At 74.0% G+C, this 57393-nt stretch carries 53 protein-coding genes (1 of these 53 only partly in view); 14 read left to right on the forward strand and 39 right to left on the reverse strand.

Annotated features, from left to right (window positions below; all coding sequences use genetic code 11):
- Positions 1-390: 390 nt before the first annotated feature.
- Together ACI79I_RS06850 and glgP are read right to left on the reverse strand one after the other, a co-directional pair.
- On the reverse strand, positions 391-1383 hold the full coding sequence (locus ACI79I_RS06850) for an FHA domain-containing protein (protein WP_456991547.1): 993 nt from the start codon (positions 1381-1383) through the stop codon (positions 391-393).
- 143 nt (positions 1384-1526) lie between these two features.
- Entirely contained in the window at positions 1527-4076 is a 2550-nt protein-coding gene (gene glgP, locus ACI79I_RS06855) for an alpha-glucan family phosphorylase (protein ID WP_456991548.1), read from the reverse strand.
- 143 nt (positions 4077-4219) lie between these two features.
- Between glgP and ACI79I_RS06860 the strand changes: the two genes are divergently transcribed.
- The 5 genes from ACI79I_RS06860 to ACI79I_RS06880 all read left to right on the forward strand — a co-directional run bounded on the left by ACI79I_RS06860 (position 4220) and on the right by ACI79I_RS06880 (position 14078).
- Positions 4220-6253 carry an alpha-1,4-glucan--maltose-1-phosphate maltosyltransferase gene (locus ACI79I_RS06860; RefSeq protein WP_456991549.1) on the forward strand — a complete coding sequence of 678 codons (2034 nt, stop codon included), beginning with the start codon at positions 4220-4222 and terminating at the stop codon, positions 6251-6253.
- A gap of 45 nt (positions 6254-6298) precedes the next feature.
- Positions 6299-8155 carry a maltose alpha-D-glucosyltransferase gene (gene treS / locus ACI79I_RS06865; RefSeq protein WP_456991550.1) on the forward strand — a complete coding sequence of 619 codons (1857 nt, stop codon included), beginning with the start codon at positions 6299-6301 and terminating at the stop codon, positions 8153-8155.
- Positions 8152-9522, forward strand: a complete 1371-nt coding sequence (locus ACI79I_RS06870; protein WP_456991551.1) for a maltokinase N-terminal cap-like domain-containing protein — start codon at positions 8152-8154, stop codon at positions 9520-9522. The genes treS and ACI79I_RS06870 overlap by 4 nt, the downstream gene beginning before the upstream one ends.
- 54 nt (positions 9523-9576) lie before the next feature.
- Positions 9577-12498 (forward strand): 1,4-alpha-glucan branching protein GlgB, encoded by a 2922-nt coding sequence (gene glgB, locus ACI79I_RS06875; protein WP_456991553.1) that lies wholly within the window; start codon positions 9577-9579, stop codon positions 12496-12498.
- Positions 12499-12665: 167 nt separating this feature from the next.
- On the forward strand, positions 12666-14078 hold the full coding sequence (locus ACI79I_RS06880) for a neutral zinc metallopeptidase (RefSeq protein WP_456991554.1): 1413 nt from the start codon (positions 12666-12668) through the stop codon (positions 14076-14078).
- A 28-nt stretch (positions 14079-14106) separates the two neighbouring features.
- Here the strand turns inward: ACI79I_RS06880 and ACI79I_RS06885 are convergent, their stop codons facing one another.
- The 5 genes from ACI79I_RS06885 to ACI79I_RS06905 form a co-directional block, all read right to left on the reverse strand.
- Positions 14107-15072 (reverse strand): tetratricopeptide repeat protein, encoded by a 966-nt coding sequence (locus ACI79I_RS06885; RefSeq protein ID WP_456991555.1) that lies wholly within the window; start codon positions 15070-15072, stop codon positions 14107-14109.
- Between the two features lie 43 nt (positions 15073-15115).
- Positions 15116-15640: a MarR family winged helix-turn-helix transcriptional regulator gene (locus ACI79I_RS06890; protein ID WP_456991556.1), complete on the reverse strand. Its 525-nt coding sequence runs from the start codon at positions 15638-15640 to the stop codon at positions 15116-15118.
- 47 nt (positions 15641-15687) lie between these two features.
- Entirely contained in the window at positions 15688-17166 is a 1479-nt protein-coding gene (locus ACI79I_RS06895; protein ID WP_456991557.1) for a phytoene desaturase family protein, read from the reverse strand.
- A gap of 23 nt (positions 17167-17189) precedes the next feature.
- Entirely contained in the window at positions 17190-18158 is a 969-nt protein-coding gene (gene meaB / locus ACI79I_RS06900) for a methylmalonyl Co-A mutase-associated GTPase MeaB (RefSeq protein WP_456991558.1), read from the reverse strand.
- A gap of 74 nt (positions 18159-18232) precedes the next feature.
- Positions 18233-19423 (reverse strand): acetyl-CoA C-acetyltransferase, encoded by a 1191-nt coding sequence (locus ACI79I_RS06905; RefSeq protein WP_456991559.1) that lies wholly within the window; start codon positions 19421-19423, stop codon positions 18233-18235.
- Positions 19424-19606: 183 nt separating this feature from the next.
- Between ACI79I_RS06905 and mce the strand changes: the two genes are divergently transcribed.
- The 5 genes from mce (at position 19607) to ACI79I_RS06930 (ending at position 24436) form a co-directional block, all read left to right on the forward strand.
- Entirely contained in the window at positions 19607-20059 is a 453-nt protein-coding gene (gene mce / locus ACI79I_RS06910; protein ID WP_456991560.1) for a methylmalonyl-CoA epimerase, read from the forward strand.
- A gap of 94 nt (positions 20060-20153) precedes the next feature.
- On the forward strand, positions 20154-21485 hold the full coding sequence (gene ccrA, locus ACI79I_RS06915; RefSeq protein ID WP_456991561.1) for a crotonyl-CoA carboxylase/reductase: 1332 nt from the start codon (positions 20154-20156) through the stop codon (positions 21483-21485).
- Positions 21486-21603: 118 nt separating this feature from the next.
- The gene (locus ACI79I_RS06920) at positions 21604-22965 is read left to right on the forward strand and encodes a hypothetical protein (protein WP_456991562.1); all 1362 of its coding nucleotides are present in this window, start codon (positions 21604-21606) and stop codon (positions 22963-22965) included.
- A gap of 89 nt (positions 22966-23054) precedes the next feature.
- The gene (locus tag ACI79I_RS06925; protein ID WP_456991563.1) at positions 23055-23849 is read left to right on the forward strand and encodes a DUF4397 domain-containing protein; all 795 of its coding nucleotides are present in this window, start codon (positions 23055-23057) and stop codon (positions 23847-23849) included.
- Positions 23846-24436 (forward strand): class F sortase, encoded by a 591-nt coding sequence (locus tag ACI79I_RS06930; protein ID WP_456991564.1) that lies wholly within the window; start codon positions 23846-23848, stop codon positions 24434-24436. Before ACI79I_RS06925 ends, ACI79I_RS06930 begins: the two co-directional genes overlap by 4 nt.
- 83 nt (positions 24437-24519) lie before the next feature.
- On the opposite strand, the gene ACI79I_RS06935 is transcribed toward ACI79I_RS06930, so the two are convergent.
- The 4 genes from ACI79I_RS06935 to nucS form a co-directional block, all read right to left on the reverse strand.
- The gene (locus tag ACI79I_RS06935; protein ID WP_456991565.1) at positions 24520-24825 is read right to left on the reverse strand and encodes a hypothetical protein; all 306 of its coding nucleotides are present in this window, start codon (positions 24823-24825) and stop codon (positions 24520-24522) included.
- A 7-nt stretch (positions 24826-24832) separates the two neighbouring features.
- Positions 24833-26614, reverse strand: a complete 1782-nt coding sequence (locus tag ACI79I_RS06940; protein WP_456991566.1) for a 3-hydroxyacyl-CoA dehydrogenase family protein — start codon at positions 26612-26614, stop codon at positions 24833-24835.
- A 115-nt stretch (positions 26615-26729) separates the two neighbouring features.
- Positions 26730-26960 (reverse strand): helix-turn-helix domain-containing protein, encoded by a 231-nt coding sequence (locus ACI79I_RS06945; protein ID WP_456991567.1) that lies wholly within the window; start codon positions 26958-26960, stop codon positions 26730-26732.
- A 38-nt stretch (positions 26961-26998) separates the two neighbouring features.
- Entirely contained in the window at positions 26999-27670 is a 672-nt protein-coding gene (gene nucS / locus ACI79I_RS06950; RefSeq protein ID WP_456991568.1) for an endonuclease NucS, read from the reverse strand.
- A gap of 78 nt (positions 27671-27748) precedes the next feature.
- On the opposite strand from nucS, the gene ACI79I_RS06955 reads away from it, so the two are divergent.
- Positions 27749-28603 (forward strand): hypothetical protein, encoded by an 855-nt coding sequence (locus ACI79I_RS06955; RefSeq protein WP_456991569.1) that lies wholly within the window; start codon positions 27749-27751, stop codon positions 28601-28603.
- Between the two features lie 57 nt (positions 28604-28660).
- On the opposite strand, the gene ACI79I_RS06960 is transcribed toward ACI79I_RS06955, so the two are convergent.
- From ACI79I_RS06960 to ACI79I_RS06975, 4 genes are all read right to left on the reverse strand, one after another.
- Entirely contained in the window at positions 28661-30004 is a 1344-nt protein-coding gene (locus ACI79I_RS06960) for a dicarboxylate/amino acid:cation symporter (RefSeq protein ID WP_456991571.1), read from the reverse strand.
- 234 nt (positions 30005-30238) lie between these two features.
- Entirely contained in the window at positions 30239-30364 is a 126-nt protein-coding gene (locus ACI79I_RS06965; RefSeq protein WP_456991572.1) for a hypothetical protein, read from the reverse strand.
- Between the two features lie 78 nt (positions 30365-30442).
- Positions 30443-31216: an enoyl-CoA hydratase-related protein gene (locus tag ACI79I_RS06970; protein WP_456991573.1), complete on the reverse strand. Its 774-nt coding sequence runs from the start codon at positions 31214-31216 to the stop codon at positions 30443-30445.
- 9 nt (positions 31217-31225) lie between these two features.
- A complete protein-coding gene (locus ACI79I_RS06975; RefSeq protein ID WP_456991574.1) occupies positions 31226-32440 on the reverse strand; it encodes a diguanylate cyclase domain-containing protein in 1215 nt (404 codons plus the stop codon).
- A 98-nt stretch (positions 32441-32538) separates the two neighbouring features.
- Between ACI79I_RS06975 and ACI79I_RS06980 the strand changes: the two genes are divergently transcribed.
- A complete protein-coding gene (locus ACI79I_RS06980) occupies positions 32539-33564 on the forward strand; it encodes a Gfo/Idh/MocA family protein (protein WP_456991575.1) in 1026 nt (341 codons plus the stop codon).
- Between the two features lie 41 nt (positions 33565-33605).
- Here ACI79I_RS06980 and ACI79I_RS06985 read toward each other — a convergent pair whose 3' ends face one another.
- On the reverse strand, positions 33606-35624 hold the full coding sequence (locus ACI79I_RS06985; RefSeq protein WP_456991576.1) for a protein meaA: 2019 nt from the start codon (positions 35622-35624) through the stop codon (positions 33606-33608).
- Positions 35625-35720: 96 nt separating this feature from the next.
- On the opposite strand from ACI79I_RS06985, the gene ACI79I_RS06990 reads away from it, so the two are divergent.
- Positions 35721-36041, forward strand: a complete 321-nt coding sequence (locus ACI79I_RS06990) for a hypothetical protein (RefSeq protein WP_456991578.1) — start codon at positions 35721-35723, stop codon at positions 36039-36041.
- A 22-nt stretch (positions 36042-36063) separates the two neighbouring features.
- Here the strand turns inward: ACI79I_RS06990 and murA are convergent, their stop codons facing one another.
- Positions 36064-37341, reverse strand: coding sequence for a UDP-N-acetylglucosamine 1-carboxyvinyltransferase (gene murA, locus ACI79I_RS06995; RefSeq protein WP_456991579.1), 1278 nt, complete (start codon positions 37339-37341; stop codon positions 36064-36066).
- Positions 37342-37477: 136 nt separating this feature from the next.
- Between murA and ACI79I_RS07000 the strand changes: the two genes are divergently transcribed.
- On the forward strand, positions 37478-38095 hold the full coding sequence (locus ACI79I_RS07000) for a cob(I)yrinic acid a,c-diamide adenosyltransferase (protein ID WP_456991581.1): 618 nt from the start codon (positions 37478-37480) through the stop codon (positions 38093-38095).
- A gap of 6 nt (positions 38096-38101) precedes the next feature.
- Here the strand turns inward: ACI79I_RS07000 and ACI79I_RS07005 are convergent, their stop codons facing one another.
- The 22 genes from ACI79I_RS07005 to lysA form a co-directional block, all read right to left on the reverse strand.
- Positions 38102-38503 (reverse strand): DUF2550 domain-containing protein, encoded by a 402-nt coding sequence (locus tag ACI79I_RS07005; protein WP_456945652.1) that lies wholly within the window; start codon positions 38501-38503, stop codon positions 38102-38104.
- A gap of 36 nt (positions 38504-38539) precedes the next feature.
- Positions 38540-38929 carry a F0F1 ATP synthase subunit epsilon gene (locus ACI79I_RS07010; protein ID WP_456991582.1) on the reverse strand — a complete coding sequence of 130 codons (390 nt, stop codon included), beginning with the start codon at positions 38927-38929 and terminating at the stop codon, positions 38540-38542.
- A gap of 155 nt (positions 38930-39084) precedes the next feature.
- On the reverse strand, positions 39085-39264 hold the full coding sequence (locus ACI79I_RS07015) for a hypothetical protein (protein WP_456991583.1): 180 nt from the start codon (positions 39262-39264) through the stop codon (positions 39085-39087).
- A gap of 239 nt (positions 39265-39503) precedes the next feature.
- Positions 39504-40940, reverse strand: coding sequence for a F0F1 ATP synthase subunit beta (gene atpD, locus ACI79I_RS07020; RefSeq protein WP_456991584.1), 1437 nt, complete (start codon positions 40938-40940; stop codon positions 39504-39506).
- A gap of 69 nt (positions 40941-41009) precedes the next feature.
- On the reverse strand, positions 41010-41981 hold the full coding sequence (locus tag ACI79I_RS07025) for a F0F1 ATP synthase subunit gamma (protein ID WP_456991585.1): 972 nt from the start codon (positions 41979-41981) through the stop codon (positions 41010-41012).
- 2 nt (positions 41982-41983) lie between these two features.
- Positions 41984-43621: a F0F1 ATP synthase subunit alpha gene (gene atpA / locus ACI79I_RS07030; protein WP_456991586.1), complete on the reverse strand. Its 1638-nt coding sequence runs from the start codon at positions 43619-43621 to the stop codon at positions 41984-41986.
- A 55-nt stretch (positions 43622-43676) separates the two neighbouring features.
- The gene (locus ACI79I_RS07035) at positions 43677-44549 is read right to left on the reverse strand and encodes a F0F1 ATP synthase subunit delta (protein ID WP_456991587.1); all 873 of its coding nucleotides are present in this window, start codon (positions 44547-44549) and stop codon (positions 43677-43679) included.
- The gene (locus tag ACI79I_RS07040; RefSeq protein ID WP_456945645.1) at positions 44549-45127 is read right to left on the reverse strand and encodes a F0F1 ATP synthase subunit B; all 579 of its coding nucleotides are present in this window, start codon (positions 45125-45127) and stop codon (positions 44549-44551) included. Before ACI79I_RS07040 ends, ACI79I_RS07035 begins: the two co-directional genes overlap by 1 nt.
- Positions 45128-45171: 44 nt before the next feature.
- On the reverse strand, positions 45172-45411 hold the full coding sequence (gene atpE, locus ACI79I_RS07045) for an ATP synthase F0 subunit C (RefSeq protein ID WP_100498270.1): 240 nt from the start codon (positions 45409-45411) through the stop codon (positions 45172-45174).
- Between the two features lie 66 nt (positions 45412-45477).
- Positions 45478-46305: a F0F1 ATP synthase subunit A gene (atpB, locus tag ACI79I_RS07050; protein ID WP_456945644.1), complete on the reverse strand. Its 828-nt coding sequence runs from the start codon at positions 46303-46305 to the stop codon at positions 45478-45480.
- Positions 46302-46526, reverse strand: a complete 225-nt coding sequence (locus tag ACI79I_RS07055; RefSeq protein WP_456991588.1) for a hypothetical protein — start codon at positions 46524-46526, stop codon at positions 46302-46304. The genes atpB and ACI79I_RS07055 overlap by 4 nt, the downstream gene beginning before the upstream one ends.
- A 119-nt stretch (positions 46527-46645) precedes the next feature.
- Positions 46646-47122 carry a hypothetical protein gene (locus ACI79I_RS07060; protein WP_456991589.1) on the reverse strand — a complete coding sequence of 159 codons (477 nt, stop codon included), beginning with the start codon at positions 47120-47122 and terminating at the stop codon, positions 46646-46648.
- Entirely contained in the window at positions 47119-48384 is a 1266-nt protein-coding gene (locus ACI79I_RS07065) for a glycosyltransferase family 4 protein (RefSeq protein WP_456991590.1), read from the reverse strand. The genes ACI79I_RS07060 and ACI79I_RS07065 overlap by 4 nt, the downstream gene beginning before the upstream one ends.
- Positions 48385-48563: 179 nt before the next feature.
- Positions 48564-49220, reverse strand: a complete 657-nt coding sequence (locus ACI79I_RS07070) for an L-threonylcarbamoyladenylate synthase (RefSeq protein WP_456991591.1) — start codon at positions 49218-49220, stop codon at positions 48564-48566.
- Between the two features lie 14 nt (positions 49221-49234).
- A complete protein-coding gene (gene prmC / locus ACI79I_RS07075) occupies positions 49235-50095 on the reverse strand; it encodes a peptide chain release factor N(5)-glutamine methyltransferase (RefSeq protein ID WP_456991781.1) in 861 nt (286 codons plus the stop codon).
- Entirely contained in the window at positions 50092-51171 is a 1080-nt protein-coding gene (gene prfA, locus ACI79I_RS07080) for a peptide chain release factor 1 (protein ID WP_456991592.1), read from the reverse strand. The genes prmC and prfA overlap by 4 nt, the downstream gene beginning before the upstream one ends.
- 91 nt (positions 51172-51262) lie before the next feature.
- Positions 51263-51487, reverse strand: coding sequence for a 50S ribosomal protein L31 (rpmE, locus tag ACI79I_RS07085; RefSeq protein ID WP_456991593.1), 225 nt, complete (start codon positions 51485-51487; stop codon positions 51263-51265).
- Positions 51488-51666: 179 nt separating this feature from the next.
- The gene (rho, locus tag ACI79I_RS07090; RefSeq protein WP_456991594.1) at positions 51667-53814 is read right to left on the reverse strand and encodes a transcription termination factor Rho; all 2148 of its coding nucleotides are present in this window, start codon (positions 53812-53814) and stop codon (positions 51667-51669) included.
- A 243-nt stretch (positions 53815-54057) separates the two neighbouring features.
- Positions 54058-54984 carry a homoserine kinase gene (thrB, locus tag ACI79I_RS07095; protein ID WP_456991595.1) on the reverse strand — a complete coding sequence of 309 codons (927 nt, stop codon included), beginning with the start codon at positions 54982-54984 and terminating at the stop codon, positions 54058-54060.
- On the reverse strand, positions 54981-56066 hold the full coding sequence (thrC, locus tag ACI79I_RS07100; RefSeq protein ID WP_456991596.1) for a threonine synthase: 1086 nt from the start codon (positions 56064-56066) through the stop codon (positions 54981-54983). Before thrC ends, thrB begins: the two co-directional genes overlap by 4 nt.
- Positions 56063-57355 carry a homoserine dehydrogenase gene (locus tag ACI79I_RS07105; protein ID WP_456991598.1) on the reverse strand — a complete coding sequence of 431 codons (1293 nt, stop codon included), beginning with the start codon at positions 57353-57355 and terminating at the stop codon, positions 56063-56065. The genes thrC and ACI79I_RS07105 overlap by 4 nt, the downstream gene beginning before the upstream one ends.
- Positions 57352-57393 carry the 3' portion of a diaminopimelate decarboxylase gene (gene lysA, locus ACI79I_RS07110; RefSeq protein ID WP_456991599.1) on the reverse strand. 1452 nt of this gene lie beyond the right edge of the window, so the window shows 42 of its 1494 coding nt (coding positions 1453-1494); its start codon lies beyond the right edge, outside the window; its stop codon occupies positions 57352-57354. Before lysA ends, ACI79I_RS07105 begins: the two co-directional genes overlap by 4 nt.

The following is a 57393-nucleotide window of genomic DNA, read 5'->3' on the forward strand; positions in this document are numbered from 1 at the left end:
GGGTCCTGCAGGACCCGCACCGCACGAGGAGCGCGGGCGTCCCCGCGCCGCGCCTCTGTTGCGGTCTCCCGCTCGCTCCTGCGGTGGCGCACGGGCGCAGGAGCGGGGAGAGGACCGCAAGACCGCGGACAGTCCGAACGCCGAGAGCCCCGGATCCGCACGGGGACCCGGGGCTCGGGGACGGCACGTGGCCGCGGTGGACCGGTCGCGGGGCCCGCAGGGTCCCCGACCGGGACACGCGCAGTGGCTCCACGCCGGTCGGGGGACGGCACGTGGCCGCGGTGGACCGGTCGCGGGGCCCGCAGGGTCCCCGACCGGGACACGCGCAGCGGCTCCACGCCGGTCGGGGACGGCACGTGGCCGTGGTGCGGTCCGGAGGACCGCAGTGACTCAGTCGGGCTGCTGCTCGAAGGTGATGACCGTCCAACCCAGCAGCAGGCGGTCGCCGTCGGAGAGCGGGTGCGCGACGCCGGGCTCGAGCTGGGTCCACTCGGTCGCCTCGGGGCCGGCCACGTGCGTGCCGTTGAGCGAGCCGAGGTCGACCAGCGACACCTCGCGGCCGTTGCGCTGGATGGCGGCGTGCGCCGAGGACAGCACGTTCTGGGTGTCGGCGATCGGCACCGGACGGGCCGACCCGCCGGTGACCAGCTCGTGGTTGTCGGGACGGCGGCCGAGGACGAGGTCCTCGTCGACGGTCACGACCAGGCCGTCGTCGAACCGCAGGATCGGGGCCGCGGCCGGCTCGGGCTTCCAGAAGGCGGTCGCCTCGCCGCCCTCGTCGTCCTGCCGGGACGGGGCCGCGGTGGCGCCGAACCCGGAGGAGCCGGTGGACGCCCCGGCGCTGCCGAAGCCGGCGTCGGTGCCGGCGGAGAACGGCGAGGGGCTCGACTGCGGGACGGCGGCCGTCGACGGGTGGGCGACCGCGGCCAGCTGCAGCATCGCGCCGGAGCCGGGGACGGTCCCCTCCACCAGGTCGTAGGCCACACCCGGGGGCATCGACGGGACCGGCTGGCCGGGGCCGACGTAGAGCGTCTGGCCGAGGTGGAAGCCGCTGGCGAGGGTGCAGCCGTCGACCGACGAGCCCGACACGGGGACGCCGTCGACCGCGGGCTGGCCCTTGCCGGACCACAGCGCCACGCCGGTGCCGGTGCCGCCGGCGGTGTCGACCAGGACCAGGGCGAAGGAGGACGAGCCGCCGCCGAGCGCGGCGACCTGGCCGGCCACGGCGCCCAGCACGCGCTCGGCGCCGGGGCCGGAGACCCCCAGGCAGGCGTGGAGGGCGGCCACGAGAGCGGGCGCCCCCGGCGCGTCGACCCAGAGCAGACCGCCTCCCCGTCGAGCGACGACGGAGTCTCCGGGCAGTACTTCACAGCGGTCGGGCATGGCGCAAGCCTAATGACCTCAGGCACGCGGGGGCGGACCGGGAACGCCGCCACGCCGGATCGTCGCGACGCTCCCGGTGCTCGTGCGACCCGCGGGGCGGATGTGCCTCGAGTCGCCTCGGGGAGGTCCTGCGGGGGTCCTCCTCAGGCGGTCGTGACCAGTCCCAGCTCGGCCGGGTCGGCCATGTGCGCGGAGTGCGGGAGGACCCGCACCGTGTAGCCGAACGCCCCGGGGCGCTCGAGCGGCAGCGTGGCGGTGAACCAGTGCCGGGAGCCGTCGGTGTGCTCGTGCCGCATCGGCAGCGTGGTGACCTCGTGCAGCCCGTCGGCGTCGTCGACCCGGCCGTAGGCCGCCTGCACCTCCACGTCCGAGGGGGTGAGGCCGGGCAGCTCGACCTCCGCCCGCAGCGCCAGCGTCGACCCGATCTCGGGGGTGTCCCCGGCGCCGGTGGCCTCGACGTGGGCGACCCGGACGGTGCCCCAGTTCTCCGACACCTGCGCCCGCCAGCTCGCCTCGGTGCGGGCCGGGCCGTAGCCGCTCTCGGCCATCACGCGGGCGGAGCCGGCCGCGGGCACGTACAGCTGCTGCACGTAGTCGCGCACCATGCGGGTGGCCAGCACCTTGGGGCCGGTCTCGCGCAGCGTGTGCCGCACCATCTCCACCCAGCGGGTGGGGACGCCGTCTCGGTCGGTCTCGTAGAAGCGCGGCAGCACCTGGTTGCCGAGCAGCTCGTAGATGGCCCGGGCCTCGATCTCGTCCCGCCGGTCGGGGTCGGCGACGCCGTCGGCGGTGGGGATGGCCCAGCCGTTCTGGCCGTCGAACCACTCGTCCCACCAGCCGTCCCGGATGGAGAGGTTCAGCCCGCCGTTGAGGGCGGCCTTCATCCCGGACGTGCCGCAGGCCTCGAGGGGGCGCAGCGGGTTGTTCAGCCAGACGTCGCAGCCCCAGTAGAGGTAGCGGGCCATGCCGATGTCGTAGCCGGGGAGGAACGCGATGCGGTGCCGGATCTCCGGGTCGTCGGCGAACTTCACCATCTGCTGGATCAGCTGCTTGCCACCGTCGTCGGCCGGGTGGCTCTTGCCGGCGATGACCAGCTGGATCGGCCGCTGGTCGTCGAGCAGCAGGGCCTTGAGCCGCTGGGGGTCGCGCAGCATGAGGGTCAGCCGCTTGTAGGAGGGCACCCGGCGCGCGAAGCCGATGGTGAGGACGTCGGGGTCGAAGGCGCTGTCGGTCCAGCCCACCTCCGACTCCGCGGCCCCGCGGGCGAGCGCGGTCGCCCGCAGCCGGCGGCGCACCTCGTCGACCAGCCGGCCGCGCAGCAGCCGCCGGGTGCTCCACAGCTCCCCGGACGGAATGCGGTCGACGCCGTCGAAGTGCACCTCGCCCTCGACCTCGACCGGGTCGCCCTGGCCGGTCGTCTGCGTGCCGAGCTCCACCAGCTCGCGCGCCGTCCAGGTCGGGGCGTGCACGCCGTTGGTGATCGAGGTGATCGGCACGTCGCCCTCGTCGAAGCCCGACCACAGGCCCCGGAACATCGAGCGGCTGACGTGCCCGTGCAGCCGGCTGACGCCGTTGGCCCGCTGGCCCAGGCGCAGGCCCATGTGCGCCATGTTGAACTTGCTCGGGTCCTCCTCGGCGCCCAGCGGGATCAGCTGGTCCAGGGGGACGCCGAAGCCCGCGAAGTAGCGCTCGATCAGCGCCCGCGGGAAGCGGTCGATGCCGGCCGGCACGGGGGTGTGCGTGGTGAACACCGTGCCGGCGCGCACCGCCTGCAGCGCCTCGGGGAACGACAGCCCGTGGGACTCGGTGAGCTCGCGGATCCGCTCGACGCCCTGGAACCCGGCGTGGCCCTCGTTGGCGTGGAACACCTCCGGCGCCGGGGTGCCGGTGAGCTGGCAGTAGGCCCGCAGGGCCCGCACCCCGCCGATGCCCAGCAGCATCTCCTGACGCAGCCGGTGGTCCTCGTCGCCGCCGTAGAGCCGGTCGGTGACCAGCCGCTCCGACGGCGTGTTCTCCTCGATGTCGCTGTCGAGCAGCAGCAGCGACACGCGGCCGACCTGGGCGCGCCAGACGTGGGCGTGCAGCGTGCGCCCCTCCGGCAACGGGACGGTGATGACCACCGCCGACCCGTCGGGCTGGCGCAGCAGCTTGACCGGCAGGCCGTGCGGGTCCAGCGACGGGTAGTGCTCCAGCTGCCAGCCGTCGGGCGAGAGGCCCTGCTCGAAGTAGCCGGCCCGGTAGAGCAGGCCCACCCCGATCAGCGGGACGCCGAGGTCGGAGGCGGCCTTGAGGTGGTCGCCGGCCAGGATGCCCAGGCCGCCGGAGTACTGCGGCAGCACCTCGGTGATGCCGAACTCGGCGGAGAAGTAGGCGACGGAGGCCGGGGCGTCCGCGCCCAGCGACTGGTACCAGTGCGGGCCGGACAGGTAGTCCTGCAGGTCGTCGACGACGTCCTGCAGCCGGCGCAGGAACCGGCGGTCCCGGGCGAGGGTGGCCAGCCGCTCGGCGGAGACCTCGCCGAGGACCTTCACCGGGTCGCCGTTGCAGCGCAGCCACAGCTGCGGGTCCAGCGCCTCGAACAGGTCCCGGGTCTCCGGGTGCCAGGACCAGCGGAGGTTCATCACCAGCTGGGAGAGCGGCATCAGCTCCGTGGGGAGCGAGGCCCGGACGGTGAACCGGCGGAGAGCGCGCACCGCCCGAGACTAACCAGGGCACCCCCGCGCCACCGGGTGCCGCGGGGTGTGCCCCGGCCCGCGTCGCACGCCGCACACCCGCCCCGGAGGAGGGCTCCGCCGCCGATGTGCCCGCAGGCCGGGACCTCGATAGCGTGGCCGGGATGACTGGCCGCGCTGACCTCCGTCTCGGCATCACCGATGTCGCCCCCGTCGTGTCCTGCGGGTCGTTCTCGGCCCGCGCCGTGGTCGGTGAGCACCTGCCGATCACCGCCACCGTGTTCCGCGAGGGCCACGACGCCGTCGCGGCGAACGTCGTGTGGACCCCGCCCGGCGCGGACGGCGAGGAGCAGCCGCTGCGGCGGATGGTCCGGTTCGGCCCGGAGCCCGACCGCTGGATCACCACCGTGGTCCCCGACCGGGAGGGGCGCTGGAGCTTCCGGGTGGAGGCCTGGAGCGACCCGCTGGCGACCTGGCACCACGCGGTCGAGGTCAAGATCGCCGCCGGTCAGGGCGCCGGCGAGCTCGCCAACGACCTGGAGGAGGGCGCCCGGCTGCTCGACCGGGTGACCGCCGGGGCCGACGGGGAGTGGAAGCAGCGGCTGGCCGACGCGGCCGCCGCGCTGCGTGACACCTCCCTCGACGTGCCCGCCCGCGTGGCGCCCGCGCTGGCGGAGGGGCTGCAGGAGTACCTGTACGAGCACCCCGTCCGGGAGCTGGTCACCCAGGGGCCGCGGTACGAGGTGTGGGTCGACCGGCAGCGGGCGCTGTTCGGTTCCTGGTACGAGTTCTTCCCGCGGTCCACCGGGCCCGTGGTCGGCGACAGGCCGACCCACGGCACCTTCGCCACCGCCGCCGACCGGCTGCCGGCGATCGCCGGGATGGGCTTCGACGTGGTCTACCTCCCGCCGATCCACCCGATCGGCACGGTCAACCGCAAGGGCCCGAACACGCCGCTGTTCCCGGGCGGCAACCCGAACGAGGTGGGCCCGGACGACGTCGGCTCACCGTGGGCCATCGGCAGCGCCGAGGGCGGGCACGACGCCGTCCACCCGGAGCTCGGCACGATGGAGGACTTCCGGGAGTTCGTGCGGCGGACCGGCGAGCTGGGCATGGAGGTGGCCCTCGACCTGGCCCTGCAGGCGGCGCCGGACCACCCGTGGGTCACCAGCCACCCCGAGTGGTTCACCACCAAGCCCGACGGCACGATCGCCTACGCCGAGAACCCGCCGAAGAAGTACCAGGACATCTACCCGATCAACTTCGACAACGACCCCGAGGGCATCTACGCCGAGGTGCTGCGGATCGTGCGGGTGTGGATGGACGCCGGCGTGCGGATCTTCCGCGTCGACAACCCGCACACCAAGCCGCTGAACTTCTGGCACTGGTTGATCTGGGAGGTCAAGCGCACCGACCCCGACGTCCTCTTCCTGGCCGAGGCGTTCACCCGCCCGGCGATGATGCACCAGCTCGCCCGGCTGGGGTTCACCCAGTCCTACACGTACTTCACCTGGCGCACCGAGCGCGGGGAGCTGGAGGACTACGGCCGCGAGCTGGCCACCAACTCCCACTACATGCGGCCGAACTTCTTCGTGAACACCCCGGACATCCTGCACGCGTCGCTGCAGTACGGCGGCCCGCCGATGTTCAAGATCCGCGCCGTGCTGGCCGCGATGATGAGCCCGACCTGGGGTGTCTACTCCGGGTACGAGCTGTTCGAGCACGTCGCCGTCCGGCCGGGCAGCGAGGAGTACCTCGACAGCGAGAAGTACCGGCTCCGGCCGCGGGACTACGCCGGGGCCGAGGCGTCCGGGCACAGCCTCGCGCCCTACCTGCGGCGGCTCAACGAGGTCCGCCGCGCCCACCCGGCCCTGCAGCAGCTGCGCACGCTGCGGTTCCACGCCGTGGACAACCCGAACCTGATCTGCTTCTCGAAGACCGACCCCGGCTCGCAGGACGCGGTCCTGGTGGTCGTGGCGCTCGACAGCCACAACACCCAGATCGGGACGACGGCCCTCGACCTCCCGGTGCTCGGCCTGGACTGGCACGAGCGCTTCACGGTCACCGACGAGCTGACCGGCGCCTCGTACGACTGGGGCCAGTTCAACTACGTCGAGCTCGACCCGCACCGGGAGCCGGCGCACGTCTTCTCGATCACCCACCACCGGCCGGTGCAGGTCCCGCCGCCGGTGGCCTGACTCCCCCACCCGCACACTGCACGAGATCGAGGGCGACTCCCTGCGATGACCGTTCCTGTCCCTGACCTCCCCGACGCGGTCGCGTCGACGCTGCCGGCGCCCGGCACCGACCCCGAGTGGTACAAGCGCGCCGTCTTCTACGAGGTGCTCGTCCGCGGCTTCGCCGACAGCAACGCCGACGGCGTCGGCGACCTGCGCGGCATGATGGACAAGCTCGACTACCTGCAGTGGCTCGGCGTCGACTGCCTGTGGCTGCCGCCCTTCTTCGCCTCACCGCTGCGCGACGGCGGCTACGACGTCAGCGACTACACCGCGGTGCTGCCGGAGTTCGGCGACATCGAGGACTTCCGGGAGCTGCTGGCCGCCGCCCACGCCCGGGGCATCCGCGTGATCATCGACTTCGTCATGAACCACACCTCGGACCAGCACCCCTGGTTCCAGGCCAGCCGCAGCGACCCCGACGGGCCCTACGGCGACTTCTACGTGTGGTCCGACGACGACACCGGCTACCCCGACGCGCGGATCATCTTCGTCGACACCGAGAGCTCCAACTGGACCTTCGACCCGGTGCGCAAGCAGTACTTCTGGCACCGGTTCTTCTCCCACCAGCCCGACCTCAACTTCGAGAACCCGCGGGTGCAGGAGGCGATCATCGACGCCCTGCGCTTCTGGCTGGACCTGGGCATCGACGGCTTCCGGCTCGACGCGGTCCCCTACCTGTTCGAGGAGGAGGGGACCAACTGCGAGAACCTCCCCAAGACCCACGAGTTCCTCAAGCAGGTCCGCAAGGTCGTCGACGCCGACTACCCTGACCGGGTCCTGCTGTGCGAGGCCAACCAGTGGCCGGCCGACGTCGTCGAGTACTTCGGCGAGGACGGCGACGAGTGCCAGATGGCGTTCCACTTCCCCGTGATGCCGCGCCTGTTCATGGGCGTGCGGCGGGAGCAGCGCTTCCCGATCTCGGAGATCATGGCCCAGACGCCGGACATCCCCGGCAACTGCCAGTGGGGCATCTTCCTGCGCAACCACGACGAGCTGACCCTCGAGATGGTCACCGACGAGGAGCGGGACTACATGTGGGCGGAGTACGCCAAGGACCCCCGCATGAAGGCCAACATCGGCATCCGTCGTCGGCTCGCGCCGCTGCTCGACAACGACATGGACACCCTCGAGCTGTTCAACGCGCTGCTGCTGTCGCTGCCCGGCTCGCCGGTCCTGTACTACGGCGACGAGATCGCGATGGGCGACAACATCTGGCTCGGTGACCGCGACGGCGTCCGCACCCCGATGCAGTGGACCCCCGACCGCAACGGCGGCTTCTCCACGGCCGACCCGCAGCGGATGTACCTGCCGCTGAACCAGGACCCGGTGTACGGCTACCAGGTCACCAACGTCGAGTCCCAGCTGCGCAACACCAACTCGATGCTGCACTGGATCCGGCAGATGATCCGCGTGCGCAAGGAGCACCCGACCTTCGGCCTGGGCAGCTACGCCGAGGTCGGCTCGCGCAACCCGACGGTGCTCTCCTTCGTGCGCGAGTTCGGCGACGACATCGTGCTGTGCGTCAACAACCTGTCCCGGTTCCCCCAGCCGGTGGAGCTGGACCTGCGCCGCTTCGAGGGCTACACCCCCGTCGAGCTGACCGGCCGGGTCGAGTTCCCGCAGATCGGCGTCCTGCCCTACATGCTCACCCTCGCCGGACACGGCTTCTACTGGTTCGAGCTGAGCCGGCCGGCCGAGCCTGCGGCCGAGGAACCCGAGGACTGGGAGAGCACCGCCTCGAGCGCGGTCGCGGAGTCCCTGCTGGCGGCCGGGGTGGTCACCGCTGCGGAGGAGATCCACGGCGACAGCGACACCCGCACCGGCACCGACGTCCCCCCGAGCCCAGGAGGACCCCGATGAGCGCACTCACCGACCTGCTCCGCGAGTGGATGCCCCACCAGCGCTGGTTCGGCGGCAAGGGCCGGGAGTGGGCCGAGGTCACCGAGGAGGGCTTCCTGCTCGACCAGGCCGACCCGGTGCTGTCGGTCCACCGGGTCCGCGTCACCTACACCGACGGGGTCGTCGAGACCTACCTGGTGCCGCTGTCCTGGCGCGAGCACCCGACCGAGGAGCTCAGCGCGGCGTTCCTCGGGGCGGTGCCCGGCAAGGACCGGGAGAACTACGCCTACGACGCCATGCGCGACCGGGACGCCACCACGCCGTGGCTGATCCACCTGGTCAACGCCTCCACCATCGGGCCGATGCACTTCCACCCGGCGGGGGTCGCCTACATCCCCGAGGGCCTGCCCGGCGACATCGTCTCCACCGAGCAGAGCAACACCTCGCTGGTCTACGGCCAGGAGGCGATCTTCAAGCTGTTCCGCCGGCTGGAGCCCGGGCTCAACCCGGACGTCGAGATCCACGACGCGCTGCGCAAGACGCAGAACCCGCACATCGCGCCGCTGCTGGGCCACATCGAGATCGACGACCCCGACCCGTCGGTGGAGCCGGCCACGGTCGCCATGCTGCAGACGTTCGTGCCCAACGCCAGCGACGGGTGGCGGCTGGCCACCGCCAGCGTGCGGGACCTCTACGCGGAGGGCGACCTGCACGCCGACGAGGTGGGCGGGGACTTCGCCGCCGACAGCGAGCGGCTCGGCGCCGCGACCGCCTCGGTGCACGCCGACCTGGCGAAGGTGCTGCCCACCGAGACCGCCGACGCGGGCTGGTTCGCCACCGTGGCCGAGCAGATGACCGAGCGGCTGGAGGCGGCCATCGCCGTCGTCCCGCAGCTGGCCGAGCACGCCGACGGCCTGCGCGCGGTCTACGCCGCCGTCGCCGGTGCCGACGAGACCGTCGTCCGCCAGCGGGTGCACGGCGACCTGCACCTCGGCCAGGTGCTGCGCACCGCCACCGGGTGGATCGTGCTCGACTTCGAGGGCGAGCCGGCCCGGCCGCTGGCGGCCCGCCGCGAGCTCGACAGCCCGATGCGCGACGTCGCGGGGATGCTGCGCAGCTTCGACTACGCCGCACGTCACATGCTCGTCGAGCAGCCCGGCGACCCGCAGCGCGCATACCGTGCGCAGGAGTGGGCAGAGCGCAACCGCAGCGCGTTCTGCGCCGGGTACTCGGCGGCGAGCGGCATGGACCCCTGCGGCGACTCCCCCCTGCTGCGGGCCTTCGAGGCGGACAAGGCCGTCTACGAGTGCGTCTACGAGGCGCGCAACCGCCCGCACTGGCTGATGATCCCGCTGCAGTCGCTGTCGCGGCTCACCGCCGCGGGCTGACGCGCGCACCCCTGAGACCACCGACAGACCGGCACGGAAGAGGACGGCGACGCGATGACATCCCCCGACGGGACCACCGAGGACAGGGCCACCGGCGCGACCGAGCCGACCGTCGACTCCGGCGATCGGCCACCGGCCACCAAGGAGGAGCTGCAGGCCGTCGTCGAGGAGAAGACCGCGCAGGCCGAGGCCGCCGAGGGCGGGCCGGTCGTCAACGCCCCGGCCCGCAAGCGCGCGGCCGCCAAGAAGGCCCCCGCGGCCAAGAAGGCCCCTGCGGCGAAGAAGACCACGGCGGCCAGGAGCACGACGGCGAAGAAGACCACCGCGAAGAAGACGGCCGCAGCGGCCGTGGCCGACGGCGCGGCGGCCGTCGACGACGCGGCTCCGGCGAAGAAGACCACCAAGCGCGCGCCGCGGAAGAAGGCGGCGCAGGCCGAGGTGGTCGCCGAGCAGGGCGGCACCGCGGCCCCCGTGGTGGCCCCGGCGCCCATCGCCGAGCCGGGCAGCCCCTCGGGGGCACCCGCACCCCAGCCCGAGCCGCCCAGCCCCTCCCCCGACGAGCCCAGCACCCCGCAGGTCCCCGACGACCACGACACCGCGATCGCGCAGCGCGCGGGCACGTCCGGCAGCGTCGTCACCGAGCCGGTGGCCGACGGCGCCGCGACCGGGGGCGCGGCCGGGGGCTCGACCGGCGGCGAGGTCACCAGCGACGACCCCTCCCTCGCCGACGTGGTCGCCGAGGACACCACCATCGGCGAGGGCGGGCAGCCGTCGGTCCAGGGGGTCACCGAGGAACAGCTGCGGGCCATCGTGGACGGGTGGTCCTACGCCCCGCACAGCGTGCTCGGCGCCCACCCGGCCGGCACCGGCTGGGTCGTGCGCACCCTGCGGCCCGACGCGGTCTCCGTCGTCGTGGTCGACGAGGACGGCTCCCGGTACGACGCCCACCACGTGCACGCCGGCGGCATCTTCGAGGCCGCCCTGCCCGGGCAGCCCGGGGACTACCGGCTCGACGTCACCTACTCCGACGGCGAGGGGAGCACCAACACCTTCGTCGTCGACGACCCCTACCGCTGGCTGCCGACGGTCGGGGAGCTCGACCAGCACCTGATCCGCGAGGGCCGGCACGAGCGGCTGTGGGAGGTGCTCGGCGCGCACGTCCGCCGCTACGACACCCCCCGCGGTCAGGTCCAGGGCGTCTCCTTCGCGGTCTGGGCGCCCAACGCCCAGGGCGTGCGGGTGACCGGCGACTTCGACTACTGGGAGGCGCGCGCCTACCCGATGCGGTCGCTGGGCTCCTCCGGCGTCTGGGAGATCTTCATCCCCGGTGTCCCGGTCGGGACCCGCTACCGCTACCAGGTGCTCGGCCGCGACGGCGTGTGGCGGCACAAGTCCGACCCGCTGGCCTTCGCCACCGAGGTGCCCCCGCTCAACGCCTCGGTCGTCACCGAGTCCACGCACGAGTGGGCCGACGACGAGTGGCTCAGCGAGCGGGCCCGCGGCGGCTGGCACCAGCGGCCCATGAGCATCTACGAGGTGCACGCCGGCTCCTGGCGGCAGGGCCTGTCCTACCGGGAGCTCGCCGACGAGCTGGTCGACTACGTCGTCTCGGCCGGCTTCACCCACATCGAGCTCATGCCGGTCGCCGAGCACCCCTTCGGCGGTTCCTGGGGCTACCAGGTCACCTCCTACTACGCCCCGACGGCGCGGTACGGCAGCCCGGACGACTTCCGGTACCTCGTGGACCGGGCGCACCAGGCCGGCATCGGGGTCATCGTCGACTGGGTCCCGGCGCACTTCCCGAAGGACGACTGGGCCCTGGCCCGCTTCGACGGCACGCCGCTGTACGAGCACGGCGACCCGCGGCGCGGTGAGCAGCTGGACTGGGGCACCTACGTGTTCGACTTCGGCCGCTCGGAGGTGCGCAACTTCCTGGTCGCCAACGCCCTGTTCTGGTGCAAGGAGTTCCACGTCGACGGCGTCCGGGTCGACGCGGTGGCCTCGATGCTCTACCTGGACTACTCCCGCGACGAGTGGGTGCCCAACGTGCACGGCGGGCGGGAGAACCTGGAGGCGGTCGCCTTCCTGCAGGAGATGAACGCGACGGTCTACCGCGAGGTCCCTGGCGTGGTCACCATCGCCGAGGAGTCGACCGCCTGGCCCGGCGTCACCCGGCCCACCCACCTCGGCGGCCTGGGTTTCGGGTTCAAGTGGAACATGGGCTGGATGCACGACTCGCTGGGCTACATGACCAAGCAGCCGGTGCACCGCAGCTACCACCACGGCCAGATGACGTTCTCGATGATCTACGCGTACTCCGAGAACTACGTGCTGCCGATCAGCCACGACGAGGTCGTGTACGGCAAGGGCTCACTGCTGCGGAAGATGCCCGGCGACCGGTGGCAGCAGCTGGCCAACCTGCGGGCCTACCTGGCCTACATGTGGGCCCACCCGGGCAAGCAGCTGCTGTTCATGGGCTCGGAGTTCGCCCAGGACGCCGAGTGGGCCGAGAGCCGGTCGCTGGACTGGTGGCACCTCGACGACCCCGCCCACCGCGGCGTGCTGTCCCTGGTGACCGACCTCAACACCCGGTACAAGGAGCTGCCGGCGCTGTGGTCGCAGGACGTCGACCCCGCCGGCTTCCAGTGGATCGACGCCAACGACTCGGCGAACAACGTGCTGTCCTTCGTGCGCTACGGCAGCCGGGACGTCGACGGCGCGGCGGGTGGCACCGGGCAGGCCCTGGCCTGCGTGGCCAACTTCGCCGGCATGCCGCACCACGGGTACCGGATCGGGCTGCCCCGGCCCGGGTTCTGGCGCGAGGTGGTCAACACCGACTCGGAGGGCTACGGCGGGTCCGGCGTGGGCAACCTCGGCGGCATCGAGGCGGTCGAGGAGCCGTGGCACGGCCAGCCCTGCTCCGCGACCCTGTCGGCGCCGCCGCTGGCCACCGTCTGGTTCGTGCACGAGGGCTGAGGGAGCGGACGCAGCGAGGGGCCGGACGGCGGGCGCCGTCCGGCCCCTCGCTGCGTCCGGGACGGCTCCCGCATGAGCGGCACCGCCCGCGACCTCGGCGTCTGGGGCGGACTCCCGGGACGGACTCCCCTGCGGCGGCGCCGCCGCGATGAGACGATGCCGGGGACATGGCTGCCCTCCCCTCGCGCCGGGCGGTCGTGGCCCTGCTGGCCGCGACCGCCCTGCTCCTGTTGTCCGGGTGCTCGGTCGTGGTGCTCGGCCGGCCGACCGCGGCACAGCCCCTGCCCGACGACGCCGACCCCGGTGCGGTCACCGTCGTCGGCGCCACCGACACCCCCATCGACGTCCTCGCCCGCAACGCGCTGGCCGACCTCGAGCAGTTCTGGACCGACCAGTTCCCCGACGTCTTCGGCACCCGGTTCACGCCGCTCACCGGCGGCTACTTCAGCGTCGACCCCGGCGACATCGACCCCGGCGTCTACCCGCAGGGGGTCGGCTGCGCCGCGGACCCGAGCGAGGTCGAGGGCAACGCCTTCTACTGCCAGGCGCCGAACACACCGAACTCCGACTCGATCACCTACGACCGTGCCTTCCTCGGCGAGCTCGCCAACGGCTACGGGCGGTTCATCCCCGCACTGGTCATGGCGCACGAGTTCGGGCACGCCGTCCAGGCCCGGGTCGGTTACCCCCAGGCGTCCATCGCGACCGAGACGCAGGCCGACTGCTTCGCCGGGGCCTGGACCGCGTGGGTCGCCGCCGGCGAGGCCGAGCACTCCCGCATCCGCGAGCCCGAGCTCGACGAGCTGCTGCGCGGCTACCTGCAGTTGCGCGACCCGGTCGGGACCAGCCGCAGGGAGGACCAGGCGCACGGCTCCTACTTCGACCGCGTCTCGGCCTTCCAGGAGGGGTTCGACGACGGCCCGACGGCCTGCCGTGACCGGTTCGGTCCCGACCGCGTCTTCACCCAGGGCGAGTTCACCAGCGACGAGGACTTCCTCAGCGGCGGCAACGCGCCCTACGGCACCATCGTCTCGATCGTCGAGACCTCACTGCCGGAGTTCTGGGGGCGCGCCTTCACCGAGGTGTTCGACGACCGGTTCACCGCGCCGGAGCTGCAGGGGTTCGACGGGTCGGCGCCGTCGTGCGCCGCCGACGACGTCGACCTCGTGTACTGCCCGCCCGGGGAGGGCGGCTCCGAGGGGGGCCTCGTCGGCTACGACGAGGCCGACCTCGCCGGCCCGGCCTACGAGGAGCTGGGCGACTACGCCGTCCCCACCGCCGTGGCCATCCCCTACGCGCTGGCCGCCCGGGACCAGCTGGGGCTGCCCGCGGAAGGCCAGGACGCGTTGCGCTCGGCGGTCTGCCTGGCCGGCTGGTACAGCGCGCAGGTCTACAACCAGGAGCTGACCAACGTGGTCATCTCCCCCGGCGACCTCGACGAGAGCGTGCAGTTCCTGCTCGAGTACGGCAACGACCCGCAGGTGCTCGGGGAGGTCGACGTCTCCGGGTTCCAGCTGGTCGACCTGTTCCGCGGCGGGTTCCTCGAGGGCGCCGGCGTGTGCGACGTCGGGGTCGGCTGACCGCGACGTCGCCGTCAGCCGGCCCCGCTCAGTAGAGGGCGAGGGTGAGCTGCCGCCGGGCGTCGGCGACCCGGGGGTCCTGGTCCCCGACGACCCCGAAGAGCTCCACCAGGTGCTTGCGGGCCTGGTCGCGGTCCTCCCCGGCGGTCCGGCGGACGACGTCGAGCAGCCGGGCGAAGGCACCCTCGACGTCCCCGGTACCGAGCAGGAAGTCGGCGGCGCGGGTCTGCGCCGTCACGTCGTCGGGAGCGGCGTCGGCGGCGGCCAGCGCGTCGGGGCCGGCCTCGTCGGCGCGGCGGAACAGCTGGACCTGGCGCAGCGCGAGGCCCGCGACCGGGTGGTCGGGCTCGGCGTCCACGATCGCCTGGTAGGCGGCCTCGGCGGCGGCCAGGTCGCCCCGCTCGAGGGCGGCCTCGGCGGCGTCGAGCCGGGGGTCGTCGACCTCGGCGCCCTCGTCCCCCGCCCCCGGCACCGCGCCCCCGGTGGTGGCCCGGACCAGCTCGGTGACGAACTGCCGCGCCTGCTCCTCGGGGATGGCGCCGGTGAACTCCGCGACCAGCTGGCCCTGCCACACGGCCTTGACCGCCGGGATGCCCTGCACCCGCAGGCCCTGGGCCAGCGCGGGGTTGGCGTCCACGTCGACCTTGGCCAGCACCCAGGAGCCACCGCCCTCGGCGGCCAGCCGCTCGAGCACGGGTGAGAGCTGCTTGCACGGCCCGCACCACTCGGCCCACAGGTCCAGCACGACCGGCACCTGGAAGGAGCGGTCGAGCACCTCGGCCTGGAAGGTGGCCTCGGTGACGTCGACGACGGCCGCGCCGGGCGCGCCGGCCGGGGCGGCCGCGCTCGGCGGGGGTGCGGCCTGGGCGCGGGCCGCGGCCTCGGAGCGGGCCTTGACGGCGGCGAGGTCGACCGCGCCGGCGAGTGAGGCGGCCAGCTGGGCCTGCTGGGCCTGCGCGCGCGGGTCGGGGCGTCCGGGGCGAGAAGGCTGCATGACCTCGATCATCCCACCGCGCGGCGAGCGGTGTCGGGCGTGGTCAGCGCACCGCCGGCTCCACGTCGGCCACGTCGCCGGCGCCCAGCCGGACGCGCTTGAGGATGTCGAACAGCGTGTCCAGCTCGGCCGCTGGCAGGTCGCCGAGCCCGAAGTCGAGCGCGGTGAGGGCCGCCGTGGCCACCTCGACGACGGCCCGGCCACGGTCGGTGATGCCGGCCAGCACCCCCCGGCCGTCGGCGGGGTTGGGACGGCGGTCGACGAAGCCGGCCGCCACCAGCCGGTCGATCGCGTTCGTGACGCTGGTCGGGTGCACCATCAGCCGGCTGCCGATCACCTTGAGCGGCAGCTCCCCCGTGCGGCTGAAGGTGAGCAGCACCAGCACCTCGTACCGGGCGAAGGTCAGCCCGTGCGGCCGAAGGGCCTCGTCGAAGCGGGAGAGCAGGATCTGCTGCACGCGGAACACCGACGTGGCGGCGCGCATCGCCGCGGCCGGGCCGAAACGCTGCTCCCACGTCTCGCCGGCGCGCTCGATGGGATCGAAGGGCAACCCCAGCGGTCGGACCATGCCGGCGACGCTACCGGCCCGCCGTCCGCGGCTCCCGGGGGTCGGCGTCAGGTGAGGGCGGGTGGGGCGGGGCGCAGCGGCGGCACGTGCCGCAGGCCGAAGACCTCCCGCAGCGCCACCTGTGCCGCGTTGTCGCCGCAGGCCCCGTGGACGGCGGGACCCGGCGGCGTCGCCGACGAGGCGAGGTAGGTCCCGCGCACCGGCGTCTTGTACGTGTTCCACCGCGGCACCGGCCGGGCCAGCATCTGCCGCAGCGTCGCCTGGCCGTTGGAGATGTCCCCGCCCAGGTAGGTGGGGTTCCACGCCTCCATCTGGACGGCGTTCTTCGTGGCCCGCTCCACCACCGTGTCCTTGAACCCGGGGGCGAAGCGCTCCACCTGGTCCTCGATGGCCGCGGTCATGTCGACGTCGGCACCGTGCGGCACGTGCACGTAGGCCCAGAAGACGTGCCCGCCCTCGGGCGCCCGGGAGGGGTCCGGGACCGTGGGCTGCACGGCGAGGACGTACGGGCGGTCGGTGAGCCGCCCCTGGTTGGGTGCCCGCTCGCCGGCGATCGTCTCGTCGAGGGTGCCGGCGATGTGGATGGTCCCGGCGCGGCGCACGTCGGGATCGGTCCAGGGCACCGGGTCGGACAGGATCCAGTCGACCTTGAAGACGCCGGCACCGTGCCGGTAGCGCGACACCCAGTGGCGGTAGCCCTCGTGCACCCGGTCGCCGGCCATGTCCACGAACGCCTCGGGCGTGGTGTCCAGCAGCACGGCCGGCACCCCGTCGAACTCCCGCAGGTCGGTGACCAGGTGGCCGGTGACGACCTCGCCGCCCTGCTGCTCGAGCGCGGTGACCATCGCGTCGGCCAGCTCCTGCGACCCGCCCTCGATCAGCGGCCAGCCGACGTGGTGGGACAGCATGGTCAGCAGCATCCCGAGCGCCGAGGTCAGCGGCTGGGTCAGGTCGAGCATCCCGTGTGCGGCCGCGCCACCCAGGAGTGCCCGGGCCTCCTCGGTCTCGAAGTACCGGTGCGCCAGCCACCGCACGTTGGGCAGCCCGTTGAGGCCGAACTTCGTGATCGGCCCGACGCTGCGCGTGGGCAGCCGCCGCAGCCGGCTGGTCAGGAAGAAGTCGACGACGTCGGTCCCGTGCTCGACCAGCGGCTCGAACAGGCGGCGGTAGGCCGGTCCGTCCGGTCCGAGCGCCAGGGAGGTCTCCTCCAGCGACCGGTACGACACCGCAGCCCGTCCCCCGTCCAGGGGGTGGGCGAAGTTGACCTCGGGGTGGACCAGCCGGACCCCCCGGCTGGCGAGGTCGAACTCGCGGAAGAACGGCGCCGCGGCGGCCATCGGCTGCACGATCGAGCAGACGTCGTGGCGGAAGCCCGGGCGGATCAGCTCCTCGGTGCGCATGCCGCCCCCGGGTCGCTCGGCCTGCTCCACGACCTGCACCCGCAGGCCGGCGGCGGCCAGCCGGAGGGCCGCGGCCAGTCCGTTCGGTCCGGCTCCGACGACGACGGCGTCCGGCTTCCCGTTCACCCCGCCATCGTGCCCTCAGCCGGTCAGAGCTGCCGGGTCAGCTCGTCGGCGGCGCGGAAGGGGTCGGTCTCCCCCGCGACCACCCGCTCGGCGAGGACGTCGAGGGCGGCCGACCCGCGCACCGCCCCCATCCGGGCCCGGAGGCCGGTCAGGGCGACCGCCTCGATCTCCCGTGCCGCCCGTCGGGCCCGGCGCCGCCGTCCCTCACCGGAGGACTCCAGCCACCGCCGGTGCTCCTCGACGGCGGCCAGCAGCCCGTCGACGCCGTTGTCGGTGTCCCGCACGGCGACCGTCCGGCAGATCGGCGCTCGCCAGGCACCCGCGGCCCCGTCCCGGCTCCGGTCGTCCGGTCGGCCCGGGGACAGCACCGAGCGCAGGTCCCGCACCGTCTGGTCGGCGCCGTCCCGGTCGGCCTTGTTGACGACGAGCACGTCGGCGACCTCGAGGATGCCGGCCTTGGCCGCCTGGATCCCGTCGCCCATGCCCGGCGCGAGCAGCACCAGGGTGGTGTCGGCCAGCGAGGCGACCTCCAGCTCTGACTGCCCGACGCCGACGGTCTCCACGAGCACGACGTCGCACCCGGCGGCGTCGAGCACGCGCAACGCCTGCGGGGTGGCCCACGCCAGCCCGCCGAGGTGTCCGCGGGTGGCCATCGAGCGGATGTAGACCCCGGCGTCCTGCCCGGAGGACTGCATGCGCACCCGGTCGCCGAGCAGTGCTCCGCCGGAGAAGGGGGACGACGGGTCGACGGCGAGGACGCCCACCCGCAGACCGGCCCGCCGGTAGGCGCCGACCAGCGCGGCCGTCGTCGTCGACTTGCCCACGCCCGGCGCACCGGTCAGGCCGATGACCTGGGCGGAGCCGGTGTGCGGGGTCAGGGCCGCGGCGACCTCCCGCAGCAGCGGGCTGCCGTCCTCGACGAGCGAGATGAGCCGCGCGACCGACCGGGCGTCGCCCTCGCGGGCGCCGGCCACCAGTGCGGGGACGTCCACAGCGCGACGGCCCCGCCTCCCCTGGGGGGAGGCGGGGCCGGGCGTCGGGACCGGGGTCGTCTCGGGCGCGTCCGTCACGCCCGGGCGGGCACGCGCAGGATGAGCGCGTCGCCCTGGCCGCCACCGCCGCACAGGGCGGCCGCGCCGACCCCGCCGCCGCGGCGGCCGAGCTCGAGCGCGAGGTGCAGCGCGATGCGGGCGCCGCTCATGCCGATCGGGTGGCCGAGGGCGATCGCGCCGCCGTTGACGTTGACCTTCTCCGGGTCGATGCCGAGCTCGCGGGTGGAGGCGATGCCCACGGCGGCGAAGGCCTCGTTGATCTCGACCAGGTCGAGGTCGGTCGGCTCGATGCCCTCGCGGGCGCAGGCCTTGGCGATCGCCCGCGACGGCTGGCTCTGCAGCGTGGCGTCGGGGCCGGCGACGACGCCGTGCGCGCCGATCTCGGCCAGCGGGGTCAGCCCGAGCTCGACGGCCTTCTCCGCGGACATGACCACGACCGCGCAGGCGCCGTCGGAGATCTGCGAGGCCGAGCCCGCGGTGATCGTGCCGTCCTTGGCGAAGGCCGGCTTGAGCCGCCCCAGGCTGTCGGCGGTGGTGTCGGGGCGGATGCCCTCGTCGTCGCGGAACTCGATCGGGTCGCCCTTGCGCTGCGGGATGAGCACCGGGGTGATCTCGTCGTCGAACAGGCCGTTCTTGGCCGCGGCGGCGGCCTTCTGGTGGCTGGCCGCGGCGAAGGCGTCCTGCTCCTCGCGGGTCAGCCCGTAGCGGGCGTTGGCCGACTCGGTCAGCTCGCCCATCGCCACCTGGTCGAAGGTGTCGGACAGCCCGTCGTGGGCCATCGAGTCGAGCAGCTTCGTGTCGCCGTACTTGACGCCGGTGCGCGAGTTGGCCAGCAGGTGCGGGGCCTGGGTCATCGACTCCATGCCGCCGGCGACCACGACGTCGAACTCACCGGCCCGGATCAGCTGGTCGGCCAGGGCGATGGCGTCGATGCCGGACAGGCAGACCTTGTTGAGCGTCAGCGACGGCACCGACATCGGGATGCCGCCGGCCACGGCCGCGGGACGGGCGGGGTTCTGCCCGGCGCCGGCCTGCAGCACCTGACCCATGATCACGTAGTCGACCTGGTCGCCGGAGATCCCGGCCCGCTCCAGGGCGGCCTTGATCGCGATGCCCCCGAGGTCGGCCGCGGAGAAGTCCTTCAGCGAGCCGAGCAGCCGGCCCATCGGGGTGCGAGCGCCGCTGACGATGACCGATCGGGGCATGGGGGCCTCCAGTGCCGGGCCGCCTCCGCCGGCGGCCGGGAGTGCGTGCTGGCCGCCGGTGGCGGCCTCCGGGCTACCGCTCAGGATAGGCCGGGCGGACCCGCCTCCGGCGCTCCTGGGACCGCATGTGACTCCCGTCACAGGGAACTGTCGTCCCAGACGTCTCTTCAGGAGGATCCGGCCATGACCCCCGACGCCCGCACGGGCCTGCCCACCGACCTGTTCACGACCATCGACCACGTGGGCATCGCCGTCCCCGACCTGGACGAGGCGATCGCCTTCTACGCGCAGGCCTTCGGCGTGCACTCGGTGCACGAGGAGGTCAACGAGGAACAGGGGGTGCGCGAGGCGATGCTGGCCGTGGGCGGCGGCGAGACCCGCATCCAGCTCCTGGCGCCGCTCACGCCCGAGTCGACGATCGCCAAGTTCATCGGCCGGTCCGGCCCCGGCCTGCAGCAGCTGGCCTTCCGGGTGGACGACGTCGAGGCGGTGAGCGCGACGCTGCGCGAGCGCGGCCTGCGGCTGCTCTACGACACCCCGAGGCGCGGGACCTCCGACAGCCGGGTCAACTTCGTGCACCCCAAGGACGCCGGCGGCGTCCTCGTCGAGCTGGTCGAGCCCGCCGCCCGCGCCTGACGACCTCCGGCCAGGGGGCTGCCCTCGGGGCTACTCACCGGTAACGTCCGCGCCACCACACCGCCTCCGCGCCAACGACGACCAGGAGACGCACGTGCTCGAGATCAGGGACGCCATCCTCGCCGACTCCGCCGACGCCCTGGCCGGCCTTCCGGTGCCCGAGTCCTACCGCGCGGTGCTGGTCCGCAAGGACGAGCAGGAGATGTTCGAGGGCCTGCCCACCCGCGAGAAGGACCCGCGCAAGTCGCTGCACGTGGAGGAGGTCCCGACCCCGGAGCTGGGCCCGGGCGAGGCGATCGTGGCGGTGATGGCCTCGTCGGTGAACTACAACACCGTCTGGACGTCGATCTTCGAGCCGGTCTCGACCTTCGGGTTCCTGGAGCGCTACGGCCGGCTGCACGACCTGGCCAAGCGGCACGACCTCCCCTACCACGTGGTGGGGTCGGACCTGGCCGGCGTCGTCCTGCGGGTCGGCCCCGGGGTGCACAAGTGGCGGCCCGGCGACGAGGTGGTCGCCCACTGCCTGTCGGTGGAGCTGGAGGACCCGGCCGGCCACGACGACACGATGCTCGACCCCCAGCAGCGGATCTGGGGCTTCGAGACCAACTTCGGCGGCCTGGCCGAGCTCGCGCTGGTCAAGAGCAACCAGCTGATGCCCAAGCCGGCCCACCTCACCTGGGAGGAGGCCGCCGCCCCCGGGCTGGTCAACTCCACCGCCTACCGGCAGCTGGTCAGCCACAACGGCGCGGCGCTGAAGCAGGGCGACGTCGTCCTCATCTGGGGCGCCTCGGGCGGCCTGGGCTCCTACGCCACCCAGATGGCCCTCAACGGCGGCGCGATCCCGGTCTGCGTCGTCTCGAGTGCGGAGAAGGCCGACATCGTGCACTCGATGGGCGCCGAGCTGGTCATCGACCGCACCGCCGAGGGCTACCGGTTCTGGAAGGACGAGGACACCCAGGACCCTCGGGAGTGGCAGCGGTTCGGCAAGCGGATCCGCGAGCTGACCGGCGGCGACGACCCCGACATCGTCTTCGAGCACCCCGGCCGGGAGACCTTCGGGGCCAGCGTCTACGTCGCCAAGAAGGGCGGCACCATCGTCACCTGCGCCTCGACCAGCGGGTACCTGCACCAGTACGACAACCGGTACCTGTGGATGAACCTCAAGCGGGTCATCGGCTCGCACTTCGCCAACTACCGCGAGGCGTGGGAGGCCAACCGGCTCATCGACCGCGGCCTGGTCCACCCGACCCTGTCGAAGGTCTACCCGATGGACGAGGTCGGCCAGGCCGCCTGCGACGTCCACCGCAACGCCCACCAGGGCAAGGTCGGCGTCCTCACCCTCGCCCCCGAGGAGGGCCTGGGCGTGAAGGACCGCGAGAAGCGCGAGCGGCACCTGACGGCGATCAACCGCTTCCGGGGCATCTGAGGGGCTCTCTGCCGGGTCGCCCGCGCACGTAGCGCGTTGCCAGGGAGGGCTGGCACCCTGCAGGGAGGCGTTCCGCGACAGACCGACCCCGGTCTCCCGACTCTGCGAGGATGGACGCATGGACGATCCCCGCCGTGACCTGATGCCCATGCGTGAGGCCCAGCACTCGTTCGACGTGGTGCTGCGGGGCTACGACCGGCACCAGGTCGCCGAGACGATCGAGCGGCTCGAGGCCGACATCCGGGTGGCCCTGGCCGACCGGGACGCCGCCATGAACCGGTCCGCCGACCTGGCCGGCCAGCTCTCGGCCCTGCACGGGGAGATCGACAGCCTGCGGCGCAAGGCGGCCTCGTCCGGCCCGCCCACGTTCGAGAACATGAGCGAGCGCATCCAGCACATGCTCCGGCTGGCCGAGGAGGAGGCCGCCGACATCCGGCGGGGTGCCGAGCAGGAGGCCCAGGCGGTGCGGGAGCAGACCGCTGCCGAGGAGCGGGCCATGCACGAGCGGCACGCCGCCGGGCAGGCCGAGGTCGAGCGCATGATCGCCGAGGCCCGCCAGGCCGCCGAGCAGATCGCCAGCAAGGCCCAGATCCGCGCCGACGAGCTGGTCAGCAAGGCGCAGGAGAAGGTGGCCCGGCTCGACGCCGAGTCCCAGGCGCGGCGGACCAAGGTCGAGGAGGACTTCGAGATCGCCCAGCGGGCGCGCCGGCAGGAGTCCGCGCGCCTGGAGGCCGAGCGCGACCGCACCTCGGCCGAGGCCGCCCGCCAGCGGGTCGCCGCCGCCGAGCAGCACGCCGCCCAGGTGGTCAGCGAGGCCGAGGCGACCGCGGCCGCCATCCGGGCGGTGCGCGACGAGCTCACCAGCCGGCTGGTCGAGGCCCGCCGGGTGCTGGAGAAGCTGCCCGACCTCGGCGACCGGCAGCCCGAGGCCCCGGCCGGCCAGCGACCCCCCGTCCCCGCGCAGGACCGGCCGCAGCCGGGCCCGCGCCAGCCCGCACCGCAGCCGGGTCCGACCCAGCCGCAGGCCCAGCGGGCGACCGCGCCGGAGCCGGTGGGACCGGCGACCGCGCAGCAGCCCGCCGTCCGCCCGACGACCGCACCGCAGCCGGCGGTCGCCCGCCCCGGCGAGCCGCCGCGGACGGGCAGCGGCGAGGCCGCCGCTGCCCGCCAGCCCACCCGTCCCCCGGCTCCGCAGCACGCCGCGCCCGCCACCGGCCCGCAGCCTGCCGCGCCGCAGGGTCCGGGGGCGCAGGGGCCGGGGGCGCAGGGTCCGGCTCCCTCGCAGGCGCCGGCGCCGTCGGGGCAGTCCGGCCCGGACGCACCGCCACCGTCGCAGACCCAGGTGATCGCCCCCGTGCCCTCGGGGAGCTCCGCCGCGGGGGCTCCGCCGAGGACCGACCCGCCCACGCTGGTCCAGCCCGCGGTCAAGCCCGACGCCACCGACACCGGCAGCCAGCCGGTCACCCACGGCCGCCGCTGAGCGGCGCGAGCCCCGGTCCGCGCGCCCGCAGCGCACGGACCGGGTCGCCGAGGACGCGCGGGAGGACGACGCTGCCCCGATCGACCCGCGTGCTCGCGGTCGTGCTGCTCGCCGTGGGGGCCGCGCTCGGCACCGCGCCGGCGGCGGCCGCGGACGCCGGCTGGCTCCGGCTGGCGCACCTGTCGCCCGACACCCCCGCGGTCGACCTCACCGTCGGCCCGGTGGACGACCCGGCCGCGGGGACGACCGCGAGCGGCCTCGGCTACGGGGACGTCGCCGACCACCGGGAGCTGCCCGCGGGGACCTACGCGGTCAGCGTCCGCACCGTCGGTGCCCCCTCCACCAGCCCGCCGGTCCTGTCCACCACGGTGGAGGTCCCGGCAGGGGGTGCCCGCACGGTCGCCGCCGTGGGGGGCTTCGCCGACCTGCGGCTGACCGTGCTCGAGGACGACCTCTCGCCGCCGCCGGCCGGTTCGGCCCGGGTGCGCGTGGTCGACGCCGCGACGACCGCGCCGACGCTCGACGTCACCACCGCCGACGGCACCGCGCTGGCCACCGGCCTGGCCTTCGCCACGGCCGGGACCGCGACCACCGTGCCCGGCGGCCCCACGACCCTGCAGGTGGCCGCCGGCGGCCCCCCGACCACGGTCCCGGCCGACCTGGCCGCCGGCTCGGTCCACACCGTGCTCGTCCTGGACCGGCCGGAGGGCGGGCTGACGGTGCGGACGCTGCTCGACGCCGCCGGCGCCGCCGTGGTGCCCACCGGTGGCGTGGAGACCGGGGCGGGCGGGACGGCGGGCCCCTCGCCGGGCGCGGTCGTCCTCGCCACGGCCGCCGTTCTCGGCGCGGTCGTGCTGCTGTGGCCGCGGACGCGGCGCCGGTGAGCGGACGCCGCTGCCCGCTGCCCGCCCTCCGCCGGCTGCTGGCCGCCACGGCGCTGGTCGCCGGCGCGGTGGCGCTGCTCTCCCCCGCCGAGCCGCCTGCGGAGCCCTCGCCCACCCCCGTCGTCGTCGCGGCGGCCGCCGACCGGGGAGCCGACCCCGTCCGCCTGCGCATCCCGGCGATCGGCGTGGACACGCCGATCGCGCGGCTCGGGGTCGACGCCACCGGGGCCCTGGTGCCACCGGCGGCGTTCGACGAGGCGGGCTGGTTCCCCGGTGCGGCGACCCCCGGGGACGTCGGCCCGGCGGTCGTGGCCGGGCACGTGGACTCGCGCAGCGGCCCGGCGGTCTTCTGGCGGCTGCGCGACCTGCGCCTCGGCGACGCGGTGCAGGTCGACCGCGCAGACGGGACGGCCGTGCGCTTCACCGTCACCGGGACGGCCCGCTCCCCCAAGGCCGACTTCCCGACCGAGGCCGTCTACGGGCCCACGCCGCGGGCGGAGCTGCGCCTGGTCACCTGCGGTGGGGACTTCGACCGCTCGGCGCGCAGCTACACCGACAACGTGGTCGTCCTCGCCCAGGCGACGTGAGGCCCCGTCCAGGGCAACGCCCTGAGCGTGCGGAGGGCGGGGAGGACGGGGTCCTCCTCCGGTGGGGGGCAGGAGGGCCTCTCCTAGCGTCGGCGGCCCCGCGCCCGCCAGCACGCGGTGTGCCAGTGCCGTCGCCGGTCCGCGGCCGACTCGGTGTCCCAGGGTTCGAGGTCGGAGTCGCGGGCGTAGGCCGGCCAGGTGACGACGTGCGGCGTCCCGGGGCGGATCTCCTGGTCACAGCCCGGACAGCGGTAGGTCTTGCCGGTGGCCGAGCCGGTCAGGGCGCGCACCACCCAGTCGCCGTCCGCGGCCTCCTCGACCGGGTCGGACCGGCGGGACGGGACGCCGCCGCGCGGCCGCGACCCGTTCCGTCCGCTCCTCCGGGGCACCCGGGGCTCAGCGGGCGGCGTGGTCGCGGAACCCGCGGCCGGCCTTGCGCCCCAGGTAGCCGGCGGTGACCAGGTGCTCGAGCAGCGGCGCCGGGGCGAACCCGGGCTCGCGGAACTCGGTGTAGAGCTCCCGCTCGATGGCCAGCGCGACGTCGAGGCCCACCACGTCGAGCAGCTCGAAGGGGCCCATCGGGTACCCGCAGCCGACCTTCATCGCCGCGTCGATGTCGTCGGCGGTCGCGTAGTGCGCCTCGAGCATCTTCACCGCGTCGTTGAGGTAGGGGAACAGCAGCGCGTTGACGATGAACCCGGCCCGGTCAGAGCAGGACACCGGGTGCTTGCCCAGCTGCACCGCGACCGCGTGCGCGGTGGCCGCGACGTCGGGTGCGGTCGCGATCGTGGAGACGACCTCCACCAGCTTCATGACCGGTGCGGGGTTGAAGAAGTGCAGGCCCACGACGTCGGCCTGGCGGCCACTGGCGCGGGCGCACTCGATCACCGGCAGGCTCGAGGTGGTCGTGGCCAGGACCGCGCCGGGCTTGCAGATCTCGCCCAGGTTGGCGAACAGCGCCTGCTTGACGCCGAGGTGCTCGACGACCGCCTCGACGACCAGGTCGACGTCGGCGAGGTCGTCGAGGGAGGTGCTGGCCGTGACCCGGCCCAGCGCCTCGTCGCGGTCGGCCTCCTCGAGCCGGCCGCGGACCACCTGCTTGTCCAGCGACCTGCCCAACGCGGCCTGCACCGCCTCGGCCTTGTCCAGGGTGCGGGCGACGAAGACGACTTCGTAGCCGGCCTTGGCGGCCACCTCGACGATCCCCGTCGCCATGGTCCCCGAGCCCACGACCCCGACGCGGCGCACCGGGCGGGCCCCCTCGACGGCGCTGCCCGGAGCCGGGGTGAGCGCGTCGGGCACGACCTCCGCGGAGTCCCGCTCGGCGTAGGTGTAGAAACCGCGGCCGACCTTCCGACCCAGCAGGCCCGCGGTCATCATCTGCTTGATGACCGGGCTGGGCGCGTGCAGGCGGTTGCGCGACTGCTTGTACATCGTGTCGAGGATCTCGTAGGCGGTGTCGATGCCGATGAGGTCCATCAGCGCCAGCGGGCCCATCGGCAGGCCGCAGCCCAGCCGCATGGCCGCGTCGATGTCCTCGCGGCTGGCGTAGTGGTTCTCGTACATCGAGACCGCGTGGTTGAGGTAGCCGAACAGCAGCGCGTTGGCGATGAACCCGGCCTTGTCGCCGATGGTCACGTCCACCTTGCCCAGCCGCTCGGCCAGCGCCTCGACGTCCTCGACGACCGACGGCTCGGTGACGACGGTGCGCACGACCTCCACCAGCTTCATGACCGGCGCCGGGTTGAAGAAGTGCATCCCGATGACCTTGCTCGGCCGGCCGGTGGCCACGGAGATCTCGGTGACCGACAGGCTGGAGGTGTTCGTGGCCAGGATGGTGTCCGGCGGGCAGATCTTGTCCAGCGCGGAGAAGATCTCCCGCTTGAGCTCCATCCGCTCGGGGACGGCCTCGATGACCAGTTCGGCCTGCGCGAGGTCCTCCAGCGACGTGCTGAAGCGGATCCGGCCGAGGATGGCGTCGCGGTCGGCGGCGTCGAGCTTGCCGCGGCGGACCGCCCGGTCGGTGGAGTGCTCGAGGTGCCGGCGCCCGCGGCCCACCGCTGCCTCGTCGACGTCGACGGCGGTCACCGCCAGGCCCGCCCGGGCGAGCACCTCGGCGATGCCGGCGCCCATGGTGCCCAGGCCCACGACGCCGACCTCGTTCAGTTCCCTGGCCACGCTGCCATCTCCCTCGAGCTCCGGTGCCCCCGGCACCGTCGTCCGGAGTCGGGGGCAGTCTCCCACCCGGGACGGGTCCCGGGGATGGCGGCCTACCGGCCGGTAACCGTCGAGGTCAGCGCGTCGAGCGAGCGGCGCGGACCTCCGACGGCGTCCGGCCGAAGCGCTCCCGGAACAGCCGGGTGGAGTGCGCCTGCGAGGCGAACCCCCAGTGGGCGGCGATGTCGGCGATCCGGTAGCCGTCCATCGAGGGCGGCGACCAGGTCGACCCGGGCGCCGTCCAGCCGCCTGCCGCCGGAGGGACGTCGATGCCGGCGCGGCCCGGGGTCTCTCCCGTGCCGGACACGTCCCTGTCCGGTTCCGGACAGCGCGGCCGCGACGGGTTCAGAACAGCCGCTGGGAGGGGTCGTCGGTGCCCTTGAGGACGGCGTAGTCGACGGTCAGGCACTCGATGCCCCGGTCGCCGGCAAGCACCCGCGCCTGCGGCTTGATCTCCTGCGCGGCGAACACCCCGCGGACCGGCGCGAGCAGCGGGTCGCGGTTGAGCAACTCCAGGTAGCGGGTGAGCTGCTCCACGCCGTCGATCTCGCCGCGCCGCTTGACCTCCACGGCCACGGTGGCACCCGAGGCGTCCCGGCAGAGCAGGTCCACCGGCCCGATGGCGGTCGGGTACTCGCGGCGCACCAGCGACCAGCCCGTCCCGAAGGTCTCGACGTGCAGGGCCAGCAGTCGCTGCAGCTCGGCCTCCACGCCGTCCTTCTGCAGGCCCGGGTCGACGCCGAGCTCGTGCGAGGAGTCGTGCTCGACCGACTCGATGGTGATGACCAGCTGCTCGCCAGCCTTGTTGGTGACCGTCCACGTGCCGCTGCCGTCGGTGAGCTCGTCCTTGAGCGTGCAGGGCGGGCTCATCCAGTTCAGCGGCTTGTAGGCTCGGTCGTCGGCGTGCACCGACACCGATCCGTCGGCCTTCACCAGCAGCAGGCGCGGGGCCATCGGCAGGTGGGCGGTCAGCCGCCCGATGTAGTCGACCGAGCAGCGGGCGATGACCAGGCGCACGGGGTCCGACGGTACCGAACCGCTAACGACCGGGCCGGGACGGCGGGACGGGGCGCCCGACGGGGGCATCCTGACGCCGTGCCGAGAGCCCTGCGCCCCGCCGCCCTGGTGCTGCTCCTGCTGCTGTCCGCCTGCGCCCAGCGGGGGGACACCGGCGCGCGGCCGACCCCGCCGCCCGAGGGCCCGGGCCGGCTGGTGCTGCAGGTCGAGCACGTCGGCGGGTTCGTCACCCCGGAGATGCTCGCCGGCCGCCTTCCGCTGGTGACCGTGTACTCCGACGGCCGGGTGATCGCCCAGGGTCCGCAGATCGCGATCTATCCCGCCCCCGCCCTGCCCAACCTGCTGGTGTGGCAGCTCGACGAGGCCGGCGTGCAGACCGTCGTCGACCGGGCCGTGGCCGCCGGCGTGACCGAGACCGGCGACCTCGGGAGCCCGCCGGTCGCCGACGCGCCGGCGACCCGGTTCACCCTCGTCACCGAGGAGGGCACCTACGTGCGGGAGGTGCAGGCGCTCTTCGCGCTGCCCGACGACGGCGGCCTCACCCCCGAGCAGCAGACCACCCGCGGCGAGCTGATGGGCCTGGTCGACGTGCTCACCTCGCCGGAGGGACCGTTCGGCGCCGCGGGGCCGGAGTCCCACCGGCCGGACGCGGTCGCCGCCGTGGTCACCGAGTGGGCGCCCGGCCCGGAACCGGAGCTGGTGCAGCCGGAGGTGGCCTGGCCCGGCCCGGCGCTGCCCGGCGAGCCGCTGGAGGCGCGGCTGGGCCTGTCCTGCGTGGTGGCGCGCGGGGCCGAGGTCGCGGCCGTCCTCGAGGCGGCCGCCGGGGCCAACGCCCTCACCCCGTGGACGGCGGAGGACGGCAGCCGCTGGACGCTCACCCTGCGGCCGCTGCTGCCGCACGAGACCGGCTGCGCGGACCTCCGGCAGCAGTAGGGACGACGCGGGCCCGGCCCTCCCGAGGGAGGACCGGGCCCGTGGGGTGTGCGGCCGTCAGACCGTGGCCGGCTCGCGCCGGTCGGCGTCCGTGCCGTCGGCGTCCACGCGGGCCAGCGGGTCGACCGTCGACGTGGCGCGGTACCGCTCCAGGTCGAGGATGCCCTCCCGCTTGGCGACGATCGTCGGGACCAGCGCCTGGCCGGCGACGTTCACCGCGGTGCGGCCCATGTCGAGGATCGGGTCGATCGCCAGGAGCAGGCCGACCCCGGCCAGCGGCAGGCCCAGCGTGGAGAGGGTCAGGGTCAGCATGACCACCGCTCCGGTGACCCCGGCGGTGGCGGCCGAGCCGACGACCGAGACCAGGGCGATGAGCAGGTAGTCGGTGATCGACAGGTCCACGCCGAAGAACTGCGCCACGAAGATGGCCGCCAGGGCCGGGTAGATCGCCGCGCAGCCGTCCATCTTCGTCGTCGCGCCCAGCGGGACGGCGAAGGAGGCGTAGGACCGCGGGACGCCGAGGTTCTGCTCGGTGACCCGCTCGGTCACCGGCAGGGTGCCGATCGACGAGCGCGACACGAAGGCCAGCTGGATCGCGGGCCAGGCGCCGGCGAACCAGCGCAGCGGCGAGAGGCCGTGCAGCCGCAGGAGCACCGGGTAGACGACGAACAGCACGAGCGCGAGCCCGGCGTAGACGGCGCCGGCGAAGACGCCCAGCGAGCCCAGGGACTCCCAGCCGTAGCTGGCCACCGCGTTGCCGATCAGGCCGACGGTGCCCAGCGGGGCCAGCAGGATGACCCACCACAGCACCTTCTGGACGATCGCCAGGGCCGAGCGGGTCAGCGCGAGGAAGGGCTCGGCCGGCTCGCCGACCTTGAGCGCGGCGACGCCGATCGCCACGGCCAGCACGATCAGCTGGAGGATGTTGAACGACAGGTCACCTTCGGGCGAGGACTGCAGGCCCAGGATGTTGTGCGGCACCAGGCCGGTGAGGAAGTCCCACCAGGAGCCGGTGGTCTCGGGGACCTCCTGGGCGGCGGCGTCGACGGAGCTGTTGCGGCCGGGCTCGGTGAGCAGCCCCAGGCCGATGCCGAGGGAGACCGCGATCAGCGCGGTGATGCCGAACCACAGCAGAGTCTGGCCGGCCAGCCGGGCGGCGTTCGAGACCTGCTTGAGGTTGGCGATGCTGACGATCACGGCCGTGACGATCAGCGGCGGGACGAGGACCTTGAGCAGCGTGACGAAGGTGCTGCCGACGGTCTGGAGGGTGCTGGTCAGCCAGTTCGGGGTGCCGTCAGCGACGGGACCCATGTCCCGGGCGACGAGGCCGAGGGCGATGCCCAGGACGAGGCCGAGGAGGACCTGCGCCGCGAACGGGACGCGGCGGAGACGAGCGAGCACGGGGACGGTGCCTTCCGGGGAGTTCGGGGAGGGGACGACGAGGCGCGGCGCGCGCACTCAGCCGTCGGCCGTCATCCGTCCGAAGTCGAGCGCGCGCCGGCGGGTGAGCCCCCAGACGTTGCGCACGCAGGGGTCAAGGCGCCCCGCGGTCCCGACCATCCCCGGTGTGTCCGGATTCACCGCCCGGGGCGCCGCGTCCCGGAGCTCTCCCGGGAGGCGGCGCCGACCGGCTCGTCAGACGTCGCTGTCCCGGTCCTCGGGCTTCTTCGACGTCTCGATCTCCGTCTCGGTGAGCGGGGCGTCGCTCGCCTCGTCCATCCCGCCCCGTTCGACCCTGTCCTCCGGAGCCTGCTCGCTCATGCGCTGGACCTGCCCTTCCCCGCTCGACGTGGTCGCCGCAGCCCTACCCCGAACCGCACGTCGCGCACACCTGGGGGTCTAGTCCGGCCAGACCGGCCGGCGCTTCTCCAGGAAGGAGGTCATCCCCTCGACGGCGCCCGGGAGCTGGCTGGCCGAGGCCATGACCTCCACGGCGGTCGCGTAGGCGTCCCGCTCCGGGCGGTCGAGCTGGGCGTACATCGTCTGCTTGCCCCAGGCCTTGCTCGCCCGCGAACCCCGGGTGGCGCGGGCCATGAGGTCGGCGACGGCCGCGTCGAGCTCGGCGTCGGGGACGACCCGGTTGACCAGGCCCCAGTCCAGCGCGGTGGCGGCGTCGATGACGTCGCCGGTGAGCGCCAGCTCCATGGCCCGCTTGCGGCCCACGTTGCGGGCGATCGCGACCATCGGCGTGTGGCAGAACCAGCCGCCCTTGCCGCCCGGAGCGGCGAAGCCGGCCGACTCCGCGGCGACGGCGAGGTCGCAGGAGGCGACCAGCTGGCAGCCGGCGGCGGTGGCCAGGGCGTGCACCCGGGCCAGCACCACCTGCGGCACGCCCTGGAGGGTCTGCATCAGCTCGGTGCACAACTGCAGCAGGCTGCGCACCTCGGTCACCGGACGGCCCGCGACGTCGGCGAAGTCGTGGCCGGCACTGAACACCGGGCCCTCGGCCGCCAGCACGATCCCGGCCGCGTCGCTCTCCCCCGCCGCGGTGACCGCGGCGAGCAGCTGGCCGAGGTGCTCCCGCGAGAGGGCGTTGCGCTTGGCGGGCCGGCACATCGTGATGGTGACGACGTCGCCCTCGCGGACGACCCGGGGTGCACCGTCTGCACTCATGCCCCGACGCTAGCGGACCTCGGCGGGGCGGGGACCGCTGTCGAGGCGCCCCCGGCCGCTCTCCTTGGCGCCGTACATGGCCAGGTCGGCCTCCCGCAGCACCTCCTCGAAGGGCACGCCCGGCGCGGCCATGGCCAGCCCGATGCTCGCCGACACCCGCACGCTGCGCCGTCCCACCACGACCTCGTCCACCAGACCGGCGACGAGGCGCTCCCCGACCGTCTCCGCCGTCGCCCGGTCCACCCCGGGCAGGACGGCCGCGAACTCGTCGCCGCCGAGCCGTCCCGCCACCGCGTCGGGGACGTCCGCCAGGTGGGCGCGCAGGCGCTCGGCGAGCCGGACGAGCAGCTGGTCCCCGACCGCGTGCCCACCGCGGTCGTTGACCTCCTTGAACCGGTCGACGTCGATGAACAGGACGGCGCCGCCGCCGGTGAGCGCCGCCTGGCCGGCGTCGAGGAGGTGGGCGCGGTTGGCCAGCCCGGTCAGGGGGTCCTGCCGCGCCACCCGGGTCATCGTGCGGCGCCACCCGTCGGCGTCGGTGGCCACGGCGGTCAGCCGGTCGACGGTCTCGGTCAGGACCCGCTGCTGCTCGGCGTCGGCGTCCGGCGCCAGGTCACGGACGGCGGCGGACAGCAGGTCGAGGACCGCCTCCAGCGGAGCGCCGGTGGCCACGGCCTCGAGCACCCGGCCCTGCGCCGCCAGCAGGCGGGCGTCCCACCGGTGCGCCGCGACCTGGCGCCGCAGCGAGAGCACGCTGCGCACGAGGCGGACCTGGATCTCCAGCGTGTCGAGGTCGTCCCCCGAGAAGGAGCGGACGCCGTCGTCGAAGACGCCCAGCGACCCGAGGACGAAGCCGTCCTCGTCGATCAGGGGCACCCCGAGGTAGGAGCGGATCGCGCCGGCCGCCACCGCCGGGTTCTGCGCGAACACCGGGTGCGCCAGCGCGTCGGACACCTCCAGTGGCTCCCGCATGGCCACCACGTGGGCGCAGAAGGACAGCTCGTCGGGGACGTGGGAGAACGGCACGCCGACGCCGATCTCGGCGGGGAAGCACTGCAGGTCCGGGCCCACGAGGTTGATCACCGCGATGGGCGCGTCCAGCGCGCGGGCCATGTAGGCGACCACGGCGTCGAGGTCGGCGTCGCCGGCGTGCCCGCCGAGCCGGTAGCTGGCGATCGCGGCGAGCCGGTCGGGATCGGCCACGGCGAGGCGGGGGCTCTGCACGCGCGGCACCGTAGCGGGTGTCGGTGACGATGTGTAGGCGCAGCGGTACGGTTGGTCTCGGGACCCTGGCCGGTGCGGGGCTCGGGCATGATCGCCGCATGGATCCCGTCCGGTTCGGACTGGTGGGGTACGGCTTCGGCGGCCGGTACTTCCACGCCCCGCTGCTGGCCGCCGCCCCGGAGTGCGAGCTGCTCGGGGTCGTGACCACCTCGGCCGAGCGGCGCGCGCAGGTGTCCGCCGAGCACCCCGGGCTGGCGACGTTCGCCTCGCTGGAGGAGCTGGCCGCCGCCGGCGCCGAGGCGGTCGCGATCTCGACGCCGGCCGACACCCACACCGCGCTGACCGAGCAGGCCCTGCAGCTGGGCCTGGCCGTGCTGTGCGACAAGCCGTTCGCCCTGGACGCCGCGGCCGCCCGCGGGACGGTGCAGCTGGCCGCCGCCCGGCGCCTCCCGCTGGCGCCGTACCAGAACCGGCGCTGGGACTCCGACTTCCGCACCGTGCGCGCGCTGGTCGCCGAGGGCCGGCTGGGCACGGTGACCCGCTTCGAGTCGCGCTTCGAGCGCTTCGCCCCCGAGCCCGGCCCGCCGGCCTCCGGCGGCGGCACGCTGCTGGACTTCGGCAGCCACCTGGTCGACCAGGCCCTCGTCCTGCTGGGCCCGGTCACCGCCGTCTACGCCGAGTGGCGACTGCGCGACGACGGCCTCGACGACGACGTCTTCGTGGCCCTGACCCACGCCGACGGCGCCCGCTCGCACCTGCAGGGCAGCTGGAGCCAGGGCGCGCCCGGCGAACGGTTCCGGGTCGCCGGCACCGAGGGGGCCTACGTCGTCGGCGGCCCGATGGACGGGCAGGAGGCGCTGCTGCTGGCCGGGGAGACGCCGGCGACCCTCGGCGAGCGGTGGGGCACCGAGCCGGAGGAGCGGTGGGGCCGGCTGCGCCGCGGGGACGACGGCGAGAGGGTGCCGACCCACCGCGGACGCTGGGACAGCGTCCACCCGGCCTTCGCCGCCGCCGTGCGGGGGCAGGGGCCGGTGCCGGTCGACCCGTGGGACGCCGTCGCCACCGCCGCCGTCCTCGACGCCGCCCGGCGCAGCGCGACCGAGGGCGTCGTCGTCCCGCTGTAGCGGAGTGGGAGGGGCGCGCCTCCCGCGCTCCCCCACTCCGCTCAGGCCTTCGCGGGGGTCCTCGCGTCGAGGCCGCGGGCCTCGCGGACGACGTCGACGACCTGGCCCATGATGTCGGTGAGGCCGACGTCCTTGGGCGTGAAGACGCGGGCGACCCCCTGCTCGCGCAGCCGGTGGGCGTCGCTGTCCGGGATGATCCCGCCGACCACCACGGGGACGTCGTCGAGCCCGGCCTCGCGCAGGCCGCGCAGGACCGCGGGGACCACCTGCAGGTGGGAGCCCGAGAGCACCGACAGCCCGACGACGTCGACGTCCTCCTCCACGGCCGCGGACACGATCTGCGCCGGGGTGAGCCGGATGCCCTGGTAGACGACCTCGAAGCCGGCGTCCCGGGCGCGGACGGCGATCTGCTCGGCGCCGTTGGAGTGCCCGTCCAGGCCCGGCTTGCCGACGAGGAACCGCAGCCGGCCGCCCAGCTCCTCCCCCGTGGCCCGGACCCGCTCCCGGACGGCGGCCAGCGTCGCGTCGGCCGGCCCACCCCCGCCGGCCGCGGCGACGCCGGTGGGCGCCCGGTACTCGCCGAACACCTCGCGCAGCACCCCGGCCCACTCCCCCGTGGTCACGCCCGCGCGGGCGCAGTCGAGGGTGGCGGCCATGAGGTTCTCGTCGGTGCCGGCCACCGCCCGGAGCCGCTCGAGGGCCCGCCGCACCGCCTCCGGGTCGCGCTGGGCGCGCCACGACCGCACCGCCGCGCAGGCCGCGGCCTCGACCGATGGGTCGACCACCTGGATGGCGGCGTCGAGGTCGGCCAGCAGCGGGTTGGGCTCGGTCGTCTCGAAGCGGTTGACACCGACGACGACGTCCTCCCCGCTCTCGATCCGCCGCCGCCGCTCGGCGAGCGAGGCGACCAGCCGGCCCTTCATGTACCCGGACTCGACCGCGGCGACCGCACCACCCAGCTCCGCGACCCGGGCCAACTCCTCCCGGGCCCCCTCCACCAGCTCGCCGACCTTCGCCTCGACGACCACCGACCCGGTGAACAGGTCCTCGTACTCCAGCAGGTCCGTCTCGTGGGCGAGCACCTGCTGCAGCCGCAGCGACCACTGCTGGTCCCACGGACGGGGCAGGCCGAGGGCCTCGTTCCAGGCCGGCAACTGGACCGCGCGGGCCCGTGCGTCGCGGGAGAGGGTGACCGCCAGCATCTCCAGCACGATCCGCTGGACGTTGTTCTCCGGCTGCGCCTCGGTCAGGCCCAGGGAGTTGACCTGGACGCCGTAGCGGAACCGCCGCTGCCGCGGGTCCTGCACGCCGTAGCGCTGCTCGGTCAGCTCGTCCCAGAGGCGGGCGAAGGCGCGCATCTTGCACATCTCCTCGACGAACCGGACACCCGCGTTCACGAAGAAGGAGATGCGCGCGACCACCTCACCGAAGCGCTCGGGCGGCACCTGCCCGGAGTCGCGCACCGAGTCCAGGACGGCGATCGCGGTCGAGAGCGCGTAGGCGATCTCCTGCACCGGCGTCGCCCCGGCCTCCTGCAGGTGGTAGCTGCAGATGTTGACCGGGTTCCACCTCGGCATCGCCGTCACGGTGTGGGCGACCACGTCCGTGGCCAGCCGCATCGAGGGCCCGGGCGGGAAGACGTGGGTCCCCCGCGACAGGTACTCCTTGATGATGTCGTTCTGCGTCGTCCCGGCGAGCTCCGCGACGTCGTGCCCCTGCTCCTCCGCCACCGTCTGGTAGAGCGCGAGCAGCCACATCGCCGTGGCGTTGATTGTCATCGAGGTGTTCATCTCGCCGAGCGGGATGCCGTCGAAGAGCGCCCGCACGTCGCCGAGGTGCGCGACCGGGACGCCGACCTTGCCGACCTCCCCCACCGCCAGCTCGTCGTCGGGGTCGTAGCCGGTCTGCGTCGGCAGGTCGAAGGCCACCGAGAGGCCGGTCTGGCCCTTCGCCAGGTTCCGCCGGTACAGCGCGTTGGACTCCGCCGGCGAGGAGTGCCCGGCGTAGGTGCGCATGACCCAGGGGCGGTCGCGGTCCTCCGGCGTGGAAGGGAACGGCATGCCCGCGGAGTGTAGGGCGCGTTACTCGTCAGTAGCACCGTCGCGGCCGGAGGTGCCGGTGGCACACTCACAGGGGCACGTGCGAGGAGGTCGTCGATGCCGATCGGGGCGGGCAGCACCCTGCACCCCCTGGTGGGGCCGGTGATCGCCTTCGTGGTCCTGGCGCTCCTCGCGCTGTTCCTGCGCTGGGCCTTCGGTTCCGACGAACGCCGCCGTCCGCCGTCCGACGACGGGCTGCTGACCCCCGTCGCCACGCTCTCCCGCCGCGAGTCCGCCCTGGCGCTGCGGGCGGTCCTCTCGGACGCGGGCATCCGCTCCACGGTCCGCTGTCCCGGTCCGCACCGCGCCGAGGTGCTCGTCTTCCCCGAGGACGCCGACCGGGCCCGCCGGCTGGCGTCGTCCTTCCCCGGCGGCTGACGGGACCTCCCGGCGCGGGCTCCTAGTCGGGCCGCTGGATCCGCTCAATCTGCGCCCCGAGGCCGCGCAGGTGCTCGACGAAGTCGGGGTAGCCGCGGTCGACGTGGTGGACGTCCTGCACCTCGGTGACGCCGTCGGAGACCAGCCCGGCCAGCACCAGCCCGGCCCCGGCGCGGATGTCGGTGGCCAGCACCGGCGCGCTGGAGAGCCGCTCCCGCCCCCGGACGACGGCGTGGTGCCCGTCGATGCGCACCGAGGCACCCAGCCGCACCAGCTCGTTGACGAACATGAACCGGCCCTCGAACACGTTCTCGGTGATCAGCGCCGTGCCGGTGGAGACCGCCGCGAGCGCGACCGCCATCGGCTGCAGGTCGGTCGGGAAGCCCGGGTAGGGCAGCGTGACGACGTCCACCCCGCGGGGCCGCTCGGTCATGGCGACGCGCACCCCGTCGGGCAGCGGCTCGACGTGCGCGCCGGCGTCGACGAGCTTGTCCAGGGCGACGGTGAGGTGGTCGGCGACCGCCCGCTCGATGACGACGTCCCCGCGGGTCATCACCGCGCCGATGGCCCAGGTGCCGGCGACGATCCGGTCGGGCACGGTCGTGTAGGTGACCGGCTTGAGCTCGGTCACGCCCTCCACGGTGATCGTCGAGGTGCCCGCCCCGTCGATGGTGGCCCCCATCGCGGTGAGCATGGCGCAGAGGTCGACGATCTCGGGCTCGCGCGCCGCGTTGTCGATGACGGTGGTGCCCTCGGCGAGCACCGCGGCCATGACCAGGTTCTCCGTCGCCCCCACCGAGGGGAAGTCCAGCCAGATCGACGTGCCGGTCAGCCGCGGCGCCGTCGCGACGAGGAAGCCGTGCTCGCTCTCGATCCGCGCGCCCAGCCGCTCCAGGCCGGAGATGTGCATGTCCAGGCCACGCGAGCCGATCGCGTCCCCGCCGGGCAGCGCCACCCGGGCCGAGCCGCACCGCGCCACGAGGGGCCCCAGCACGCTGATCGAGGCACGCATCTTGCGCACCAGGTCGTAGTCGGTCTCGGTGCCCGGCGCGTCCGGGACGTCGACCACCACCCGGCCGCCACCGCCGACCGGGTGGCGCTCGTAGGTGACGTCGCAGCCCAGGCGGCGCAGCACCTCGCTCATGATCGCGACGTCGAGGATGTCGGGGACCTCCTCGATGGTGCTCCGGCCCGACGCCAGCAGCGCGGCGGCCATGAGCTTGAGGGCGCTGTTCTTGGCGCCGGTGACGCGCACCCGCCCGCTCAGGGCCGTGCCGCCGGTGACCACGAAGCACTCCACCGCACCACCCTACGGTGGCCCCGCTGCGGGGTCCCGCCGCGAGGGGAGGACCCCGCCCTCGTCATCCCTCGCACGCTCGGGACGAGCCTCGGGACGGGGCCAGGTGGCAGCGGCTCCCTTCTCCTAGGCTGCGGGCATGACCGTCCGGCTGACCCGCATCTACACGAAGACCGGTGACGCCGGGCAGACCCACCTCGGCGACATGAGCCGGGTGGCCAAGACCGATCCGCGGCTGGCCGCCTACGCCGACGTCGACGAGGCCAACAGCGTGCTCGGCGTCGCGCTGGCGCTCGGTTCGCCGGAGCCCGAGCTCGCCGCGCTGCTGCGCACGGTGCAGAACGACCTGTTCGACGTCGGCGCGGACCTCAGCACGCCGATCACCCCGGACCCGGAGTTCCCCCCGCTGCGGGTGACGGCCGCCTACACCGAGCGGCTCGAGGCGGCCTGCGACGCGCACAACGCGGCGCTGCCCCGGCTCACCAGCTTCATCCTCCCCGGCGGCACCCCGCTGGCCGCGCTGCTGCACCAGGCCCGGGTCGTCGTCCGCCGGGCCGAGCGCAGCGTGTGGGCCCTGCTGGCCGCCGACGCCGACCGCACCAACGCCGAGACCGCCCGCTACCTCAACCGGCTGTCGGACCTGCTGTTCATCCTCGCCCGCGTGGCCAACCCCGGCGGCGACGTGCTGTGGGAGCCGGGCGCGCACAGCGGTGCGCACGCGCAGCGGGCCGCGACCCCGCCGGCCGAGGCCGACTGACCCGGCTCACCGGACCGGCGGCGCGGACTCCACCCAGGAGAGGAACCCGGTCACGGTCGCCGGGTCCATGGCCAGCTCGCGAGGCCCGGCGGCGGTGGCACAGGACAGGACGACGACGTCCGGGGGCAGCGCCACGTCCTCGGGGGTGACCGCGCGCCGGCTCTCGACCTGGAACTCCGCGCGGCACAGCCGCTGCTGAGGGCGCGGCGACAGGGACAGCGCCCGGTACCAGAGCAGCGCGTCGCCGCCGTACCAGGCCACCCCGACCGACCAGCGGGCCGAGCCGGCCGGCCGCAGCCACATGGTGACCGCGCCCAGCCCGGAGAGCAGGAACCGCCGCCGCAGCAGGAAGGCCACGACGAGCCCCACCACGAGCGCGACGGCCAGGACGATCAGTGCGGTCGTCATCCTGGGCGCCGGCGCATCGAGGAGTCCAGCCGGGGCTCAGGCGTCCTGTCCGGCCGCCCGCAGGCGCGACTGCGCGCGGCGCGCTGCGGCCAGGGCCTCCGGGTCGTCCCCGGCGCCCTCAGCGCGGCGCAGGGCCTCGCGGGCCCGCTCGACGTCGATCTCGGAGGAGATCTCCGCGGTCTCGGCGAGGATCGAGACGCCCCGGTCGGTCACCGACAGGAAGCCGCCGTGCGCGGCCACGACCAGGTCCTCCCCCTCGGCGGTGCGGATGGTCACGACACCGCCCTCGGCGAGCTGGCCCAGCAGCGGCGCGTGCCCGGGCAGGACACCGAGCTCGCCCTCGGTGGTGCGGGCGATGACCATGTTGGCCTCGCCTGACCAGATCAGCCGCTCGACGGCCACCAACTCGACCTGCAGGGTCGCCACGACACTCCTCGGGGTCCACCGACGGGCGGTGCGGGGTCACCGGCCCGGGGAGGACGCGGCGACGGGTCGACGTCACTGTATCGGCCGCACCGCGCTCCCCGATCGGGCGATCCCCGCGCCCGGCGCCCGAGGCCCGGAGCGGAGGGGTCCTCCCGTCAGGCGGCCCGACGGTAGAGCAGCGTCCACCGGCCGACCCGGACCCACGGGTGCCGCACGGTCGAGGCCGGGGCCCAGCGCTCGGTGACGTACTGCTGCTGGCCGGCGTACGGGAGCCCTGCCGACGGCGGCCAGCTCCAGTCGGCGCCGTCCCACCTGGTCCCCGTCGTCGCGTCCACGGCCTTCTCCCGTACGTCCCCCGGGCCCTCCGGGCTCTCCGTCCTGGTTGATCGGCACCCAGCATCCCGCGCTTGAGCTGGCCGGCACCAGGGCTCTCGTCCCCTTGGGTACGCGGCAGGCCGGGAACTCAAACCCCCGAACGCCGGACGGCCGGGCCCCCGAGGGGACCCGGCCGTCGCTGGCCCCTCCAGGGGCCCGCGCCGCGCGGAGCGTGGCGTGAGGAGAAGGGGGTCCTTCGTCAGCCCCGCTTGAGCTTGTCGGCGTTGCGCTCGAGGTCCTCGAGGCCACCGCACATGAAGAACGCCTGCTCGGGGACGTGGTCGTACTCGCCGTCGGTGATCGCCTTGAAGGCCTGCAGCGTCTCCGCCAGCGGCACGAACGACCCGGGCTGACCGGTGAACGCCTCGGCCACGAACATGTTCTGCGAGAGAAAGCGCTCGACGCGCCGCGCCCGCTGGACGGTGACCTTGTCCTCCTCGGAGAGCTCGTCGATGCCGAGGATGGCGATGATGTCCTGCAGCTCCTGGTAGCGCTGCAGCACCTGCTTCACCGTCTGGGCGACCGCGTAGTGCTCCTGACCGACGTACTGCGGGTCGAGGATCCGGCTGGTCGAGTCCAGCGGGTCCACGGCCGGGTAGATGCCCTTCTCCGAGATCGGCCGGGAGAGCACCGTCGTCGCGTCGAGGTGGGCGAAGGTGGTGTGCGGCGCCGGGTCGGTGATGTCGTCGGCGGGCACGTAGATCGCCTGCATCGAGGTGATCGAGTGGCCGCGGGTCGAGGTGATCCGCTCCTGAAGCTCGCCCATCTCGTCGGCCAGCGTCGGCTGGTAGCCCACGGCCGAGGGCATCCGGCCGAGCAGGGTGGAGACCTCGGAGCCCGCCTGGGTGAACCGGAAGATGTTGTCGATGAAGAGCAGCACGTCCTGGCCCTGCTCGTCACGGAAGTACTCCGCCATCGTCAGCGCCGACAGCGCCACCCGCAGCCGGGTGCCCGGCGGCTCGTCCATCTGACCGAAGACCAGCGCCGTGGAGTCGATGACCCCGGACTCGGTCATCTCGGTGATGAGGTCGTTGCCCTCACGGGTGCGCTCGCCGACGCCGGCGAACACCGACACACCACCGAACTCCTGGGCGACGCGGCGGATCATCTCCTGGATGAGCACCGTCTTGCCCACGCCGGCGCCGCCGAACAGGCCGATCTTCCCACCCGCCACGTAGGGGGTGAGCAGGTCGATCACCTTGATGCCGGTCTCCAGCATCTCGGTGCGGCCCTCGAGCTGGTCGAACCGCGGCGCGTGCCGGTGGATCTCCCAGCGCGGTGCGTTCGCGCCGTAGCCCGGCTCGTCGAGGCACTCGCCGAGGGCGTTCCACACGTGACCGGTCGTCACGTTGCCGACCGGCACGGAGATGGCCGAGCCGGTGTCGACGACCTCGGCACCGCGGATGAGGCCGTCGGTCGGCTGCATGGAGATGGTGCGGACCACGTTGTCGCCCAGGTGCTGGGCGACCTCGAGGGTCAGCGTCTTGCCCAGGTCGGCGAGGGTGACCTCCACCTTCAGGGCGTTGAACAGGTCGGGCATCGCGTCGCGCGGGAACTCGACGTCGACGACCGGCCCGGTGACCCGGACGACGCGGCCGGTCGTCTGGGTGGTCGGACGGTCCTCGGTGACGGTCATCTGTACTGCTCTCCTGCCCTCGGGCTCGGTGGTCCTTCGTCTTCAGTCTCCCCGCCGCGCGGGGAGGGGTCAGTCGTCGGCGCCGGCCGACACGAGCGCGTCGGCACCGCCGACGATCTCGCTGATCTCCTGGGTGATCTCGGCCTGGCGGGCCTGGTTGGCCTGCCGGGAGAGGTTCTTCGCCAGCTCCTCGGCGTTGTCCGACGCCGACTTCATCGCCCGCCGCCGGGACGCCGACTCCGAGGCCGCCGCCTCCAGCATCGACGCGTAGATGCGCGCGTTGACGTACTTCGGCAGGAGCGCGTCGAGCAGCGCGTCGGCCGAGGGCTCGAACTCGTAGGAGGTCGGCACCCCGCTGTCGCCGGTGACGCCGCGCTCGCGGTCCTCCCGCTCGTAGTCGAACTCCTCGACCTCCTCGACCTCCAGCGGGGCCATCCGCTTGGCGACCGGGACCTGCGAGAGCAGCGACCGGAACTCGGTGTAGACGATGTGCAGCTCGTCCACGCCCAGCACCCCGTCAGCCCCGGCACCGGACTCGTCGTCGTCCGCGCCGGCGGTGAAGGCGTCGATGAGCGCCTCACCGACCCGCTGGGCGTCGACGAAGTTCGGCTGCTCCGAGAAGCCGGTGAAGGTCTCGGCCATCTCGCGGTCGCGGAAGGAGTAGTACGTCTCCCCCTTCCGGCCCACCACGTAGAGGACCGGCTGCTTGCCCTCCTGGCGCAGCAACGAGAGCAGTTCCTCGGTGCGGCGCAGCACGTTGACGTTGTACGAGCCGGCGAACCCGCGGTCGGAGGTGATCACGAGGACCGCCGCGCGGCGCGGGTTCTGCCGCTCGGTGAGCAGCGGGTGGTCCAGCGACGCCGAGGACGCCAGTGCGGACAGCACCCGGGTGATCTCCCGGGCGTAGGGCTTGGAGGCCTCCACCCGGGCCTGGGCGCGGACGATGCGGGCACCGGCGATCAGCTCCTGGGCCGAGAAGATCTTCTTCGTCGACTGGGTGGAGCGGATCCGGCGCCGCAGCGCGCGCAGGTTGCCGGCCACGGTCAGGCGCTCCGCTTGACCTGGACGCGCTCCTGGCCGCGCTCGGACGCGTCCATCGCCTCGGCGTCGGGCTCGTTGAGGTGCAGGTGCTCGCCCTCGGAGGTCTGGAACTGGCGGTAGAACTCCTCGACCGCGGACTCCAGGCTGCGGACGGCGTCGTCCCCGAGCGTCCTGGTCTGCCGGATCTCGTCGTAGATGCCGGTGCTGCCCCGGCCGATGAAGTCGAGGAACTCGGACTCGAAGCGGCGGACCTCCGACACCGGCACCCGGTCGAGCTTGCCGGTGGTGCCCAGCCAGATGGAGACGACCTCCCGCTCCACCGGGTAGGGCTGGTACTGGCCCTGCTTGAGCAGCTCCACCAGGCGCTGCCCGCGCTCGAGGGTCGCGCGGCTGGAGGCGTCCAGGTCCGAGGAGAACGAGGCGAACGCCTCGAGCTCGCGGTACTGGGCCAGGTCGAGCCGCAGGCGGCCGGCGACGGACTTCATCGCCTTGATCTGCGCCGACCCACCGACGCGGGACACCGAGATGCCGACGTTGATGGCCGGCCGGACACCGGAGTTGAACAGACCCGTCTCGAGGAAGATCTGCCCGTCGGTGATCGAGATGACGTTGGTCGGGATGTACGCCGACACGTCGTTGCCCTTGGTCTCGATCAGCGGCAGACCGGTCATCGAGCCGCCACCGAGCTCGTCGGAGAGCTTCGCGCAGCGCTCCAGCAGCCGGGAGTGGAGGTAGAAGACGTCGCCCGGGTAGGCCTCACGGCCCGGCGGACGGCGCAGCAGCAGGGAGACCGCGCGGTAGGCCTCGGCCTGCTTGGACAGGTCGTCGAAGACGATCAGGACGTGCTTGCCCTCGTACATCCAGTGCTGGCCGATGGCCGAGCCGGTGTAGGGGGCGATGTACTTGAAGCCCGCAGCCTCCGACGCCGGGGCGGCGACGATCGTCGTGTACTCCATGGCGCCGGCGTCCTCGAGGGCGGCGCGGATGGCGGCGATCGTCGAGCCCTTCTGGCCGACGGCGACGTAGATGCAGCGGACCTGCTGCTTCGGGTCGCCGGTGGCCCAGGCTTCCTTCTGGTTGATGATCGTGTCGGTGACGATCGCGGTCTTGCCGGTCTGCCGGTCACCGATGACCAGCTGGCGCTGCCCGCGGCCGATCGGCGTCATGGCGTCGATGGCCTTGATGCCGGTCTGCATCGGCTCGTGCACCGACTGCCGCTGGACCACGGTCGGGGCCTGCAGCTCCAGGGCCCGGCGGCCGGTCGTGGCGATCGGGCCGGCGCCGTCGATCGGGTTGCCCAGCGGGTCGACGACGCGGCCGAGGTAGCCGTCGCCGACCGGGACCGAGAGGACCTCGCCGGTGCGGCGGACCTGCTGGCCCTCCTCGATGCCGGCGTAGTCGCCGAGGATGACGACACCGACCTCGCGCACGTCCAGGTTCAGGGCGAGGCCGCGGACGCCGCTCTCGAACTCGAGCAGCTCGTTCGTCATGACCGAGGGCAGCCCCTCGACCCGCGCGATGCCGTCGCCGGCCTCGGTGACGATGCCGACCTCTTCCCGGGAGACGTCCGGGGCGAAGTCGGTGACGTAGTTCTGGATGGCACTGCGGATCTCGTCTGCGGAGATCGTCAGCTCGGCCATGGCTCTGAGTCCTCTTCCCTGCGGGGTGGTGTCTGTCTGGGGGCTCGGGTGCGGGTCAGCCGACGAAGCGCCGTCCGGCGGCCTCGAGACGGTGGGCGATGCTGCCGTCGATGACCTCGTCACCGACGCGGATGACCAGGCCGCCGAGGACGTCGGGGTCGACGGTCACCTGGAGCCCGATCGGCCTCCCGTAGAGGCGGCTGAGCACGTCTCCCAGTCTGCGCTCCTGCGCATCGGTGAGCGCCACGGCGCTGGTGACGTGGGCCACCGACCGGCCACGGCGGGCCGAGGTCACCTCGGAGAGCCGCTCGATGGCGTTCTCGGCGTTGCCGACGTGCCGGCTGGTCAGGTGGCTGCGCAGCAGGAGCGCGGAGATCGGGCTGACCCGCCCGCCGAGCAGCCGCTCCAGCAGCGCGGACTTGCCAGCGGCGGGGGCGGTGCGGTCGGTGAGGATCTGGGACAGCTCGGGGTTCGCCGCGACGATCCGGCCGAACCGGAACAGCTCGTCCTCCACCCCGTCCAGCTCGCCACGGGCGTCCGCGGCGTCGAGGGCGGCGTCGGTGGCGAGGGTCTCGGTGGCCTCGACCAGGTCCAGCGGCCGCGACCAGCGCTGCCGGGCCACCGTCTCCACGAGGTCGAGGGTGGCTCCGGACACCTTGCCGTCGAGCAGCCGGCGGGCCAGACCGGCCCGGTCGGCCGGCTTGCCGGACGGGTCCGACAGCGCCCGGCGCAGGGACACCTGGTCGTCGAGCAGGCGGGCGACGGCGAACAGCTCCTCGGACAGGCCCAGGAGCTCGTCGCCGGACGCGGCGCGGGACTGCCCGGTCAGGCGGTCCCGCGCCCTCTCGACCAGGCCCGAGGCGGGTCGGGAGAGCTCGGACAGGCGCTCACGCGCCTGCGCGAGCGCCGCCCGGCTGGAGGCGTCCATCAGCGGTTGCCCTCCGGGGCGTACACCGAGCTGCCGCTGCGGCCGTCCGGGGACCCGGCGGCCATGCCGTCGAGCTGGTCGAGGAACCGGTCGACGGTGCCGCTGCGGCGGGCCTGGTCCTCGAGGGACTCCCCGACGACGCGGCCGGCGAGGTCGACGGCGAGCGCGCCGATGTGGCCGCGCAGCTCGTTGACCACCTGCTGCCGGGAGGCGGCCAGCTGCTCCTCGCCGCGGGCGAGGATCCGCGCGGACTCCTGCTGGGCCTGCGCCCGCAGCTCCTCGAGGATCTGCTGCCCCTCGGCCCGGGCCTGGTCCCGGATCTGCGCCGCCTCGGTACGGGCCTCGGCCAGCTGGGCGCGGTACTGGTCCAGCGCCGCCTTGGCCTCCGCCTGCATCGCCTCGGCCCGCTCGATGCCGCCCTCGATCGCCTCGCGGCGGGCCCGGAAGACCTGCTCGAAGCGCGGGGCGACGAACTTGGCGAACACGAAGAAGACGATCGCGAACGCGATCAGCCCGATGATGATCTCGCCGACGGGCGGCAGCAGCGGGTTGTGTGCCTCCGCAGCCTGGATGCTCATGTCTGTGTCCCTATGTCAGATGGGTCCGACCTGGAGGGAACGGGTCAGCCGGCGTTGCCGGGCCCGAAGATGAAGGGGACGACCAGGCCGATCAGCGCGAGCGCCTCGGAGAGGGCCGCGCCGAGGAAGGCGTAGGTGCGGGTCAGGCCGGCGGACTCGGGCTGACGGGCCGTGGCCTGGATGTAGGCGGCCCAGACGATGCCGACGCCGATACCCGGGCCGATCGCGGCGAGGCCGTAGCCGACCGAACCGATGCTGCCGACGAGCTCTGCCATGACGTCCATGCGGGGTGGTTCCTCCTGTGTCGGTCGCCCGGGCTTCCCGGGCGGCTGGCTTGGGGGGTGGTGCGGTCAGTGAGCGGGCTCGACGGCGCCGTTGAGGTAGGTCGCCGTGAGCACGGTGAAGACGTAGGCCTGGAGCACGATCACCAGGAGCTCGAAGAACGTCATGACCACGGCCATGACGAACGAGGCGGCCCCGAAGAGCGGGAAGATGCCGCCCGCGGTGAACAGGTAGACCGCGCCCAGGGAGAAGACGACCAGCAGCATGTGGCCGGCGAACATGTTCGCGAAGAGCCGCACGGCCAGGGTGAACGGCCGGATCACGAACACCTGGAGCAGCTCGATGGGCGTGACCAGGATCAGCGCGCCGACCGGCACGCCGGGCGGGATCGCGGCGTCCTTGAAGTACCGGCCCGCGCCCTGCTCGCGGATGCCGACCCAGTTGTAGAGCACCCACACGATGACCGCGAGGACCAGCGGGAACCCGAACTTCGACATCGGCGAGATCTGCGCGAACGGGATGATGCTCATCGCGTTGTTCGCGAGGATGAAGAAGAACAGCGAGGCGAGGAAGGGCGCGAACGGCAGGCCCTTGGGGCCGATCACGTCGCGCGCCATGCCGTCGCGGATCAGGGAGTAGCCGCTCTCCCCGAGCCACTGCAGCTTGCCGGGGACGATCGAGGGCTTGCGCACCGTGGCGACCAGCAGGGCGAGGATCGCCGCGGTGGCGATCCACAGGAGGATCGTGATGCGGGTGATCTCGAAGTCGATCCCGAGGAGGGAGAACGAGGCCAGCGGCTCCGGGTAGAACTCCGCGATGGTCGGAGCCTGGAAACCGCCTTCCTCACCACCTTCGGCGGCGAGCACGTCGACGAGCGCGAGGGCGCTGGAGGTCACCGTTGTCCCTTCTGCGTCCTGGTCGGGCTGCGTCGCCCGCCCCGGGTGGAGCCGGTGCGCCGGTCCCCCTCGGCCGGGGGCACGACGCCGTACTTGACGACCACCAGGTAGATGGCCACCGTGAGGCCGAGGATGACGCCGATCAGGGCGACGAAGCGCGTGCCCCACCAGCGGTCGAGCAGCAGCCCGACCCCGCCCCACACGATGATCCCGGAGAGCATGGTCCCGGTGATCCCCCAGCCGATGTCGGCCCCGCTGGGCTGACGGTCGGCGGGCGTTGCAGGTCGAGGTCGAGAACCCCCGCGAGAGGAGCTGTCCTCGGCCATCGCTGCGGACACTATCAGCCGCGTGTCGCGGGGCTCTCCGGCGGAGTGGCAGTTCCCCCGGTCGAGGGCGGTGCGGGGGGCTGCACGTAGTAGATGCGGCGGGTCCAGACCCACCGCTGCTGGACGACGCTCCACAGCAGCGCACCGGCGATGACCGTCCACGCCAGGGTGCGCCGGTCGACCCAGCCGTCGGCCGGCAGGGACTCCAGGACCACGGCCAGGACCAGCACCTTCACGAAGAAGGACCCCAGCGCGGCGGGCAGGGTGAAGGCGTCGCCGTGGCGGCCGGCCCACGCGATGACCAGCCCGGACGCGGCGAAGAAGGCGGTCACCACCACCGCCCCGACCACGACCGCGTAGGCGTCGTCCGCACCGCCGAGCAGGCCCGCCAGCGGGGCGGCGACGGCGGTGAGCCCGGCGGTGACCAGGCCGCCCACCCGGAGGAAGGAGAGGTCCCAGGGGATCTCGCGCTGGGACGTGGTCTGGGTCATCGAACTCCCTGCCCGGCGCCCGCCGCCCGCGGGGACGGCTCGGCGGGCTGGTCCGGGGACCGGCCGGGACTGCTGGTGGGGGCGCGGAGGGCCCGCGCCGTGGGGTGGTCGGCGCGGCTGCGCTCGCGCTGGGCGGCCAGCTCGGCGGCCCGCGCCTCCCGCGCGGCCCGGCGGGCCCGCGGGCTGAGGACGACGACGACGCCGACGACGAGGAGGACGCCGATGGCGACCAGGAGCTCGGCGGTGCCCCCGGTGATCGACAGCGTGACCGCGCCGAAGGACAGCAGCGCCGCCCAGAAGTACATGACCATCACCGCGCGCCGGTGCGAGTGGCCGATGGCCAGCAGGCGGTGGTGCAGGTGCATCTTGTCCGGCGAGAACGGCGACTGCCCGCGCCGCGTGCGCCGGATGACGGCCATCACCAGGTCGATGAAGGGGATGGACAGCACCGCGACCGGGACGAGCAGCGGCAGGGCCAGCGGCAGCAGGCTGGCCGCGGAGTCGAACGACTGCGGGTCGACCCGGCCGGTCGCGGTGACCGCGGCGGCCGAGAGCATCAGCCCGACGAGCATGGACCCCGAGTCGCCCATGAAGATCCGCGCCGGGCTGAAGTTGTGCGGCAGGAAGCCGAGGCAGGCGCCGGCGAGCACGGCGGTGATCAGGGCCGGGGCGCTGGCGACCTCGTCGTAGCCGACCAGGCCCAGGTTGTAGCTGTAGGCGAAGAAGGCCAGCGCCGCGACCGCCGAGACGCCCGCGGCCAGCCCGTCGAGGCCGTCGATGAAGTTGAGCGCGTTGACCGTGAGGACGGTCAGCAGGATGGTCAGCGGGACGCCGATGTCCGGGCCGAGGGAGAGCGTCCCGATGTCGGCGACCGGCAGGAAGACGAACGCCAGCTGCACGCCCATCAGCACCATCACGCCGGCGGCCGCGATCTGGCCGGTGAGCTTGGTGAGCGCGTCCAGACCGAACTTGTCGTCGAGGACACCGAGGGCGCAGATGAGCCCGCCGGCGACCAGGACGGCCGCGGTCTGGGAGTCCTCGAAGGTGCGTTGCAGCGCCGGCAGCCGGGTCGCCACGAGCACCGCCGCGGCCACGCCGAGGTACATCGCCACCCCACCGCCGCGGGGGGTGGGGATCACGTGCACGTCCCGCTCCCGCGGGGCGGCCATCATGCGCAGCCGGACCGCCACCATGCGCACCACCGGGGTGGCCAGGAAGGTGACCAGCCCGGCGGTGAGCAGGACGACGACGTACTCGCGCATCGGTCAGCCGGGGCCGAGCAGAGTCCCGGCTGCACGGCCCACCACCCGGCCGGTGGCCCAGGAGGGGGTGCTCATGGCGGCAGTGCTCCCGGCGGGATCGGCGACGGACGGTCCTCCCACGGTAGCGCTCCCGACGGGCGTCCAGCCCGACGGCGCGGACCGCGCCGCTCCCCCGGCCCTCAGTCGGTGAGTTCGGGCACGACCTCGCGGAGGCGGTCGACGGGGATCGCGCCGATGCGCAGCACCCGGGGGGTGGGGCCGGTGCAGTCGACGATCGTGCTCGCCGCCGAGGACCTCCGCGGCCCGCCGTCGAGGACCACCGCCGCGTGCATCCCCAGCTGGGTGATCGCCTGCTCGGCGGTCGTGGCGGCGGGTCGGCCCGAGCGGTTGGCGCTGGACACGGCCAGCGGTCCGGTGCGGCGCAGCAGGTCGCGGGCGACGTCGTCGTCGGGCAGCCGGACGGCGACGGTGCCCTCGGCGTCCCCCAGGTCCCAGGCCAGCGAGGCCGCGTGCTCGACCACCAGGGTCAGCCCGCCGGGCCAGAACGCCTCGGCCAGCCGCGTGGCGACCGGCGGCACGCTGGTCGCCAGGCCGGCCAGCGTGGACGCCTCCCCGATGAGCACCGGCACCGGCATCGTGCGGCCGCGGTTCTTGGCCGCGAGCAGCCGGGTGACCGCCGCCGGGGTGAACGCGTCGGCGGCGACGCCGTAGACGGTGTCGGTGGGCAGCAGCACCAGCTCACCGGCGCCGATCGCCGTCACCGCGGCGTCCAGCCCGGCGGTCCTGGCCTCGGGGTCGGTGCAGTCGTAGGTCGCCGGGGTCGGAGATGGGGCCACGGCACCGGAGTCTGTCACCCCGGCCCCCGCCGGGCGGTGGTGTACCGGGGGCGGCCGGCCAGGTCGGCGTGGTCGGCGACGTCGGTGAAGCCCCCGTGTGCCCGGACGAGCGCCGGCAGCGCGCCGCCCTGCTGGTCGGCGTGCTCGATGCCCAGCGCTCCTCCCGGCCGCAGCAGCCGGGCGGCGGTCCGCACCAGGCCGCGCACGACGTCCAGCCCGTCCGGGCCGCCCCACAGGGCCAGGGGCGGGTCGTGGTCGGCGACCTCGCGCGGCACCCGGGCCCCGTCGGGCACGTACGGCGGGTTGGAGACGACGACGTCGACGGCGCCGTCGAGGTCGGGGAGCAGCCACGGGTCGGTCATGTCGCCGGCCAGCACCTGCACCGGGGTGTCCCCCGCCGCGGCCCGCTCGGCGGCGTTGTGGCGGGTCCACTCGATGGCTCCGGCGTCCCGCTCGACGGCGGTGACCCGGGCGCCGGGGTGTTCGTGCGCGATCGACAGCGCGATGGCGCCCGATCCGCTGCCGAGGTCGACCACGACGGGCTCGGGGACGCCGGCGAGGCGGCCCAGCACCCACTCCACGAGCAGCTCGGTCTCGGGCCGGGGCACGAACACCCCCGGGCCGACGGCGAGCTCCAGGTGGCGGAACGGTGCGCGCCCGGTGAGGTGCTGCAGCGGCACCCGGCCGGCCCGCTGGTCGAGCAGCCCGGCGAACCGGTCGGCCGCGTCGCCGGGGACGTCGCCCAGGGTCAGCAGGCCGGTGCGGGAGACACCGAGCACGTGCGCCAGGAGCAGCTCGGCGTCCACCCGCGGGGACTCGACGCCGGCATCGGAGAGCCGGCGGACCGCATCGGCGAGCAGGCCGCGCGCGTTCAGGACCCGGCCGCCAGGAGCTCGGCGGTGTGCGCGCGGGTGAGGGCGTCGATGACCGGGTCGAGGTCGCCGTCGAGCACCTGGTCGAGGTTGTGCGCCTTGAAGCCCACCCGGTGGTCGCTGATCCGGTTCTCCGGGAAGTTGTAGGTGCGCACCCGCTCGCTGCGGTCCACGGTGCGCACCTGGCTGCGCCGCTGGTCGCTGGCCGCGGCGGCGGCCTCCTCGCGGGCGGCGGCGAGCAGCCGCGAGCGCAGGATGCGCAGCGCGGACTCCCGGTTCTGCAGCTGGCTCTTCTCGTTCTGGCAGCTGACCACGATGCCGGTGGGCAGGTGGGTGATCCGGACGGCGGAGTCGGTGGTGTTCACGCTCTGCCCGCCGGGGCCGCTGGACCGGAAGACGTCGATGCGCAGGTCGTTGGGGTCGACGGTGACGTCGACCTCCTCGGCCTCGGGGAGCACGAGGACCCCGGCGGCGGAGGTGTGGATGCGCCCCTGGCTCTCGGTGACCGGCACCCGCTGGACGCGGTGCACGCCGCCCTCGAACTTCAGCCGGGACCAGATGCCCTCGTCCCCGCGCGACTTGATGGCCACCGAGACGTCCTTGTAGCCGCCGAGGTCGGCGTCGACGGCGTCGATGACCTCGGCCGACCAGCCGCGCCGCTCGGCGTAGCGCAGGTACATGCGCAGCAGGTCGCCGGCGAACAGGGCGGACTCCGCGCCCCCCTCCCCCGCCTTGACCTCGAGGATCACGTCCTTGTCGTCGTCGGGGTCCTTGGGCAGCAGCAGCTCACGGAGCCGCTCCTCCAGCACCGGCACGCGCAGCTCGAGCGCCTGGGCCTCCTCGCGGAAGGACGGGTCCTCAGCGGCCAGTTCGCGGGCGGCGGCGAGGTCGTCGCGCACGGCGTCCAGGGCCCGCTTGGTCTCCACGACGGGCGCGAGCTGCGCGTAGCGGCGGCCCAGCCGGCGGGCGCGGGCGGCGTCGGCGTGGACGGCCGGGTCGGCCAGTTCCCGCTCCAGGGCGGCGTGCTCGGCCAGCAGCCCGGTCACCCGGTCGGGCGCGGCCTCGGTCGGGCTGCTCAACGAAGGTCACCTCTGTCGGCGGGGGGTGGGCGGTGGCGGACACGACGACGGCGCCCGCCCCACGGAGGTGGGACGGGCGCCGTCGGGAGTGCTACTGGCCGGAGGTGGCGTTGCGCTTGCCGAACCGCTTCTCGAAGCGGGCGACGCGGCCGCCGGTGTCCAGGATCCGCTGCTTGCCCGTGTAGAACGGGTGGCAGGCGGAGCAGGTCTCGACGGTCAGCTGGCCACCGGGGGCCGTGCTGCGGGTGGTGAAGGTGTTCCCGCAACCACAGGTCACCGTGGTGGTGTGGTAGTCGGGGTGGATTCCGGGCTTCATCTCGCCTCTTCCGGGGTCTGTGCCGTTCTGGTCTGTCGAACGCCGGCGGCCGGCCGGTCATTCCGGCCGCGCAGCGGGGCTCAGTCGCTCAGTATCCCTGACTCGCGACGGGCGGGAACGGCCACCCTTCAGGGACCCGCGCCGAGCGTGCGAGGCGCGGGGGGAAGGGTGGTCCTTCCTCAGTCGCGCTCGGGGCCCAGCGTCGTCTTCTGGATCTGCATGAGGAACTCGATGTTGTTCCGCGTCTTGCGGAGCTTGTCGAGCAGCAGCTCCAGGGCCTGCTGGGGCTCGAGCGCGGCGAGCACCCGGCGCAGCTTGATGACGATGGCGAGCTCGTCGGGCGACATGAGGATCTCCTCCTTGCGCGTGCCCGACGCGTTGACGTCGACGGCCGGGAAGACCCGCTTGTCCGCCAGGCGGCGGTCCAGCTTGATCTCCGCGTTACCGGTGCCCTTGAACTCCTCGAAGATGACCGTGTCCATCGTGGAGCCGGTCTCCACCAGCGCCGAGGCGATGATGGTCAGCGAGCCGCCGTTCTCGATGTTGCGGGCGGCGCCGAGGAAGCGCTTGGGCGGGTAGAGGGCCGTGGAGTCGACACCACCGGAGAGGATCCGCCCGCTGGCGGGGGCCGCCAGGTTGTAGGCGCGCCCCAGGCGGGTGATCGAGTCCAGCAGGACGACGACGTCGTGGCCCATCTCGACCAGGCGCTTGGCCCGCTCGATGGACAGCTCGGCGACCGTGGTGTGGTCCGACGGCGGCCGGTCGAAGGTCGAGGCGATGACCTCGCCCTTCACCGAGCGCTGCATGTCGGTGACCTCCTCGGGCCGCTCGTCGACGAGGACGACCATGAGGTGGCACTCGGGGTTGTTCGTCGTGATCGCGTTGGCGATCGACTGCAGCACCATCGTCTTGCCGGCCTTGGGCGGGCTCACGATCAGCGCGCGCTGCCCCTTGCCGATCGGCATGACCAGGTCGATGACCCGGGTGGTCAGCTGGTGCGAGTCGGTCTCCAGCCGCAGGCGCTCCTGCGGGTAGAGCGGGGTCAGCTTGGTGAACTCCGGACGCTGCCGCGCCTGCTCGGGCTCGAGGCCGTTCACGGTGTCGAGCCGGACCAGCGCGTTGTACTTGTCCTTGCGCTCACCGTCGCGCGGCTGCCGGACGGCGCCGGTGATGGCGTCCCCGCGACGCAGGCCGTAGCGGCGCACCTGCGACAGCGACACGTACACGTCGTTCGGGCCGGTCAGGTAGCCCGACGTCCGGACGAACGCGTAGTTGTCGAGGACGTCGAGGATCCCGGCCACCGGCAGCAGGACGTCGTCCTCGCTGATGGTGGGCTCGCCCTGGTCGAACCGCTCCCGGCCGTTGTTGCCCCGGCGGTTGCGGTCCCGGTAGCGACGACCGCGGCGGCCGCGGCCACCCTCGAAGTCGTCGTCGTCCTCGTCGTTGCGGGTGTCGGGGCCGCGGTCGTCGCGACCGCCGCCCCGGTTGTCGTTCCGGTTGTCCGGCCGGCCCCCGCGCTCACCGCGCTCGGGGCCGCGGTTGCCGTCGCGGGTGCCGCGCTCGGCGCGGTCGCCGTCGCGGGAGCCGCGCTCCTCGCGGGAGCCGCGCTCCTCGCGGGTGCCACGCTCGGCCCGGTCGCCGTCGCGGGAGCTGCGCTCCTCGCGAGAGCCGCGCTCGGCGCGGTCGCCGTCCCGCTCGGTGCGCTCGCCCCGGTTGCGGCCGCTCCGCTCGCGGTTGCGCTGCGGACGGTCCCCGTCGGTGCGGTCGTCGTCGGTCCTCTCGGGGGCCGGAGCAGCGGCCGTCTCTGCGGCGGGCGCCTCGGCGCGGACGTCGGGGGTGGCGGTGGTGGCCTCGGCGGACGGGGCGGCCGTCTCGGCCGCCGGCGCGCCCGCGGGACGGCTCGCCGCGCGACGGCGCCGCGGCGCGGCCTCGGCGGTGCCCTCCGCCGGCGCGGTGACCGGGCCACCGTTCGCGCCGCCGCTGACCGGGGCCTCGAGGGGGGCGGCCGTGGCCGCGACGCCACGGGCGCTGTCGGCGCTCCGTGCGGTCGGGATGCCGGCCGTCGTGCCGGTGTCCCCGGTGGCGGGCGCGCTGCTGGCGCCCTCGCCGCCCACCTGACGGGCGGAGATGGCGGCGACCAGGTCGCCCTTGCGCATCCGGCCGGTGCCGGAGATGCCGAGCTCGGCCGCCAGGCGCTGCAGCTCGGGCAGCAGCATGCCGGACAGCCCGCTGCCGCGGCGACGGGTCCGGCCCGTCGTCCCAGAGGCGGCAGGTGCCTCGTCGGTACCCGCGCTCTGCGGGGTGACGAGGTCGGTGGTCTCGCTCACGTACAGGTCCTTCCCTGCGGAGACCTGCGCCTAGCAGCGCAGGGGGTGACCCGGTTCCCCTCCCTGGTGACCTGTCCAAGGCAGCGAGAAGAACGGGATCGAGTGGGTGCGAGGCGGTATCTGCGGCGACGGAACATCGTCTGCATCGCCCCGCGCGAGGCTCGCCCTACTGGGCGGCTACGCCGTGAGCCTAAACCGCGCTCACGGACACGACAACACCGTCCGACACGGGTGTGTTCCTCGTTACCGAGACGATACCTGGCGCTGACCTGCGAGCACGCGGGCACCGGTCCGGTCGACGTCGACCGGCAGCTCGGTCCACCCCTCAGGGGTGAGATGGGACACGTCCGCACCGGCGGCCGGGCCTCCCGCGAGCACGAGGACCGTCGGCCCGGCTCCGGAGACGACTGCGGCGTGACCGGCGGCCCGGAGCCGGTCGACCAGGTCGAGGGACGCGGGCATCGCCGAGGCCCGCTGGCGCTGGTGGAGCCGGTCCTCGGTCGCCTCCAGCAGCAGTGCCGGCGCGGTCGTGAGCGCGTGCACCAGCAACGCGGCACGGCCGGCGGTGAACGCCGCGTCGGCGTGCGGGACGGCGTCGGGCAGCAGCCCGCGCGCGACGTGCGTCGACAGGGTCTCGTCGGGCACGAGCAGCACCGGGACGACGTCGGGGTGCACCTCGAGCCGCTCGGCCCGCGCGCCGGTGGTCTCCATCCAGGAGAGCGTGACCCCGCCCAGCAGGCAGGCGGCGACGTTGTCGGGGTGGCCCTCCAGCGCGGTGACCAGCCGGAGCACGGCGCCCTCGTCGACGGCCTCCACCTCGGGGCACAGCGCCCACGCGCCCAGCACGCCGGCCACCACCGCCGCCGCGGAGGAGCCCATCCCCCGCCCCTGCGGGATGCCGTTGCGCGCGACGACCCGCAGCCCCGGCGGGGTCCAGCCGAGCTCGTCACACGCGGCCCGGAACGCGCGCACCACCAGGTGGGACTCGTCGACCGGCAGGTCGTGCGCGCCCTCGCCGGTCACGGAGACCTCGAGCCCGGTGGAGGCCACGGCGAACCCGACGACGTCGTGACGGGTGAGGGCCAGGCCGGCGCAGTCGAAGGCCGGGCCGAGGTTGGCGCTGGTCGCCGGGACGCGGACCTGCACCGCGTCCCCCTGCGGCGGGGTCACAGGCCCAGCTGCGCGGCGGCCACGGCGGCGTCGACGGGGACGGTCACGGGGGCCGGCGCACCGGAGATCGCCCACTCCGGGTCCTTGAGGCCGTTGCCCGTGACGGTGCAGACCACCCGCTGCCCGGACTCCAGTTCCCCGGCCTGCGCCACCTTGAGCAGGCCGGCCACCGAGGCGGCCGAGGCGGGCTCGACGAAGACCGCCTCGCTGCGGGCCAGCAGCCGGTAGGCGGCGAGGATCTCCCGGTCGGTGACCGCGTCGATGCGCCCGCCCGAGTCGTCCCGGGCGGCCAGCGCCTTGGTCCAGGACGCGGGGTTGCCGATCCGGATCGCCGTCGCGATGGTCTGCGGGTTCTCGACGACCTGCCCGCTGACGATCGGCGCGGCGCCCGCGGCCTGGAAGCCCCACATCCGCGGGGTCCGGGACGCCGTCCCGTCGGCGGCGTACTCCCGGTAGCCCTGCCAGTAGGCGGTGATGTTGCCGGCGTTGCCCACCGGCAGGCAGTGGATGTCGGGGGCGTCGCCGAGGACGTCGACGATCTCGAAGGAGGCGGTCTTCTGCCCCTCGATGCGGAACTGGTTGACGCTGTTGACCAGGCTGACCGGGTAGTCGATCGCGAGCTTGCTGGCCAGCGCCAGGCAGTCGTCGAAGTTGCCGTCGACCTGCAGCAGCTTGGCCCCGTGCACCAGTGCCTGGGCCAGCTTGCCCAGCGCGATCTTGCCCTGCGGCACGAGGACGGCGCAGACGAGGCCGGCCCGGGCGGCGTAGGCGGCGGCGCTGGCGCTGGTGTTCCCGGTGGAGGCGCAGATGACCGCCTGCGAGCCCTCCTCGACGGCCTTGGTGATGGCCATCGTCATCCCGCGGTCCTTGAACGACCCGGTCGGGTTGGCGCCCTCGACCTTGAGGTAGACCTCGCAGCCGGTGCGGCGGGAGAGCTCCGCGGCCGGCACCAGCGGGGTCGCCCCCTCCTGCAGGGTCACCACGGGGGTGCTGTCGCTGACCGGCAGCCGGGACCGGTAGGCCTCGATGAGCCCGGGCCACAGCGGCGAGACGGTGCCCCGCACGGGCAGCTGCGTCGTCATGACAGTCCCTCCACACGCAGGATGCTGGTCACGGCGCGGACGGCCGGCATCTCCCGCAGCGCGGTGACCGTCGCCGACAGCGCGGCGTCGGGGGCGCTGTGGGTGACGATGACCAGCGTCGCGGCGTCCCCGTGCCCGTCCTGCCGCACGGTGGCGATGCTGACCCCCTGCCGGGCGAACTCCTGCGCGACCGTCGCCAGCACGCCGGGCTTGTCCGCGACGTCGAGGCTGACGTGGTATCGGGTGGGCGTCTCGGCGATCGGCCGGGCGGGCAGCCCCGCGTAGGTGGTGACGCCGGGACCGGCGACGCCGGACACCCGGTTGCGGGCCACGGCCACCAGGTCGCCGAGGACGGCGCTGGCGGTGGCGTCGCCGCCGGCCCCCTGGCCGTAGAACATCACCTGGCCGGCGGCCTCGGCCTCGACGAAGACGGCGTTGAACGCCCCGCCGACAGCGGCCAGCGGGTGCGTCGTCGGGATCATCGCCGGGTGCACCCGGACGGCGACGGAGTCCCCGCCCTCGCCCGGGACCCGCTCGCAGATCGCGAGCAGCTTGACCGTGCAGCCGATCTCGGCGGCGCGGGCGACGTCGGTCGCGGTGACCGTGCTGATCCCCTCGCGGTGGACGTCGCCGGCGGTGACCTCGGTGTGGAAGGCCAGCGAGGCCAGGATCGCGGCCTTGGCGGCGGCGTCGAAGCCGTCGACGTCCGCGGTCGGGTCGGCCTCGGCGTAGCCCAGCTCGGTCGCCTCGGCCAGCGCCTCGGTGAACCCGTGCCCGGTCTCGGCCATGCGGGACAGGATGTAGTTCGTCGTCCCGTTGACGATGCCGACCACCCGGCGCAGCTGGTCGCCGGCCAGCGACTCGCGCAGCGGGCGCAGCAGCGGGATCGCCCCGGCCACCGCCGCCTCGTAGTACAGGTCGACGCCGGCCTTGGCGGCGGCCGCGTGCAGCTCGGTGCCGTCGTCGGCCAGCAGCGCCTTGTTGGCGCTGACCACCGACTTGCCCGCCTCGAAGGCGGCCAGCAGCAGCGAGCGCACCGGCTCGATCCCGCCGATGACCTCGACGACGATGTCGACGTCGGGCCGGGTCACCAGCCCGTGCGCGTCGGTGGTCAGCAGGTGCGCCGGGACGTCGGGGTGCCGGTCGGGGCGGCGGACGGCCACCCCCGCCACCTCGACCGGCCGGCCGATGCGGGCGGCGAGGTCGCCGGACTGCTCGCCGAGCAGGCGCAGCACGGCGCTGCCGACCGTGCCGCAGCCCAGCAGCGCGACCTTGAGCGGCGTCGTCACGAGGTGGCTCCCACGGGGTTCTCGGGCGCGGGCTGGTC

The organism is Geodermatophilus sp. SYSU D01105 (assembly GCF_054050095.1).

Bases quoted from the DNA above. Each gene is read 5' to 3' on its own strand.
- ACI79I_RS06850 (WP_456991547.1), bottom strand. From the start codon at position 1,383: ATGCCCGACCGCTGTGAAGTACTGCCCGGAGACTCCGTCGTCGCTCGA.
- ACI79I_RS06860 (WP_456991549.1), top strand. From the start codon at position 4,220: ATGACTGGCCGCGCTGACCTCCGTCTCGGCATCACCGATGTCGCCCCC.
- treS (WP_456991550.1), top strand. From the start codon at position 6,299: ATGACCGTTCCTGTCCCTGACCTCCCCGACGCGGTCGCGTCGACGCTG.
- ACI79I_RS06870 (WP_456991551.1), top strand. From the start codon at position 8,152: ATGAGCGCACTCACCGACCTGCTCCGCGAGTGGATGCCCCACCAGCGC.
- glgB (WP_456991553.1), top strand. From the start codon at position 9,577: ATGACATCCCCCGACGGGACCACCGAGGACAGGGCCACCGGCGCGACC.
- ACI79I_RS06880 (WP_456991554.1), top strand. From the start codon at position 12,666: ATGGCTGCCCTCCCCTCGCGCCGGGCGGTCGTGGCCCTGCTGGCCGCG.
- ACI79I_RS06885 (WP_456991555.1), bottom strand. From the start codon at position 15,072: ATGCAGCCTTCTCGCCCCGGACGCCCCGACCCGCGCGCGCAGGCCCAG.
- ACI79I_RS06890 (WP_456991556.1), bottom strand. From the start codon at position 15,640: ATGGTCCGACCGCTGGGGTTGCCCTTCGATCCCATCGAGCGCGCCGGC.
- ACI79I_RS06905 (WP_456991559.1), bottom strand. From the start codon at position 19,423: ATGCCCCGATCGGTCATCGTCAGCGGCGCTCGCACCCCGATGGGCCGG.
- mce (WP_456991560.1), top strand. From the start codon at position 19,607: ATGACCCCCGACGCCCGCACGGGCCTGCCCACCGACCTGTTCACGACC.
- ACI79I_RS06920 (WP_456991562.1), top strand. From the start codon at position 21,604: ATGGACGATCCCCGCCGTGACCTGATGCCCATGCGTGAGGCCCAGCAC.
- ACI79I_RS06965 (WP_456991572.1), bottom strand. From the start codon at position 30,364: ATGAGCGAGCAGGCTCCGGAGGACAGGGTCGAACGGGGCGGGATGGAC.
- ACI79I_RS06970 (WP_456991573.1), bottom strand. From the start codon at position 31,216: ATGAGTGCAGACGGTGCACCCCGGGTCGTCCGCGAGGGCGACGTCGTC.
- ACI79I_RS06980 (WP_456991575.1), top strand. From the start codon at position 32,539: ATGGATCCCGTCCGGTTCGGACTGGTGGGGTACGGCTTCGGCGGCCGG.
- ACI79I_RS06985 (WP_456991576.1), bottom strand. From the start codon at position 35,624: ATGCCGTTCCCTTCCACGCCGGAGGACCGCGACCGCCCCTGGGTCATG.
- ACI79I_RS06990 (WP_456991578.1), top strand. From the start codon at position 35,721: ATGCCGATCGGGGCGGGCAGCACCCTGCACCCCCTGGTGGGGCCGGTG.
- ACI79I_RS07000 (WP_456991581.1), top strand. From the start codon at position 37,478: ATGACCGTCCGGCTGACCCGCATCTACACGAAGACCGGTGACGCCGGG.
- ACI79I_RS07005 (WP_456945652.1), bottom strand. From the start codon at position 38,503: ATGACGACCGCACTGATCGTCCTGGCCGTCGCGCTCGTGGTGGGGCTC.
- atpD (WP_456991584.1), bottom strand. From the start codon at position 40,940: ATGACCGTCACCGAGGACCGTCCGACCACCCAGACGACCGGCCGCGTC.
- atpA (WP_456991586.1), bottom strand. From the start codon at position 43,621: ATGGCCGAGCTGACGATCTCCGCAGACGAGATCCGCAGTGCCATCCAG.
- ACI79I_RS07035 (WP_456991587.1), bottom strand. From the start codon at position 44,549: ATGGACGCCTCCAGCCGGGCGGCGCTCGCGCAGGCGCGTGAGCGCCTG.
- ACI79I_RS07040 (WP_456945645.1), bottom strand. From the start codon at position 45,127: ATGAGCATCCAGGCTGCGGAGGCACACAACCCGCTGCTGCCGCCCGTC.
- atpE (WP_100498270.1), bottom strand. From the start codon at position 45,411: ATGGACGTCATGGCAGAGCTCGTCGGCAGCATCGGTTCGGTCGGCTAC.
- ACI79I_RS07055 (WP_456991588.1), bottom strand. From the start codon at position 46,526: ATGCTCTCCGGGATCATCGTGTGGGGCGGGGTCGGGCTGCTGCTCGAC.
- ACI79I_RS07060 (WP_456991589.1), bottom strand. From the start codon at position 47,122: ATGACCCAGACCACGTCCCAGCGCGAGATCCCCTGGGACCTCTCCTTC.
- ACI79I_RS07065 (WP_456991590.1), bottom strand. From the start codon at position 48,384: ATGCGCGAGTACGTCGTCGTCCTGCTCACCGCCGGGCTGGTCACCTTC.
- rpmE (WP_456991593.1), bottom strand. From the start codon at position 51,487: ATGAAGCCCGGAATCCACCCCGACTACCACACCACCACGGTGACCTGT.
- thrC (WP_456991596.1), bottom strand. From the start codon at position 56,066: ATGACGACGCAGCTGCCCGTGCGGGGCACCGTCTCGCCGCTGTGGCCC.